66 protein-coding genes, 5 tRNA genes, 2 pseudogenes and 1 riboswitch (2 of these 74 running past the window's edge) are annotated in these 55,623 nt (G+C 41.8%); of the genes and pseudogenes, 59 read left to right on the plus strand and 14 right to left on the minus strand.

The annotated features are described in order from the left end of the window. The 3 genes from B9Y89_RS11370 to B9Y89_RS11380 all read left to right on the plus strand — a co-directional run. Positions 1-167, plus strand: the final stretch of a protein-coding gene (locus B9Y89_RS11370; RefSeq protein WP_139822791.1) for a two-component system sensor histidine kinase NtrB. It extends 760 nt beyond the left edge of the window; only the last 167 of its 927 coding nucleotides appear in the window; its start codon lies beyond the left edge, outside the window; the stop codon is at positions 165-167. Positions 168-248: 81 nt separating this feature from the next. After that, the gene (locus tag B9Y89_RS11375; RefSeq protein ID WP_085523349.1) at positions 249-641 is read left to right on the plus strand and encodes a hypothetical protein; all 393 of its coding nucleotides are present in this window, start codon (positions 249-251) and stop codon (positions 639-641) included. 82 nt (positions 642-723) lie between these two features. Beyond that, positions 724-1,308 (plus strand): nitroreductase family protein, encoded by a 585-nt coding sequence (locus B9Y89_RS11380; RefSeq protein WP_085523350.1) that lies wholly within the window; start codon positions 724-726, stop codon positions 1,306-1,308. A gap of 42 nt (positions 1,309-1,350) precedes the next feature. Here the strand turns inward: B9Y89_RS11380 and ispG are convergent, their stop codons facing one another. Both ispG and B9Y89_RS11390 read right to left on the minus strand, forming a co-directional pair. Beyond that, positions 1,351-2,463, minus strand: coding sequence for a flavodoxin-dependent (E)-4-hydroxy-3-methylbut-2-enyl-diphosphate synthase (ispG, locus tag B9Y89_RS11385; protein WP_085523351.1), 1,113 nt, complete (start codon positions 2,461-2,463; stop codon positions 1,351-1,353). Positions 2,464-2,571: 108 nt separating this feature from the next. Further along, positions 2,572-2,883, minus strand: coding sequence for a hypothetical protein (locus B9Y89_RS11390; protein ID WP_085523352.1), 312 nt, complete (start codon positions 2,881-2,883; stop codon positions 2,572-2,574). A gap of 132 nt (positions 2,884-3,015) precedes the next feature. On the opposite strand from B9Y89_RS11390, the gene B9Y89_RS11395 reads away from it, so the two are divergent. From B9Y89_RS11395 to B9Y89_RS11435, 9 genes are all read left to right on the plus strand, one after another. Next, complete coding sequence (locus B9Y89_RS11395) at positions 3,016-3,663, plus strand: NfeD family protein (protein ID WP_139822792.1); 648 nt, start codon at positions 3,016-3,018, stop codon at positions 3,661-3,663. Positions 3,664-4,030: 367 nt separating this feature from the next. Further along, positions 4,031-4,105, plus strand: a tRNA-Asn gene (locus B9Y89_RS11400). Positions 4,106-4,112: 7 nt separating this feature from the next. Further along, positions 4,113-4,189, plus strand: a tRNA-Met gene (locus B9Y89_RS11405). Positions 4,190-4,200: 11 nt separating this feature from the next. Beyond that, positions 4,201-4,276 (plus strand) — tRNA-His (locus B9Y89_RS11410). Between the two features lie 26 nt (positions 4,277-4,302). Continuing rightward, a tRNA-Ile gene (locus B9Y89_RS11415) sits at positions 4,303-4,379 on the plus strand. A 198-nt stretch (positions 4,380-4,577) separates the two neighbouring features. Further along, positions 4,578-4,651 (plus strand) — tRNA-Met (locus tag B9Y89_RS11420). Between the two features lie 150 nt (positions 4,652-4,801). Then, positions 4,802-5,410, plus strand: a complete 609-nt coding sequence (locus B9Y89_RS11425; RefSeq protein WP_085523353.1) for a superoxide dismutase — start codon at positions 4,802-4,804, stop codon at positions 5,408-5,410. A gap of 127 nt (positions 5,411-5,537) precedes the next feature. Beyond that, positions 5,538-6,839 (plus strand): MFS transporter, encoded by a 1,302-nt coding sequence (locus B9Y89_RS11430; protein WP_139822844.1) that lies wholly within the window; start codon positions 5,538-5,540, stop codon positions 6,837-6,839. A gap of 92 nt (positions 6,840-6,931) precedes the next feature. After that, a complete protein-coding gene (locus B9Y89_RS11435; RefSeq protein WP_085523355.1) occupies positions 6,932-8,986 on the plus strand; it encodes a peptidoglycan D,D-transpeptidase FtsI family protein in 2,055 nt (684 codons plus the stop codon). Positions 8,987-9,059: 73 nt separating this feature from the next. On the opposite strand, the gene B9Y89_RS11440 is transcribed toward B9Y89_RS11435, so the two are convergent. Next, positions 9,060-9,560: an endolytic transglycosylase MltG gene (locus tag B9Y89_RS11440; protein WP_085523356.1), complete on the minus strand. Its 501-nt coding sequence runs from the start codon at positions 9,558-9,560 to the stop codon at positions 9,060-9,062. Beyond that, the gene (locus B9Y89_RS11445) at positions 9,561-9,779 is read right to left on the minus strand and encodes a hypothetical protein (RefSeq protein WP_085523357.1); all 219 of its coding nucleotides are present in this window, start codon (positions 9,777-9,779) and stop codon (positions 9,561-9,563) included. It lies immediately after the preceding gene. A 223-nt stretch (positions 9,780-10,002) separates the two neighbouring features. Here B9Y89_RS11445 and rpmG point away from each other — a divergent pair, with 223 nt between their 5' ends. From rpmG to B9Y89_RS11470, 5 genes are all read left to right on the plus strand, one after another. Continuing rightward, positions 10,003-10,158, plus strand: a complete 156-nt coding sequence (gene rpmG, locus B9Y89_RS11450; protein ID WP_085523358.1) for a 50S ribosomal protein L33 — start codon at positions 10,003-10,005, stop codon at positions 10,156-10,158. A 212-nt stretch (positions 10,159-10,370) separates the two neighbouring features. Beyond that, entirely contained in the window at positions 10,371-10,922 is a 552-nt protein-coding gene (locus B9Y89_RS11455; protein WP_085523359.1) for a 5-formyltetrahydrofolate cyclo-ligase, read from the plus strand. After that, on the plus strand, positions 10,916-11,710 hold the full coding sequence (locus B9Y89_RS11460) for a DUF92 domain-containing protein (protein ID WP_085523360.1): 795 nt from the start codon (positions 10,916-10,918) through the stop codon (positions 11,708-11,710). The genes B9Y89_RS11455 and B9Y89_RS11460 overlap by 7 nt, the downstream gene beginning before the upstream one ends. Then, positions 11,674-12,282, plus strand: a complete 609-nt coding sequence (gene mobA, locus B9Y89_RS11465; RefSeq protein WP_085523361.1) for a molybdenum cofactor guanylyltransferase — start codon at positions 11,674-11,676, stop codon at positions 12,280-12,282. Before B9Y89_RS11460 ends, mobA begins: the two co-directional genes overlap by 37 nt. A gap of 47 nt (positions 12,283-12,329) precedes the next feature. Continuing rightward, the gene (locus B9Y89_RS11470) at positions 12,330-12,545 is read left to right on the plus strand and encodes a hypothetical protein (protein ID WP_085523362.1); all 216 of its coding nucleotides are present in this window, start codon (positions 12,330-12,332) and stop codon (positions 12,543-12,545) included. Here B9Y89_RS11470 and B9Y89_RS11475 read toward each other — a convergent pair. Then, the gene (locus tag B9Y89_RS11475; RefSeq protein WP_085523363.1) at positions 12,542-13,411 is read right to left on the minus strand and encodes a hypothetical protein; all 870 of its coding nucleotides are present in this window, start codon (positions 13,409-13,411) and stop codon (positions 12,542-12,544) included. The two genes, B9Y89_RS11470 and B9Y89_RS11475, sit on opposite strands and share 4 nt — an antisense overlap. Positions 13,412-13,706: 295 nt before the next feature. On the opposite strand from B9Y89_RS11475, the gene B9Y89_RS11480 reads away from it, so the two are divergent. The 4 genes from B9Y89_RS11480 (at position 13,707) to B9Y89_RS11495 (ending at position 18,057) form a co-directional block, all read left to right on the plus strand. Beyond that, positions 13,707-15,218, plus strand: a complete 1,512-nt coding sequence (locus tag B9Y89_RS11480) for a spore germination protein (RefSeq protein ID WP_085523364.1) — start codon at positions 13,707-13,709, stop codon at positions 15,216-15,218. Between the two features lie 100 nt (positions 15,219-15,318). After that, positions 15,319-16,281: an ROK family glucokinase gene (locus tag B9Y89_RS11485; protein ID WP_085523365.1), complete on the plus strand. Its 963-nt coding sequence runs from the start codon at positions 15,319-15,321 to the stop codon at positions 16,279-16,281. A gap of 75 nt (positions 16,282-16,356) precedes the next feature. Further along, positions 16,357-17,547: a M14 family metallopeptidase gene (locus B9Y89_RS11490; RefSeq protein WP_085523366.1), complete on the plus strand. Its 1,191-nt coding sequence runs from the start codon at positions 16,357-16,359 to the stop codon at positions 17,545-17,547. A 141-nt stretch (positions 17,548-17,688) separates the two neighbouring features. Continuing rightward, entirely contained in the window at positions 17,689-18,057 is a 369-nt protein-coding gene (locus B9Y89_RS11495) for a hypothetical protein (RefSeq protein ID WP_085523367.1), read from the plus strand. 43 nt (positions 18,058-18,100) lie between these two features. Here the strand turns inward: B9Y89_RS11495 and B9Y89_RS11500 are convergent, their stop codons facing one another. After that, a complete protein-coding gene (locus B9Y89_RS11500) occupies positions 18,101-18,286 on the minus strand; it encodes a DUF2759 domain-containing protein (protein ID WP_085523368.1) in 186 nt (61 codons plus the stop codon). Between the two features lie 179 nt (positions 18,287-18,465). Here B9Y89_RS11500 and B9Y89_RS11505 point away from each other — a divergent pair, with 179 nt between their 5' ends. Further along, positions 18,466-19,092, plus strand: coding sequence for an MBL fold metallo-hydrolase (locus B9Y89_RS11505; RefSeq protein ID WP_085523369.1), 627 nt, complete (start codon positions 18,466-18,468; stop codon positions 19,090-19,092). A gap of 69 nt (positions 19,093-19,161) precedes the next feature. Then, on the plus strand, positions 19,162-19,890 hold the full coding sequence (locus tag B9Y89_RS11510) for a class I SAM-dependent methyltransferase (RefSeq protein WP_176222197.1): 729 nt from the start codon (positions 19,162-19,164) through the stop codon (positions 19,888-19,890). 30 nt (positions 19,891-19,920) lie between these two features. Here the strand turns inward: B9Y89_RS11510 and B9Y89_RS11515 are convergent, their stop codons facing one another. Next, the gene (locus B9Y89_RS11515; RefSeq protein WP_085523371.1) at positions 19,921-20,157 is read right to left on the minus strand and encodes a DUF2626 domain-containing protein; all 237 of its coding nucleotides are present in this window, start codon (positions 20,155-20,157) and stop codon (positions 19,921-19,923) included. Between the two features lie 325 nt (positions 20,158-20,482). On the opposite strand from B9Y89_RS11515, the gene comGA reads away from it, so the two are divergent. The 10 genes from comGA (at position 20,483) to moaA (ending at position 26,338) form a co-directional block, all read left to right on the plus strand. Further along, positions 20,483-21,553 (plus strand): competence type IV pilus ATPase ComGA, encoded by a 1,071-nt coding sequence (comGA, locus tag B9Y89_RS11520; protein WP_085523372.1) that lies wholly within the window; start codon positions 20,483-20,485, stop codon positions 21,551-21,553. Then, on the plus strand, positions 21,540-22,574 hold the full coding sequence (comGB, locus tag B9Y89_RS11525) for a competence type IV pilus assembly protein ComGB (RefSeq protein ID WP_085523373.1): 1,035 nt from the start codon (positions 21,540-21,542) through the stop codon (positions 22,572-22,574). Before comGA ends, comGB begins: the two co-directional genes overlap by 14 nt. Positions 22,575-22,591: 17 nt before the next feature. Beyond that, positions 22,592-22,927 carry a competence type IV pilus major pilin ComGC gene (comGC, locus tag B9Y89_RS11530; RefSeq protein ID WP_085523374.1) on the plus strand — a complete coding sequence of 112 codons (336 nt, stop codon included), beginning with the start codon at positions 22,592-22,594 and terminating at the stop codon, positions 22,925-22,927. Next, positions 22,924-23,367 (plus strand): competence type IV pilus minor pilin ComGD, encoded by a 444-nt coding sequence (gene comGD, locus B9Y89_RS11535; protein ID WP_085523375.1) that lies wholly within the window; start codon positions 22,924-22,926, stop codon positions 23,365-23,367. The genes comGC and comGD overlap by 4 nt, the downstream gene beginning before the upstream one ends. Further along, entirely contained in the window at positions 23,351-23,680 is a 330-nt protein-coding gene (locus tag B9Y89_RS11540; RefSeq protein WP_085523376.1) for a hypothetical protein, read from the plus strand. The genes comGD and B9Y89_RS11540 overlap by 17 nt, the downstream gene beginning before the upstream one ends. After that, entirely contained in the window at positions 23,677-24,099 is a 423-nt protein-coding gene (locus B9Y89_RS11545; protein ID WP_085523377.1) for a competence type IV pilus minor pilin ComGF, read from the plus strand. The genes B9Y89_RS11540 and B9Y89_RS11545 overlap by 4 nt, the downstream gene beginning before the upstream one ends. Then, positions 24,069-24,479 (plus strand): competence type IV pilus minor pilin ComGG, encoded by a 411-nt coding sequence (gene comGG, locus B9Y89_RS11550; RefSeq protein ID WP_085523378.1) that lies wholly within the window; start codon positions 24,069-24,071, stop codon positions 24,477-24,479. The genes B9Y89_RS11545 and comGG overlap by 31 nt, the downstream gene beginning before the upstream one ends. After that, entirely contained in the window at positions 24,479-24,994 is a 516-nt protein-coding gene (locus B9Y89_RS11555; RefSeq protein WP_085523379.1) for a shikimate kinase, read from the plus strand. The genes comGG and B9Y89_RS11555 overlap by 1 nt, the downstream gene beginning before the upstream one ends. A gap of 18 nt (positions 24,995-25,012) precedes the next feature. Beyond that, positions 25,013-25,246 (plus strand): YqzE family protein, encoded by a 234-nt coding sequence (locus tag B9Y89_RS11560; protein ID WP_085523380.1) that lies wholly within the window; start codon positions 25,013-25,015, stop codon positions 25,244-25,246. A gap of 78 nt (positions 25,247-25,324) precedes the next feature. Next, positions 25,325-26,338 (plus strand): GTP 3',8-cyclase MoaA, encoded by a 1,014-nt coding sequence (gene moaA / locus B9Y89_RS11565; protein WP_085523381.1) that lies wholly within the window; start codon positions 25,325-25,327, stop codon positions 26,336-26,338. On the opposite strand, the gene B9Y89_RS11570 is transcribed toward moaA, so the two are convergent. Both B9Y89_RS11570 and B9Y89_RS11575 read right to left on the minus strand, forming a co-directional pair. Further along, positions 26,335-27,120, minus strand: coding sequence for a YqhG family protein (locus B9Y89_RS11570; protein WP_085523382.1), 786 nt, complete (start codon positions 27,118-27,120; stop codon positions 26,335-26,337). The genes moaA and B9Y89_RS11570 overlap by 4 nt on opposite strands. Further along, a complete protein-coding gene (locus tag B9Y89_RS11575; protein ID WP_085523383.1) occupies positions 27,117-28,778 on the minus strand; it encodes a DEAD/DEAH box helicase in 1,662 nt (553 codons plus the stop codon). The genes B9Y89_RS11570 and B9Y89_RS11575 overlap by 4 nt, the downstream gene beginning before the upstream one ends. A gap of 123 nt (positions 28,779-28,901) precedes the next feature. Beyond that, positions 28,902-29,023: riboswitch (glycine riboswitch) on the plus strand. A 141-nt stretch (positions 29,024-29,164) separates the two neighbouring features. Between B9Y89_RS11575 and gcvT the strand changes: the two genes are divergently transcribed. The 3 genes from gcvT to gcvPB are packed head-to-tail and all read left to right on the plus strand — an operon-like array spanning position 29,165 to position 33,094. After that, positions 29,165-30,262 (plus strand): glycine cleavage system aminomethyltransferase GcvT, encoded by a 1,098-nt coding sequence (gene gcvT, locus B9Y89_RS11580; protein ID WP_085523384.1) that lies wholly within the window; start codon positions 29,165-29,167, stop codon positions 30,260-30,262. A 17-nt stretch (positions 30,263-30,279) separates the two neighbouring features. Then, on the plus strand, positions 30,280-31,635 hold the full coding sequence (gene gcvPA / locus B9Y89_RS11585; protein WP_085523385.1) for an aminomethyl-transferring glycine dehydrogenase subunit GcvPA: 1,356 nt from the start codon (positions 30,280-30,282) through the stop codon (positions 31,633-31,635). Then, entirely contained in the window at positions 31,628-33,094 is a 1,467-nt protein-coding gene (gcvPB, locus tag B9Y89_RS11590; RefSeq protein WP_441351480.1) for an aminomethyl-transferring glycine dehydrogenase subunit GcvPB, read from the plus strand. Before gcvPA ends, gcvPB begins: the two co-directional genes overlap by 8 nt. 210 nt (positions 33,095-33,304) lie before the next feature. Here gcvPB and B9Y89_RS11595 read toward each other — a convergent pair whose 3' ends face one another. Beyond that, a complete protein-coding gene (locus B9Y89_RS11595; protein ID WP_085523386.1) occupies positions 33,305-33,685 on the minus strand; it encodes a rhodanese-like domain-containing protein in 381 nt (126 codons plus the stop codon). Positions 33,686-34,081: 396 nt separating this feature from the next. Here B9Y89_RS11595 and B9Y89_RS11600 point away from each other — a divergent pair. The 3 genes and pseudogenes from B9Y89_RS11600 to mntR form a co-directional block, all read left to right on the plus strand. Next, positions 34,082-35,521: pseudogene (locus B9Y89_RS11600) on the plus strand (vitamin B12-dependent ribonucleotide reductase); the annotation flags it as partial. A 252-nt stretch (positions 35,522-35,773) separates the two neighbouring features. Next, positions 35,774-36,901: pseudogene (locus B9Y89_RS11605) on the plus strand (vitamin B12-dependent ribonucleotide reductase); the annotation flags it as partial. 336 nt (positions 36,902-37,237) lie between these two features. Further along, positions 37,238-37,666 (plus strand): transcriptional regulator MntR, encoded by a 429-nt coding sequence (gene mntR, locus B9Y89_RS11610; protein WP_085523389.1) that lies wholly within the window; start codon positions 37,238-37,240, stop codon positions 37,664-37,666. Positions 37,667-37,760: 94 nt separating this feature from the next. Here mntR and aceA read toward each other — a convergent pair whose 3' ends face one another. The 3 genes from aceA to B9Y89_RS19055 are packed head-to-tail and all read right to left on the minus strand — an operon-like array spanning position 37,761 to position 40,816. After that, positions 37,761-39,035 carry an isocitrate lyase gene (gene aceA / locus B9Y89_RS11615; protein ID WP_085523390.1) on the minus strand — a complete coding sequence of 425 codons (1,275 nt, stop codon included), beginning with the start codon at positions 39,033-39,035 and terminating at the stop codon, positions 37,761-37,763. Between the two features lie 4 nt (positions 39,036-39,039). Continuing rightward, on the minus strand, positions 39,040-40,647 hold the full coding sequence (gene aceB / locus B9Y89_RS11620) for a malate synthase A (RefSeq protein ID WP_085524712.1): 1,608 nt from the start codon (positions 40,645-40,647) through the stop codon (positions 39,040-39,042). 19 nt (positions 40,648-40,666) lie between these two features. Continuing rightward, positions 40,667-40,816 (minus strand): hypothetical protein, encoded by a 150-nt coding sequence (locus B9Y89_RS19055; protein ID WP_176222158.1) that lies wholly within the window; start codon positions 40,814-40,816, stop codon positions 40,667-40,669. Positions 40,817-41,035: 219 nt separating this feature from the next. Between B9Y89_RS19055 and B9Y89_RS11625 the strand changes: the two genes are divergently transcribed. Further along, entirely contained in the window at positions 41,036-41,929 is an 894-nt protein-coding gene (locus B9Y89_RS11625; protein WP_369596729.1) for a patatin-like phospholipase family protein, read from the plus strand. A gap of 43 nt (positions 41,930-41,972) precedes the next feature. Here B9Y89_RS11625 and B9Y89_RS11630 read toward each other — a convergent pair whose 3' ends face one another. Continuing rightward, entirely contained in the window at positions 41,973-42,365 is a 393-nt protein-coding gene (locus B9Y89_RS11630) for an SA1362 family protein (RefSeq protein ID WP_085523392.1), read from the minus strand. Between the two features lie 336 nt (positions 42,366-42,701). On the opposite strand from B9Y89_RS11630, the gene B9Y89_RS11635 reads away from it, so the two are divergent. The 19 genes from B9Y89_RS11635 to B9Y89_RS11725 form a co-directional block, all read left to right on the plus strand. Continuing rightward, positions 42,702-43,232 (plus strand): YqhR family membrane protein, encoded by a 531-nt coding sequence (locus tag B9Y89_RS11635; RefSeq protein WP_254901239.1) that lies wholly within the window; start codon positions 42,702-42,704, stop codon positions 43,230-43,232. Between the two features lie 70 nt (positions 43,233-43,302). Further along, positions 43,303-43,734: a type II 3-dehydroquinate dehydratase gene (gene aroQ / locus B9Y89_RS11640; RefSeq protein ID WP_085523393.1), complete on the plus strand. Its 432-nt coding sequence runs from the start codon at positions 43,303-43,305 to the stop codon at positions 43,732-43,734. A gap of 26 nt (positions 43,735-43,760) precedes the next feature. Beyond that, entirely contained in the window at positions 43,761-44,318 is a 558-nt protein-coding gene (efp, locus tag B9Y89_RS11645) for an elongation factor P (RefSeq protein WP_085523394.1), read from the plus strand. A 156-nt stretch (positions 44,319-44,474) separates the two neighbouring features. After that, positions 44,475-45,398: a stage III sporulation protein AA gene (gene spoIIIAA, locus B9Y89_RS11650; protein ID WP_085523395.1), complete on the plus strand. Its 924-nt coding sequence runs from the start codon at positions 44,475-44,477 to the stop codon at positions 45,396-45,398. Further along, positions 45,398-45,913, plus strand: a complete 516-nt coding sequence (gene spoIIIAB, locus B9Y89_RS11655) for a stage III sporulation protein SpoIIIAB (protein WP_085524714.1) — start codon at positions 45,398-45,400, stop codon at positions 45,911-45,913. Before spoIIIAA ends, spoIIIAB begins: the two co-directional genes overlap by 1 nt. A 13-nt stretch (positions 45,914-45,926) precedes the next feature. Next, the gene (gene spoIIIAC, locus B9Y89_RS11660; RefSeq protein ID WP_085523396.1) at positions 45,927-46,130 is read left to right on the plus strand and encodes a stage III sporulation protein AC; all 204 of its coding nucleotides are present in this window, start codon (positions 45,927-45,929) and stop codon (positions 46,128-46,130) included. Positions 46,131-46,145: 15 nt separating this feature from the next. Further along, positions 46,146-46,535 carry a stage III sporulation protein AD gene (gene spoIIIAD, locus B9Y89_RS11665; RefSeq protein ID WP_085523397.1) on the plus strand — a complete coding sequence of 130 codons (390 nt, stop codon included), beginning with the start codon at positions 46,146-46,148 and terminating at the stop codon, positions 46,533-46,535. Between the two features lie 16 nt (positions 46,536-46,551). Further along, positions 46,552-47,733, plus strand: a complete 1,182-nt coding sequence (spoIIIAE, locus tag B9Y89_RS11670; RefSeq protein ID WP_085523398.1) for a stage III sporulation protein AE — start codon at positions 46,552-46,554, stop codon at positions 47,731-47,733. Positions 47,734-47,744: 11 nt separating this feature from the next. Beyond that, positions 47,745-48,407 carry a stage III sporulation protein AF gene (spoIIIAF, locus tag B9Y89_RS11675; protein WP_176222198.1) on the plus strand — a complete coding sequence of 221 codons (663 nt, stop codon included), beginning with the start codon at positions 47,745-47,747 and terminating at the stop codon, positions 48,405-48,407. Then, positions 48,394-49,068: a stage III sporulation protein AG gene (gene spoIIIAG, locus B9Y89_RS11680; protein WP_085523400.1), complete on the plus strand. Its 675-nt coding sequence runs from the start codon at positions 48,394-48,396 to the stop codon at positions 49,066-49,068. Before spoIIIAF ends, spoIIIAG begins: the two co-directional genes overlap by 14 nt. Before the next feature lie 2 nt (positions 49,069-49,070). Beyond that, positions 49,071-49,598 carry a SpoIIIAH-like family protein gene (locus B9Y89_RS11685; RefSeq protein WP_085523401.1) on the plus strand — a complete coding sequence of 176 codons (528 nt, stop codon included), beginning with the start codon at positions 49,071-49,073 and terminating at the stop codon, positions 49,596-49,598. Positions 49,599-49,721: 123 nt separating this feature from the next. Next, positions 49,722-50,225 (plus strand): acetyl-CoA carboxylase biotin carboxyl carrier protein, encoded by a 504-nt coding sequence (gene accB, locus B9Y89_RS11690; protein WP_085523402.1) that lies wholly within the window; start codon positions 49,722-49,724, stop codon positions 50,223-50,225. 14 nt (positions 50,226-50,239) lie between these two features. Continuing rightward, entirely contained in the window at positions 50,240-51,595 is a 1,356-nt protein-coding gene (gene accC, locus B9Y89_RS11695) for an acetyl-CoA carboxylase biotin carboxylase subunit (RefSeq protein ID WP_085523403.1), read from the plus strand. A gap of 18 nt (positions 51,596-51,613) precedes the next feature. Next, on the plus strand, positions 51,614-52,048 hold the full coding sequence (locus B9Y89_RS11700; RefSeq protein WP_441351482.1) for an Asp23/Gls24 family envelope stress response protein: 435 nt from the start codon (positions 51,614-51,616) through the stop codon (positions 52,046-52,048). 143 nt (positions 52,049-52,191) lie between these two features. Beyond that, positions 52,192-52,584, plus strand: a complete 393-nt coding sequence (gene nusB, locus B9Y89_RS11705) for a transcription antitermination factor NusB (RefSeq protein WP_085523404.1) — start codon at positions 52,192-52,194, stop codon at positions 52,582-52,584. A 24-nt stretch (positions 52,585-52,608) separates the two neighbouring features. Beyond that, positions 52,609-53,463 carry a bifunctional methylenetetrahydrofolate dehydrogenase/methenyltetrahydrofolate cyclohydrolase FolD gene (gene folD, locus B9Y89_RS11710; protein ID WP_085523405.1) on the plus strand — a complete coding sequence of 285 codons (855 nt, stop codon included), beginning with the start codon at positions 52,609-52,611 and terminating at the stop codon, positions 53,461-53,463. Positions 53,464-53,468: 5 nt separating this feature from the next. Further along, a complete protein-coding gene (xseA, locus tag B9Y89_RS11715; RefSeq protein WP_085523406.1) occupies positions 53,469-54,821 on the plus strand; it encodes an exodeoxyribonuclease VII large subunit in 1,353 nt (450 codons plus the stop codon). Then, positions 54,818-55,063 (plus strand): exodeoxyribonuclease VII small subunit, encoded by a 246-nt coding sequence (locus tag B9Y89_RS11720; RefSeq protein WP_085523407.1) that lies wholly within the window; start codon positions 54,818-54,820, stop codon positions 55,061-55,063. The genes xseA and B9Y89_RS11720 overlap by 4 nt, the downstream gene beginning before the upstream one ends. After that, positions 55,060-55,623, plus strand: partial view of a polyprenyl synthetase family protein gene (locus tag B9Y89_RS11725; protein ID WP_303393580.1) — the 5' portion only. It continues 324 nt past the right edge of the window; 564 of the gene's 888 nt are visible here — the first part of the coding sequence; its start codon is at positions 55,060-55,062; its stop codon lies beyond the right edge, outside the window. The genes B9Y89_RS11720 and B9Y89_RS11725 overlap by 4 nt, the downstream gene beginning before the upstream one ends.

A 55,623-nucleotide genomic window follows, 5' to 3' on the forward strand; every position in this document is an offset into this window, starting at 1 on the left:
TTGATCAATTAGGCAAGCCTTTTTTTACGACGAAAGAGAGCGGGACAGGGATTGGCATTCCTTTATGCAAAAAGATTGTTTTGGATCATGGTGGACAATTTCATATTGACAGCACATTGGGACAAGGGACAACAGTGACTTTATTTTTTCCATTTTCTAAAGGTTGATTCTGATTTTTTAGCTAGGATAATCATCTGGTCATGTACACATACTATTGGTGATCCTATATTGGAAAGTGAGGGATCACGATGGCAGATGAGCATGAGGAACGACGTAAAGACGAGAAAAAGGATCCGTCGTTACACGAAGAAGACAAAGTGATGGACGGCACTCGGACAACGGATGGTGAGGAAAAGTACCTGGAAGAGACAGCGGCTGAACCAGCCGGTGATGAGCGATTGATGAATCATAAGGCAGTTGGTCCAACAAACATGGATCAAGCTGAAGGGACAGGTATGGGTTGGCTAGCTTTAGCCCTATCCATTGTTGCGCTGTTTTTCCTCCCCGTTATAATGGGTGCAGCCGGGATCATTATTGGCTTTATCGCTAGAAGACAAGGTGCAGGTGCTCTTGGCGGTTGGGCGATTGGTATTGGAGCGGCCGCCATTTTAATTACTCTTTTTGCTGCACCACTTTTATAGAAAAATCTAAGGGGTATTCCATGAAAATGGGGATACCCCTGTTTTTTGTTTCATATACTTATTCGGGAGGGGATGCTGATATATGGATGTAAATGAAGCTATAAAAACAAGGCGTTCTGTACGAAAGGTGTCTGACAAGGTGCCTGATCGGGAAACGATTAATAGCATTTTAGAGAGCGGTCGATGGGCCCCGAATCACTTTAAAACGGAACCTTATCATTTTGAAGTGTTAATCGGTGAAGGGCGTCAAAAATTAGGAAATGTTTACGGGAATATTAATATTGAACAGTTACAGAATCCAACGGATCAAACGAAAGAACAGGTATATGGACGGGGAATGGAAAAGGCTTATCGTGCACCTGTTGTTATTGTTGTTAAAGTGGAACCAAGTGATCGGGAACAAGTTGTGTTCCTAGAAGAGATCGCTTCAACTTCGTGTGCTGTTCAGAATATGCTCCTAACCATTCATAATCTTGGTCTTGGAGCGATTTGGCGAACGGGTCAACCTTCTTATCATGAAAAGATGAAAGAGGCCTTTAATGTTTCGGAGAATGGATTGGTTCTGGGGTATATTTACCTTGGTTATCCTGTGGATGAAAGCGATCCGCCGAAGAAACGGTCACTTAATGACGTCGTTACATGGACAGAGAACGCAACACGGCAATAAAAAAGATGGGATCATCGTAAGATGAATCCCATCTTTTTTAAATCAGGCCTCAGTTGTTTCTTTTTTCTTTGCTTCATTGTCGTAGTGTTCTTGTGCCAAGATGTCGACTTCTTTTTTCAACTCTTCAACCATGGTATCTTCAGGCACTTTCCGAACGACCTCACCGTGTTTGAATAAGAGGCCTTCACCTTTACCACCAGCAATGCCAATGTCCGCTTCACGCGCTTCACCGGGACCGTTAACAGCACAACCAAGAACGGCAACTTTAATAGGGGCTTTGATTTGTTGAATATACTCTTCAACTTCATCAACGACTTTGAAAAGATCCATTTGAATCCGTCCGCAGGTTGGGCAGGAAATCAATGTGGCTGCATTGGAGGCTAAACCAAAAGTTTTTAAGAGCTCACGAGCAACTTTGACTTCTTGGACAGGATCAGTGGATAGTGAAATTCTCATTGTATTGCCAATCCCTTGATGTAAAAGAACGCCTAGACCAGCTGAACTCTTAATAGATCCAGAAAATTTTGTACCCGATTCTGTAATGCCGAGATGAAGCGGGTAATCAAAGGCCTTGGAGGCTTTTTCATAGGCTTCAACGGCAAGGTGGACATCTGACGCCTTCATGGAAACAACAATATCATGGAAGTCGAGGTCTTCAAGAATTTTAATATGCGCTAAAGCACTTTCCACCATACCATCAGCTGTTGGATAACCGTATTTTTCTACAATGTGGCGTTCAAGTGAGCCCGCGTTAACGCCGATACGAATCGGGATCCCTTTGTCTTTGGCAGCTGTAACAACTGCTTCAACTTTATCCCGACTACCGATATTGCCCGGGTTGATTCTAATTTTATCAGCGCCGCCTTCGATCGCTTTTAAGGCTAGTTTGTAGTTAAAATGAATGTCAACGACTAAAGGAATATTAATGCGTTGCTTAATCTCTGGTATAGCGTCAGCCGCTGCATCATCGGGGCAAGCAACACGAACAATTTGACATCCGGCTTCTTCCAATCGTTCGATTTCGGCGACAGTCGCTTCGACGTCATGAGTTTTCGTTGTTGTCATACTTTGGATGATAAGTTCATTAGAACCGCCAATGGTGAGGTCACCAACGTTTACTTGGCGTGTTTGTGTTCGATGGGTGATTTCTGACATAAACCCGATCGCTCCTTTATATATAGGGAAATATTTATCCCTGATAATCATTTCATATGAACATTACTATTGTAGCAAGTCTTGTATGGATTCGGCAACAGATAGAATTTAGTATAAAGGAAAAGCGTATACTTTGTCGATCTGAATTTGATTGGGGTCAACGCCATTATTTAAGTGTTTAAAATCGGCCATGATTTGTTTAATGGATGTTTTTTGCTGAGGATTTAATTGTTCTACAATGGATAGGACAGTGTCCCCAGGTCCAACTTTAACGTTCTTATGAGGTTGAGAAGACTTACTGGGTTCTTTTATATCAACTGATTGTTTGGAAACAGCTTTAGGCAATGTACCGGTCGTTAAATCATGATAACTTGTCCATATAAATAAAATGAGAACACATAAAAAGAAAAGTTTTTTCATACAGAACACCTCCTCGAGCGGTCGGGCGGTTTTTCCTTATGTCTATGCTTGTCCCACCCGATATATAACCTATGATTTGAAACTTTTTTATCAACAGTTCGTAAAAACAAAGATAGGGAAGGAGGAGACTTTGTGGCATTATTATCATATCCATTTATGGGATTTGTGGTTATTTTGTTAGCATCGGTATTATTATTTGGTGAAGTGCTCGTTAAGGTCCGAGGGGTATTTGGCACTATTGGCTCTGGATTATTTGTTATGTTTTTATCTTATCATTTAACGGATTCATCACCGCTTGGAATGATTTTATTATTGGCTGTCGGAATTGTATTAATTATCATTGATGGGCAAATCTTTAATAATGGGACGGTCGCGGTTATCGGGATCATCATGATGTTACTCGCCTGTGTACTGCCGGTTCCGTCTATTCTTTATGGCACTTTAGTTGGTCTTGCTTTCATCATTGGTTTAACTGCTTCGTTTTTGTTTTTAAAAAGTTTTCAACCAAGGGATTATTGGTCACGTCTGACGTTAAAAGACCAGCTAACCAGCGAGCAAGGTTATAATTCCATGAATGAAGGGTATCGAGATTTGGTTGGAAAAACGGGGAGAGCTAAAACGCCGTTCCGGCCCGTTGGAACCATCATAATCGATGGGGTCACCTATAGCGCCGTTACAAGTGGTGAATGGATTGAACCGGGTGAACAAGTGATAGTGAAAGATGTTGATGGAACCAAAATCTTAATTCAATCCCAAAAAGGAGATGCTCCATCCAATTGAGCGGAGATCTCCTACTTTTTTGAACACTTCGAATCCTAATTAAGGGTATTGCATCTTCGGACAATCCATGCTATATTTAATTCCGTTGCCGCATTGAACGGTCAACAAAAATTATATCAATAACTTTTGAAAAAAAGTTATTGACACTTAAAACTAACGCATGATATAATATTTATTGTCGCGTTAACGACAAAGCGTAGTTATTACATACACTTATTCAGCAATATTAAATTATTCCGCAGTAGCTCAGTGGTAAAGCACCTAGCGTTACTTCGCCGAATAGGCTACGCTGAGGGATACGAACTTTGTATTCCGAACCCTAGACAATATTTTGTCTCGTTTCTAACTTTAACAAAGTCTATATTATTCCGCAGTAGCTCAGTGGTAGAGCAATCGGCTGTTAACCGATCGGTCGTAGGTTCGAATCCTACCTGCGGAGCCAATACAATGGCGGTGTAGCTCAGCTGGCTAGAGCGTACGGTTCATACCCGTGAGGTCGGGGGTTCGATCCCCTCCACCGCTACCATATTTATTTTGGCGGATGTGGCGAAGTGGTCAACGCATCGGATTGTGGTTCCGACATTCGTGGGTTCGAGCCCCATCATCCGCCCCATTTTTACATCGGGCCTTGTATATCCTGGACCCTTAGCTCAGTTGGTCAGAGCTGACGGCTCATAACCGTCCGGTCGTAGGTTCGAGTCCTACAGGGTCCACCAGAAATTATCACATTTTATTGTTTTCCTGCATAAGATTATGATCATTGGATATACTAAGTTATAGGTTCGAATCGACGCAGGATGGAGCACTCAAGCAATACATCATCGAGTGGACTACGCTGAGTATCGCCAAAGAATACTCAAGCGTTACGAATCATTCTTCTTCGAGAATGCTTCGTCCGTAAACTTTATTATCGACGCGGGATGGAGCAGTTCGGTAGCTCGTCGGGCTCATAACCCGAAGGTCGCAGGTTCGAATCCTGCTCCCGCAATACCGAGAAAAGCTCAGTCTTTAAAGACTGAGCTTTTCTACGTTTATCAGTGTTTATTAATTGAATTTAAGGGGTAAATCTGATAATGTAAAAAGTGGAAGGGATCAGTGATACAAGCCCTTTCAAATTCTACATAGGAGGAGATTAATTATGGCTTACGAATTGCCTGATTTGCCTTATGATTACAACGCCTTAGAACCACATATTGATGAAGAAACGATGCGGATCCACCATGATAAACACCATGGTACTTATGTAAACAAAGTGAATGCTGCTCTTGAGGGTCACGATGATTTAGCCAGCAAATCCATTGAAGACCTTATTAGGAATTTGGACTCTGTCCCAGAAGACATTCACACAGCTGTTCGAAACAACGGCGGCGGTCATGTGAACCATTCTCTATTTTGGAAAGTGATGTCCCCGAATGGTGGCGGTGAACCAACCGGTGCTGTCGGCGATGCAATTAAACAAAAATGGGGCAGCTATGACAGCTTTAAAGATGCTTTTGCTAAAGCAGCTGCTGGTCGTTTCGGTTCCGGTTGGGCTTGGTTAGTCGTTAATAATGGCGGCTTGGAAATCATGAGCACACCTAACCAAGACTCACCTTTATCAGAGGGTCTGACACCGGTTCTAGGTCTTGATGTTTGGGAGCATGCTTACTATCTTAAATATCAAAACAAACGTCCTGATTATATTCAAGCGTTCTTCAACGTTATTAATTGGGATGAAGTGAACAAGCGCTACGAAGCTGCAAAATAGGCAAAATTTGTTACAACCTCCGGCAACCTCAAGCCGGAGGTTTTTTTATGGCTGCTTTGAGTATATATTGTTTCGCATGACACAAAATACAGTTAGTATAGAAAGTAAGGGAGTCATTTCAATGAACATTAAAGTCATGCGAAAAGTTTTTGGTGAAGAGGATGTCCCTAAAGATCTCTTACTTTTATTGCTTATCAGCGGGTTATTTTTTTTAAGCATTGCGTTGTCCAATACATTCGTCAACATTTTTTTATGGAAACATACAAAAAGTTTTGTTGATCTCGGTTTATATAACTTAATGATTGTCATATTTCAACCTTTAACCTTTTTATTAGCTGGACGTTTAGCTAAAAAAGTTGATCGTGTCATTGTTCTACGGCTAGGGGTCATTTTTCTTGCGCTCTTTTTTATCTCTGTTTTAATCTTAGGTTCAAAAACAAATGATTATCTTTTGTTATTTGGAACCTTATTGGGTGTAGGATACGGTTTTTATTGGTTGGCATTTAATGTATTAACCTTTGAAATCACTGAGCCGGAGACTCGTGACTTTTTTAATGGCTTTCAAGGAATTTTATCATCGATTGCTGGCATGGTGGGTCCGATCTCAGCAGGTTGGATGATTTCGTCACTGGAGGAGTATACGGGTTACAAATTAATTTTTGGTATATCCCTAGCATTATTTACGATTGCAATTATCACAAGTTGGTTTTTAAAGCGGCGTCCTGCAAGCGGTCATTTTACCTTTAGGCGTATTATAAAGGAACGAAAAAATAATATTGACTGGAGGGGCATTCTTTACGCTCACTTCTTTCAAGGCTTACGTGAAGGGACTTTCATGTTTGTCATTGTTCTCTGGGTATTTATTGCTACAGGAAGTGAACTGTCCTTGGGTAAGTTTGGACTCATTGAGTCGGGAGCGATGTTTCTAGGTTATTATTTGGCATCACGTTTGATAAAACCAAAATTCCGTAAAAAATCCATCTTCGTTGCTGGAATAGTATTGTACATGTCCATTTATTTAATCTTATTTAATCTTACTTATCCGCTGCTCATTACCTATGGCATTATCAGTGCCTTGGCATTTCCGTTTTTGGTTGTTCCTTATGGATCGTTAACGTTTGATGTGATTGGTAAAGGATGGAAGGCAGCAGAGAAACGGATCGAATACATCGTTGTCCGTGAGTTGTTTTATAACTCAGGTAGGGTTATTTCAATTTTACTTTTTTTAGGAATGGTATCGATTTTCGGTGATTACAGTATCAAGTATTTACTTATGGTCATCGGCATAGGGCATGTCGCCGTATTTTTCTTTATCCGGCATATCACACTTAAGAAAAGTCCTGATCCTGAGCCTGATCCTAAATCGGAAGAAACGTCTGCAAAACGCCGTAACAACCAGCTTGACGAAGAGAGCGGGTCAACGATATAAGGGACTGCTAAAAACACAATTTTATAGTACAATTAAGACACCACATATTATGGGTGTCTTTTTTTAGTTGATGATGGATTGGAGTGATTCGTTTGGATCAAGAAAAAGAAAAAAAGCGAAAGAAAAATCGGTTGCCGTTTCGTTTAAATATACTATTTTTAGTTGTGTTCGTCGCCTTTTCTTTATTGATTATGCGGCTGGGTGTTGTCCAAATTGTCCAAGGTGAAGACTATGTTCGGGAACTAGAAGCTACGCAAACCGTAACAGCAAAGATGGATGCCACTCGCGGAACTATGTATGATACGAATGGAGATTTATTGGTCGGAAATGACGGCAAACCCGCCATTTATTTTATCCGTCATCCGGGGACCACACAGGACAAAACATTGAAGTTAGCTCAAAAATTACATGAGTATATTGATCCAAATCAGGAGATGATGGATAAAATCACCGAGCGTGATTTGAAGGACTATTATATTTTAAAACATCCGGAAGTAAAGAAAGAAAAGCTTACAACAAAAGAGTTTAACGGCGATAACGCTTATGATTTAATATTAAAGCGGGTTAAGATGAAGGCGGTGAAGCAGGCGATATCGCCGGAGGAAAAGCAACTCATTGCCATCAAGCGACAATTCGATGCGTCATCGAACTTAACACCTCACATTATTAAGAAAGGGTTAACAGATCAAGAACAGGCCTTAGTTGGCGCTCATTTAGATGAATTTAACGGCACCATTAAATTAAGTTTGGCGTCAAAAAGAAAATATCCGAATGGCAAAAAGTTCTTCTTTGGGAATGTCAATAAGATTCCAGAAGCGGAAATCGATGAGTATCTGGCAAAAGGCTATAACCGGAATGACTATATTGGTACGAGCTTTTTAGAAAGACAGTATGAAGATATTTTGCGAGGGGTGCCAACGAAGCTCGTCTACACAACCAAAGACAATGATCCCGTTGGCACACCGAAAAGAATTGAAGGCCGACGCGGTTATGATTTGCAACTGACGGTGAATTCCAAACTTCAAAAGAAAGTTGAGAAGATCGTAAAGCAGCAGTTACAAACAGCGAGGGCCCGTAGCGGTAATGACGAATTAAAAAGCGCGTATGCTGTTGCCATGAATCCAAATACTGGGGCCATATTATCAATGGCTGGCTGGCGTTATAATAAGGATGAACACAAGCTTGTCCCTCATTCCATCGGAACGACGACGAATGGCTTTGAACCCGGTTCAGCTATTAAAGGTGCGACTGTATCAGCTGGCTTCCAAGCCAATGCTTTACCGGGTGGAAGTTCCCATGCTTTTGTTGAGGACCAACCGATCAAAGTACCGGGGACCAATGATTTTTCATCGTATACATCGGGTATTGCTAGTATTAATACGATCGGTGCATTGGAACAATCCTCCAATATCTATATGGGATTGATCGCTGCGAATTTGGCTGGTTTTGATTATCACGATGCTGGCGGAGTTTATGATATGACTTTCCATACAGGGGAAAAATTTAAAGAAGCTTATAACATCATGAAGGATGTGTATGCACAATTTGGTTTAGGTGTTCAAACAGGGGTTGATGTACCCTCAGAAGGAACAGGTTATGACGGTGGTTTACCTACGGAAGCAGGTAGCTTGCTCTATTATGCCATTGGTCAGTACGATCAATATACACCCCTGCAACTAGCACAATACGTTTCGACCATTGCCAATGATGGTTATCGCATGGCACCGCATTTCTTAAAATCGGTGCATATGTCGAATGGTCAAGATGGTCAACTTGGAAAAACGTTATATTCCTATGAACCGCAATTAATGAATAAAATCAAGAATTCAGAAAGTGATATTAAGACGGTTCAAAAAGGCCTTTGGCAAGTCACGCATGGGAGTCATGGTACAGGGAACGACCTCGGCGCCTCAAAATATGCGAAATATAGAATTGCAGCTAAGACTGGAACAGCACAGGTCGGTCAGCCCGGTGATGGTTTATACAATTTAACACTAGCGGGTTATGCGCCATATAACGATCCGCAAATTGCTGTATCAGTTGTTATTCCGGAAATTCAAAATGACAGACATGATAATTTGAAAATCGGCGGTAAAATTATTAAAGCATTTTTTGATATGAAAAATAATCAAGGATCTAAAGAATAATAAAAATGGCACATGAAACGTCATGTGCCATTTTTAGATAAAAAATAAGGGTAACCCCATTTTGAGGTTACCCTTATTTTGTGATTTTATCGGCGACTTCAGACATCGACATATCACTGGAAAGCTTGTATTTTCCAATTTGAACACCTGTTGCCAGATTGTGATTCTCTAAGTAATCTTGGAATTTGTCGCCGCTTTTTATGATCTTCTGCTTAACAAGTTCATCGATAACATCTTGAGTTGACATGCCTTGTTTGACAGCAATAGTCGCTTTCGTTATATCTTTTGACGGATTATCTTGAGCTTGTTCATCCGAAGTCTTTTTCTGTTTGTCATCGCTGTTTTCTTTCTTATTATCTTGTCCTTTATTTTTCTGCCATTTGGTATAGGCATCGGCATCCACGGCCTCTAGTCCATGTTCTTCTAAGTATTGTTGCACGGTTGATTCCGTCAGTGCTTGTTTCGATTCATCTGGTTGATCGAACGGCGCAAAGACTTGAAAGTAGAAGAACCCAACAACCGCACTGGTCACTAGAATCCCAGAAGCAAAGGCACGCATGGTTTCCTTAGTCATTTAATGATCACCCTTCTGGTCGTCATCATGGTTGTCGTCGATCATGAGCTCTTCTTCAATGAGCCTCACTTTTTTCTTTAATTTATACAGTTCTTGCATCGTGGTAATGGATGTGCCCTCAATTTGATTTTCTAGTTGTTTCATGCTGCTTTCTTTAAAGAATGACAACACTAATAAAACAATGCCAATTAGCATTAACCCAACGAGTAAATAACCCAATGTGTAATCCTCCTATATGCTGTCTCCAATTACTTATATCATAAATTGATAGTGTCATAAAAGAGAACAAAGCAAAAAGAAAGAAAAATGTAATGTTTTGTCGTATTTTGTTATGAGTGTACATTATTTAGAGTGATCATTATTGAATTGGGGCTGGGAGTTTGATAAACTAGATAAGTGTTTGCACTTGAATAAATGAAACTGAAAGCTGGGAGGGATAGGCATGCGTGTCCAAGTAACACTTGAATGCACAGAATCAGGTGACCGTAATTATATCACGAGTAAAAATAAAAAGAACGATGAAGGACGCATTGAAATGATGAAATACAGTCCGCGTCTTAAAAAGCACACATTACACCGTGAAACGAAGTCAAAATAAACAGTGGGCAACCCCCTACTGTTTATTTTTTTACACTAAAAGAATATATAAACTTCCTTCAGAACGATGTTCGACTAAAACGCCACGTCCTGTGGCAACGCCGAACTGACTCTCATCCTGAGAGATCAAGTGTAACTAAGGCTTTCACCATTTAGGCTTGGTGATAAGCCAAGTTTTCTTTATATATCGTGGGAATAGGAAGGAGGTCAAAGATGAAAACGGCCTATCGCAATCAAGGGAAAACGGTATTAAAAAATTTGACATTGTCAGAACGTCAAGCAGCCTGTCAGCAAATTTATGAGCGTTTATATCGGCAACCGGAATGGCTACAAGCACAAACTGTGGGTATCACGATTTCCCGGGAAATGGAAATTGATACAACGCCAATCATCCGTCAACTCTGGCAAGATGGGAGGACAGTTGCTGTGCCTAAATGTTTGCCTGAAACAAAACAGTTAGTGTTTCGGGCATTAACAGATTTCGATCAACTGGAAGTGGTCTATTATGATTTGGAAGAGCCCAAGCCGTCTATCACCCCCATTATTCACTCGGACGAAATGGATCTTGTTTTAGTTCCAGGTTTGCTTTTTTCTAAGAATGGCTATCGGATCGGATATGGCGGTGGCTACTATGATCGGTTCTTGCCCGCCTATGAGGGTGCCTCCATAAGTCTTGCCTTTGATTCTCAGGTGGTTGAATCTCTACCAACAGACCACTATGACCAGCCGGTTGATAAAATTGTGACGCCGGGACATATATGGTAAACAGTCTAGCTGTCGTCGCATTATTATTGGCTGCCTGGTTTAGCTTGAAAAAGCAAGTACTTACGCGTTCTGCAGGTGTAGCAATGGTGATCATGGGCAGCGTGATCACTTTTTCCTTGGGTATTGGCGCTCTCATATTAATGTTTTTGTTCTTTTCAACATCCAGCATGCTAACCGGTCGCAGTAACCGCGAATCCTCGCAGACACGATCTCTAATCCAAGTGTTGGCGAATGGCGGTATCCCGATGCTGGCAGCAATGGGCAACTGGATCGTTCCGCACTCAGTGTGGTTTATCATTTACATAGCCTGTATTGGAGCTGCTAATTCAGATACTTGGGCATCGGAATGGGGCAAACGTTCGTCAAAACTTCCCTATCATTGGCAATTAGGACGCCGGGTAACAGTGGGTTTGTCTGGTGCTATCAGTTTGTCAGGGACAATCGCTTCTCTGTTGGGCGCGCTATTCATCGTGTGTTGTGGCGTTTTGATACTGCCGATATTTCCTAAACCAACTTTTATTTGGATTATTTTACTCACGTTGACTGCTTGGTTGGGACAATGGGTGGATACATGGCTAGGCGGCTTTTGCCAAGGAAGGTTTCGGTGTTCTGAGTGTGGTTGTTTGACCGATCATGATACGCATTGTCATCAACCCGCTGTGCTTGTTCACGGGTATGGTTGGATGACGAACAGTATGGTAAATAGCTTAGCTTCTTTTTCATCAGGTATAGCAGGAGGAGGGATATATCTATGGTTTCTGTCGATGAACTGGGTGCCGCCATTTTAGCAGGCGGGGCATCACGGCGTTTTGGTTCCCATAAATCACTTGCCCTTTTGCATGGAAAGACGATGGTAGAATCAGCTGTCGCCTCTGTCAAGCCATTGACCAACAACATGGTTATTGTCTCACATCCCGATATTCACAATAATTTAGAACAGATGACAGGTCTTCCGACAATGGTCGATGAAGAACGATTTCAAGGACACGGGCCATTAGCAGGCATCTATTCAGCTTTTCAACGTTTAAATAAGGAATGGTTAATGGTCGTTCCTTGTGATGTCCCGAATCTTAGTGAATCATTTTTACGATGGCTCTTGTCATGTGGAGAACATGAGAAGAGCATCGATGGGATCATACCGCGGAGTGAAGGACGTCTGCAGCCCTTAATAGCGGTCTATCATCGGAATTCTGTACCGGTGATTGAAAAGTTATTAAATAAAGGTCAGCGCCGGATGCAAGACCTAATTGAACAGATGAGGTTCAGGATTGTTTCCGCGGATGGTCATTTTCCACCCGAGACGTTTGTCAATGTGAATGATCGGCAAACTTTGAATGAATTCGTCAATTCGGATGGATAACCTGCCAACTTTTGATAAATATTAATAGATAGAAGGAGGTTGGCAAGGTGAAACATCGTTTAATGAAGTTTGCTGTTATGTCATTGATTATTTATGTCGTTTATCAAAATCGTCATGGTATTATTCGGTCGATGATCGGATTTCTCGGTCTTCGCCACTTACTGGAGTCCGGCAATATCCAAAAGATGTTATCAAATATCTTTACGGCATCTAATGGTGGTCATGCAAGTGAACAACATTCAAGCCAGCAGTCAGAAGGCTAAATGCTTTGCTTCAACAAATGGATCTTTCCTGACTTACTTCTAAATACGGTTAGAATGACGGATTGGTCTTTTGAATAGAAAATCAGCGGCATAGAACTGCCAATGGCTGATACAGGTGTTTGTCCTTCATTCTGAATACCCAAAACATAATTTTTGTATATCCCTTCCCACAGTTGGCTAATCACTCTGTGGGTTGTTTTTTGGTCCAGACCTGGTAGTGAATGGGATTGGTAAACGTGCAAATAGGTCAAGGGGAAAATATGATAATTAGATAAACGTAAGCCATATTTTTTTTGAGCTTGTTCGATGATATATTGTCTTTCCTGATGCACAGCGCGTGAGAGAACATGATACCATTCTTGTTGTTCGGGAGTGACAGGAATTTGAAAAGCCGAAAGTTGACTGTAAGGGGATGCCATGACATAAAGATGGTCATACGTCATCACATCCTTACTTGTAATTTTTGCATCACTCGAAGGATGAATTTCTGCATAATGCAATGTTAAGGCTTCAAAGTGACCGCTATCATTGAATGATAAAGTCTTTTCCTGAACAAGTGTTTGAGTAGTTTGCTCCCATTTATTCGATATATCTGTCAGTTTTCCGTCTTCAAATAGCAAAGAGACATCTTGACGGAGATAGGCAGGAACACGACTTTCTGATTGGACATTCCATATGATATTGTAATCTTCCCGTTGTTTTAGATTCTGGACATTCAGTGAACTTAATGTTTTTTTAAATGAAAAGTGAGGGTCCTCTGGAAAATAGGTAATACTATGTCGGATCTCGTTCGATTTATTATAAGCAAACCAAGCTAGGGCAGTAACCAAAGCGGCCAAAATAATGAGATAACGTTTCCGAAACATATGTAACCAGCCCCCCACGAGTTCATGTTTGTCACATTGTATGCTGAGTGGGACAACTTATATGTCAAAATAAGTTGATTGATTTGTCCTCAAAGTATAATCCTACTTTAGTTGGTCAAACATGGAGAATACAAGAGCACTTCCCAACTCCGCTAGGCAAGACCCTATCATTTTGGACAGGGGAAGACAGGGACGTTGACTAAAAACCGCAACGTCTTGTTGCAGCGGCGGTGCTAGCCTATCCTGTACGTCATAACATAGTCAAAATGATTGTAGAGGGAGGAAGGGGGTAAGTATGGCTAATAAGCAATCGAATGAAAATAAAGAGAAGAAGACGAATACGGAACATGCGAATAAAGAAGAGAACACCTCTGTCAAACCCAATTATAAAGACAATGTGGACTGGTTGAGAAGTGAATTAGGTGTTAGCAAAAGTTTTGATATGTTACACCTTGATTTATTTTATGCCGGGCGAGATATGTCCTTATTTACGATTGACGGTATGACAAAAGATAAGATTACACATTTTCTGATGGAGTTATTAGCTGGTCTGGAAGAAGAGGACTTGGCGAATCATCCGTTGGAGCGATTAGTTAGAACTTATTTACCCTACATTGAGGTAAGTACTGAAACTTCCCTTGACAAGGTTGCCTTTTGGGTGTTGTCAGGCGCTTCGGCACTTGTTGTTGATGGTCTAGATAAAGTGATTATTATTGACGCGCGTACATATCCGGTCAGAGGTCCAAAAGAGCCTGATGTTGAACGTGTTGTCAGGGGACCAAGAGATGGCTTTGTTGAAACTATCGTCTTTAATACGGCGCTGATTAGGAGACGTGTCCGTGATCCATCACTAAGAATGGAATATATGTCAGTTGCGCGTCGTTCTAAAACGGATATTTGTGTTTGCTATATTGAGGATATTGTTAACCCGAATATCGTTGAAACGATTAAGAAAAATGTATCTCAAATTGATACAGACGGATTGCCCATGGGTGAGAAAACGATTGAGGAATTTATAGGTGGTCGCCACTTTAATCCTTATCCAACAGTTCGGTATACGGAGCGTCCTGACACGGCAGCCGTTCATTTGTACGAAGGGCGTGTCATTGTCATTGTCGATGGGACTCCTGTTGCCTTAATAGCACCATCAACCTATTGGAATCAATTACAACACGCCGAAGAATTTCGGCATAAGCCTATAACAGGTTGTTATCTCAGGATGATCCGTTATTTATGTGTTTGGGCATCTATTTTCATGCTGCCCATTTGGTATTTATTAGCTTCACACCCTGGTTTTGCTGGGGGTGCGGCGTTTATTGAAATTGATAAACAATTGGATATGCCGTTAGTAGGGCAGATTTTATTAATTGAGTTCGGTATTGACGCCTTAAGAATGGCAACCGTTCATACTCCATCAGCAATGGGCAGTGCCCTTGGCTTGGTGTCGGCGATCGTAATTGGACAAATTGCCATTCAAGCAGGACTCTTTGCTAAAGAGGTCATTCTATACATGTCGGTGGCTGCTATAGGAACTTTTGCCACACCTATGTATGAAGTTAGTCTAGCCAATCGCTTGGCTCGTGTTGGGCTAATCCTATTGGCTGTATTGTTTGGCCTGCCTGGATTCATTGCTGGTGTGCTCGTATTTACAATTTACTTAACGAGCTTGAAATCTTTCTATATGCCGTATTTATGGCCGTTCATCCCGTTTGATCCTTCCGCAATGAAAGATGTTCTATTCCGTATACCTAAGCCTCTCAATAATCGGCGTCCGAAAGCCCTATATCCGAAAGATCCTGATAAGTAATGATGATAAGATGTCTACTGTTTTATAAAACAGTGGACATCTTATTTTTTATTTGGGAAAATAAAGGGTATGTAAATAACGTGTAAGGGGATGAGGATAAATGAGGGAGCGCTGCAATATTGGTGTTGACCTTGGCGGGACAACAGTCAAATTGGCCATTGTTGATGAAGAGGGACATATTCAAAAGAAGTGGGAAATCCCTACGGATACAGCTGACCAAGGCAAAAGAATCGTTAAGGATATTGCACACAGCATTGAACAAACATTAGATACTATTGGAAAAAGTAGTGAAAACATTAATGGTATCGGGATTGGTGCACCTGGCTTCATTGAAATGGCGACAGGATATATCTATGAAGCAGTTAATATTGGCTGGAAGGAGTACCCGCTTAAGACAGCTCTGGAAGAGGCGACAGAAATGCCCGTTGTTGTTGACAATGATGCCAATATAGCGGCAATTGGTGAAATGTGGAAAGGCGCCGGTAACCATCATGATAATGTGATATGTATGACTCTGGGGACGGGTGTTGGCGGGGGGATGATTATCGATGGTGATATCGTTCACGGCATCAAAGGTATGGCGGGTGAATTTGGTCACGCCACAGTGGTCCCCGAGGGAGGTTATCAGTGCAATTGTGGTAAAGCGGGTTGTTTAGAAACAGTCGTATCAGCGACTGGTATTCGTCGAACAGCGCTTGATGAATTACGTCACCACCCCGAGAGCCAGTTACAACAGATTTATACAAATAACAACGACATCACGGCAAAAGATGTTTTCGATGCAGCCCGAGATCAGGATACATTCGCTATTGTGGTCGTCGAACGGGTCGCTTATTATATAGGACTCGTATTGGCCAACTTGGCAACAACGGTCAATCCTTCAAGAATAGTTCTTGGTGGCGGTGTATCGAAAGCAGGAGATGTGTTATTAACTCCGGTTAACCATTACTTTAGACAATATTCTATTGATCTGATTTATCGTCATACAGACATTGCTATTGCCGAATTGGGCAATGATGCGGGCATCATTGGTGCGGCGTGGCTTGCGCAGACAAAGATTTGACATCGGCGGCATAATCCTTTCTTCTCCGAACATAAAATGGAGAGTATAACAGGAGAAAGGGGAGGCGAAGGTGGTTTGAAAATAGATGTTCGTGAGGGCGACAGTTTTTGGTATTATAGTCAATTGTTTAATATTCCTCTTCAGCTCATTATAGACAGTAACCCTGATGTAAGCACTCAACAACTAATGGTAGGAACAGCCATCAATATTCCAGGATTTATCAAACGGCCACACACGGTTGACCCCGGGGATACCCTTTGGAGTATTGCCACTCATCGACGGATCGCATTGGATGCTTTGCTTTTATTAAATCCTGATATTAACCCCCGGAAGTTGAAAGAGGGTATGACGATTGATCTACCTTATAAAGTAACAAAACCCGTTGTTAATGGTAAGCAATCATACGATTTTTCTACTATGGTACGTGATATCAAACGGTTGATGGCTTTATATCCATTTATCCGCCAACAGTCTGTGGGGCGTTCAGTAGAAGGAAAATCTTTATATGAATTAAGAGTGGGCCAAGGCTCACAAGTGGTTCATGTCAATGGTTCGTTTCATGCACGGGAATGGATATCAACCCCTATAATTATGGCGTTTTTAAATGATTATTTATTGGCTTTAACGAATCGGGAGACAATACGAGGGTTAAGTATGGCTCCATTTTATGACAACAAAACTTTGTCAGCCCTTCCGATGGTGAATCCTGATGGTGTTGACTTAGTTATTCATGGTCTGCCTCAAAATAGTGAGTACCGGGAGCACATTTTGGAAATGAACAATGGTAGTACGGATTTTTCTCAATGGAAAGCCAATATTAGAGGTGTCGATCTTAATAATCAATATCCGGCTAATTGGGATATTGAAGCCGACCGAAAGCCTAATCATCCTGCTTCGGCCAATTACCCAGGTCCGCAACCTTTAAGCGAACCTGAATCCCAATCCCTTGCCCAGTTAACAGATGATAGCTCTTTCGAACGAGTGATCGCTTTCCATACGCAAGGTGAAGTGATTTACTGGGGTTATTTAGAGTATGAACCCCCTGAAACGGAATCGATTGCTCAAGAATTCGCCCGTGTTAGCAATTATGAGCCCGATCAGAACGTAGACAGTCATGCCGGTTACAAAGATTGGTTCGAGATGAAATGGCAGCGTCCCGGATTTACGATTGAACTGGGAAGCGGAACAAGCCCTTTATCTCTGAATCAGTACGAAGAAATTTATCAAGAAAGTTTAGGTGTATTTTTAGCTAATTTATACTTATAAAGCTAGCCGGTCACCCAAGGGTGACCGGCTATTTTGTTACGGAAAATTGACAAATAAGTTCATATTGATGTAATCGCTTTCAAAACGGAAGAAATTTTGGTAGAATGAAGTAAATGAACTCGGCAAAGGGGTACGATGACAATGGATTATTGCTTTATGAGAACCGATACAGGCTACGATGTCATCATGTTAGCCGTTCAGAGTGAGCAAGGTCATTATGATGTTTACCGTTTAAATGATCAATTACACAGTGATACATGCCTTTTTAAAGAAGACAATCCGGAAAAATTAAGGGAAAGAGTTCGTTCTTGGTGTCAAGAACATTTGCCTGACGACATGACAATGACGTCACTTTCAATTAAAGATAATGAAACATCAATTTTTAAGAAAATCAAAGCTTTTTTATTAGAAAAGGAAATTCCGTATGAAATGAAGCGTAGTTCTGTTTATATTAGTCAAAAATATTATGATCGATATCGAGATGATTTGCTCAAACTGACCGTTCCATAATCATAAAAAAACGGGAGCCTTAGAGGCTCCCGTTTTTTTTACTTTATTCACCTAATGGAATGCCGCCACCCTGGAGAACATCCCAAACGGTCATGACACCAAACCAACCGCACACAAGCAGTGTGACAAAGGCATATCCGCCACCAAAGAGATTTCGTTCTTTAATGGCACGAAGCATTCCCCAAAGGCATATCAAAGCAATAATGATAAAAAGAAAGCCTGTGAACATTGTTTTTGTCCTCCTTACGATACAAAGCTACAGTTAACGTATATATATGTACATGTCATATTTTAACCTTTTAATGTGGCTTTGTCGATACCTATTATATACCATACCCACATTATGATTTTCATATGTGTGAAAGTTTCGTTAAAATAATGATAACACACGAATCCGGAGGGATATATATGGAATGGTTGCAATTACCATTGGGCGCTATTCAAACGAATGCCTATATTATTTACAATCAACAAAAAGATGCTGTCATCATTGATCCAGGTGACGAGTTTGACAAAATCAAGGATGCTGTAGAGACACGTGGGCTTAATCCAAATGCGATTCTTTTGACACATGCTCATTTTGATCATATTGGGGCTTTAGACAAGACACGGGATCATTGGAATATTCCTGTATATTTACATATCAAGGAAAGCGACTGGCTGGATCATCCAGATAAGAACGGCTCTGCTTACTTTCCAATGGTTTCAAACATTACTTTAAAGCCAGCTGATATTTTGATTGAAAGTGAAAAATTATTAACCATCGGTTCCTTTACATTCGAAATTTTAGAGACACCCGGACATTCTCCAGGTAGCGTTTCTTTTTACGTCCGGCAAGAAAACGTTATTTTCTCAGGAGATGCCCTTTTCTACGGAAGTATTGGACGGACGGACTTATATGGAGGTGACCAGAAACAGTTGCTAGAAAGTATTGACTCTAAATTGTTAGTATTGCCGGATGAAACGATTGTTGCTCCAGGACATGGTTTTGAAACGACTATCAAAAATGAAAGGATGAGCAATCCGTTCTTTTAACCCATGTCGTGAACCCTTGTTCTTATCTGTCATAAGATATGATGAAGAAGGATAAAGGGGAGATTCTTGTTGAAGCGTGAGCAAAAATACCTCGATTTTTTAGCGAAGTTTGGCATCAGCAGTGCTCATCCAGGCGGATTGCCTTTAACTAAGGCGCTCTTAGCTAATGAATCCCTGTCTCAGGAAGATCATGTTCTAGATGTTGGCTGTGGGACAGGACAGACCTCCATGTACGTTGCGAAAACGTATGGTTCGCGGGTTACGGGTGTCGATAATCATCCGCTCATGGTTAAGCAAGCTGCAGAGCAAGCTTCCAAGGAGACACTTCCTATTCAGATTAAACAGGCGGATGCACAGCATCTTCCATTTAACCGTGCAACTTTTTCTTTTATCATATCTGAATCCGTTACCGTTTTTACCGATGTGCTGCAATCATTAAAGGAATACCATAGGGTGTTGCGATCAGACGGCATGTTATTAGGGGTGGAAATGACTTTAATGGATGAAGATGCCATCAGTGAGCAACAAGTTGATGAAATTAAACATTTATATGGTGTGAGGCGGCTCTTGGCTGAACAGGATTGGATCAACATGATGACTCAGGCAGGTTTTACGTCCATCGAATCATTGTCCGGTTACGATTTTCTAAGGGACCATATTAGTCTTGAGGAAGGTTCGGAGTTTAAGTTTTCATCTGAAATTGACGAGGCAGATTTTGAAGTTTGGTTTAACCATATGAACGTGATGGCGAAGTACAGAGACTTGTTGTCATACCGGATCTATCGCGCATATAAATAATCGGGAGGTTCCTTGGAACCTCCCGATTATTTATTCTCCCGGTATCATCATGAATGCAGACCAGTATGTAAATCCAACAAAAAACAAGGTTAAGTATGAGCCGAAAACATAGATATACACTCTTTCAGATAGGTTTAGATAACTTAGAGCATAGAAAAAGACAGTTTGAGCAAAGAACAATAATGAGGCCGGAATAAGACCTGCTATTAAGAACAAAACAGCAAAAATAAGCGTCCAAAACCCAAGGACACGGAACATTTTAGGCATTTTTCTCCCTCCTTTTGATGGAACCATACACTGTCATTATTATAATGAATCGGTAACCAGTTGTAAATATTTTTTATGTTGCCTCAAGTGTCATTCCCTATTATAACCGACTCATGTGAAGTTTAGCCAGAATTCCTCTTTCTAAGTGTACCGCCTGAGATGGCGATGATAGTTATAATCTTTGGGCACGGCTAGTTCATCACTCTGATTTATATGAAGGAGTTACTTGCTTTATTTTTTATGTAAAAATTTTTTAGAAAAAAAGGATGTTTTAAAAAAACGTCGAATTATGTATCTTATATCAAAATAGAAAGAAGGTGCCGATTTGTATGACATTGAAGACAAAAGTCGTGAGATTTTAGCTGCGGCCGTTGAGTTGAAGGCGACTGATATTCATTTTGTTCCTAGGAAAAAGGACACGCTGATTGAACTTCGGGTTGATGACCATTTGTATGAAATGGAAAACATACCTAGTCATGAGGCCAGGCGCGTCATTTCGCATTTCAAATTTGTTTCCGGAATGGATATCGGTGACCGCCGGAAGCCGCAAGATGGGGCCTATGATACCGTCATTAAAAAACAACCTGTCCATCTTCGCCTTTCCACCCTTCCCGCCACTTATAACGAATCCCTCGTGATCCGGATTTTACCTCAAGTGATGGATGAACGCATTAACGATCTCTCCGTATTTTCTGAGTGCACAGCCCATTTAGAGTCGCTGTTAAATTATGATTATGGTTTAATCCTTTTTGCCGGACCGACGGGGTCAGGCAAAACAACAACACTGTATACCATGCTTACTGCTGCAAAAAGACGTTATAATGCTCGCATTGTCACACTTGAAGAACCGGTTGAAAAGAAAAATGAGTCGTTTGTGCAAATGGAAGTCAATGAAAAAGCCGATTTGACGTATGCTAATGGATTCAAAGCGATTCTAAGGCATGACCCAGATGTGATTATGATTGGTGAAATTCGCGATTTGGATACGGCGAAAATTGCGGTCCGCGCCGCACTAACAGGACACTTGGTATTTTCAACAATCCATGCTAGTGATAGCTTTTCAACCGTGCATCGACTGTTAGAGATGGGGATTCCTCGGTACGACTTGAAGGATACGCTTGTAGGCGTTGTGTCGCAGCGATTGATTGCTGTTCATTGCCCTGTTTGTGGTAGGAAGTGTACTAAACATTGTAAGAATCGAACGATGAACCGACGTACAGGAATTTATGAAATCTTGGCAGGCATGGCACTACATGAAGTCCTGGAAAAAGGGAACCGCCACACGAAAGTTGAGTATCGCACTTTAGAAGATTATATTCGCATCGGGATGGCAATGGGTTATATTCCTAGGAAAGATCATTCCAAACTCTCGAGGCATCCTAATGCAATCCAGTAACTGGTCTACAAAGAAGCTGGCTGAATTTTTGAAACATACTGGTGAGCTTTTGAGAAAAGGCTATTCGCTGACATTGGCTTTGGAACTCGAAAAACAACGTACTCATCGCGGCCATTACAATGCGTGTATTAATGAAATGATCCAGGCATTGCGAGATGGTGAATCATTTCATTCAGCCTTACAAGTTACTGGATTACCATCATATATCCGTACATGGATTGGGTTGGCGGAAGAGAGTAGTCAGCTTGAAGCGGGACTGTTGAATATTGGGGAAATGTTACTGCTGTTGGAACAAAATAAGACTAAGATGGGACGATTGCTTTGCTATCCTTTAGTTTTATTCCTAACGCTTATCATAATTGTTTACATTTTCACCGTATTCCTGTTGCCGAATTTTCAACATTTATTGACCAGCATGGCTGTTGACCCCCCATTTCTAACCGTGTTCCTGATTGAATCAGGTGTTTTCCTCAACGATCATTTCATTCTCATTATGCTTTCGGCCGTAAGTACATTAATTTTACTTCTTGGAATTCAACGATCAATTCCCTCTTATAAAAAAATTAATATTTTATTAAAAATCCCCTTTATGAGTCGATTGACCCAACAATATTTAACCTATTTATTCAGTCTTCATTTAGGAGAAATGTTGAGAGGAGGTGTGTCTTTTATTGAAGCGGTCGAGTTATTGGATGATGATGACCGCGGATCTTTTCTGATGAACGAGATTAAAGTAATGAGAGAACAGATGATGGCTGGGCAACCATTGTCAGAAATCATTAAGGGACGCCCGGCCTATCTGGATGATTTGACAATCATCATTTTGAAGGGCGAACAATATCAACAGTTGGGACAAGCACTTCAGGATTATAGCCGCATCGTGTTCCGTCGATTCGAAGTGACGATTGAAACTTTAATTAAGTCGATCCAGCCCGCCTTTTTTGTTTTCTTTGGTGCCTGTATCCTGTTGATTTTTTATTCACTTATGTCACCGATGTTTCAAGTAATTGGAAGTTTATAGTAAAGGGGCGTTATTTAATGAAGAGATTGTTGAAAAATAAAGACGGATTCACGCTGATTGAAATGGTTATCGTATTAATGATTATTTCAATATTGTTAGCGATTGCAGTTCCGCAAATGACGAAAACTAATGATGTCGTTAATTCCAAGAGTTGTAAAGCAACTAAACGTCTCATTAAGGGACAAATTGGGTCTTATAAGGTTGAACATGGTGGTGATACCCCGGCAACATTAGATGTTTTAATAGAAGAGGGATATGTTGATACAATGGCTTGTCCTGATGGAACTGAATTATCAATGGAAGACATTATTCAAAGTGATGGAACTTCAGATACCTCGGGAACGAACGGATGATGCGTCTCAAGTCGTCACAACAAGGCTTCACAATGATTGAGGCTTTGCTTGTCGTTATTATTGTCACTGCATCATTCCCTCCTTTTTATCTTCTGCTAGAAGAATGGCATCATCGTCTAGCCACTCGGCAATTCGTTAATGTGTTATCTCATTCTATCCAAGAAGCGCAAATGACGGCAATGAGTGAATCTAAGTTCGTTCATGTCGTGCTCAATAAGTCAGCAAAAACCATTCAGTTTAGTAAGGATACCAATAACTATAAAAATGACCCGTATAGTGAAGACGTTCGAGTTACGAGAGGGACCCATTCACTGCAATTTAAGCTATTACCTAACGGACACATTAGTCGTTCAGGGACAATTTATATTACGTCGGGAGATATCAAATATAAGATTGTCTTTTTACTAGGACAAGGGAGGTTCTATGCTAAAGAAATCTGATGGATTTTCCACACTAGAAGCGACGGGTGCCTTGTTATTATTTGTGTCTGTGCTTGCTGCTGTACTGCCAATGACTTTGCAAGTGTATGAAGAGAAACAATATCAACAATATCGTCATACGGCTATATCCATTCTCCAGCAAGAACTTAACCACTGGATCGCAACAGGAAGGACGAAAGAAGCTACCCTTACTAAAGGCAATCATGATTATAGACTTGAATGGCTCAAGTATACTTCAGATCACCGCAGATTATGTATTCACTGGAGTTTAGCTCGTGGTAAGCAGACGATTTGTAGTGATGCTAAGCGATGAAAATGTCTAACGCCGGTTTTTCCCTCTTATCCTCGATTATAGCCTTTATGATTGTGATGACCATTTTATATTTATCGGCTCAAATGTTTTTAGTTATGGCCCATCTTAATATTTCCTCGGATACACAGTCGAACCACATCCGCCTATTCTTTGAACAAGTCAAACACGAAGTACATGCCAGTTCGTCGATGAGCTGCGAAGGTTCACAAATGATTTTACAAAAAAATCATCATGTCGTTGATTACCAGTTGAACGGCCGTGTGCTGAGACGTGCGGTTGATGGATCCGGTTATGACGTTGTATTGCAATCCATGTCCACGATTCAGTTCACTTGTGGGCCATCTACAGTGAATATTCGTGTACAAGATCAGAAAGGCAGGCCATATGAATGGAGCGTACTGCGTTTCGTAAAAGAATGAAACAACAAGAAGCGGGATTCATTTTTCCTGTAACAGCGATCATTGTTCTTCTCTTTATCGGGTTGATGCTTAATGTCTTGGTTACATTACAATCTGATATAGCTTTCACACAAAAACGCTGGCAAGCTTTCGAAGTGACACGCGTGAAGCAAATGGCGACACATGATATCATTTCATTAATACAATCGAAAGAACAAGCCCCTAACGACATAGAAGGAAAGACGTCCTACCGCATGGGAGATGTGACGTATACATGTCAGCGGAAATCAGATGATGTATACAACATTTATCTGAAACTTCATGTTGGTCAAGGGCGACATCATTTAAAAGTTATCTATGACAAGACAGACAATGCAATTATAAGATGGGAGGAGCAGTAATGAACACCATTTATTTAACTGGTTTTATGGGTGCGGGTAAAACGACGGTAGGTCGTGAACTTGGGCATCGAATGTCAATGCCCGTATGGGATACTGACGACATGATTGAACAAGTTTCTCGAAAAGAAGTTCAAGAAATATTCCAAGAAGAAGGGGAAGCGCGTTTCCGTGAATATGAGCGTGATATTATTCGGAACACTTCCTTTAACAATGCGATTATTACTACGGGCGGAGGTGCTGTTGTGAATGAAAACAATCGTCGTTTTATGCTTCAAAACGGGATTGTTATCTTTCTCTATTGCGATCCTAAAGCGATTGTCAAACGTCTGGCCAATGATACGACTCGACCTTTATTGGATAAGGATAAAGAAGAGAGGATCAATCAATTATTTATCGAGCGCTTTGATGATTATATCGAAGCTGATTATACCGTCAATACCACAATGAAATCCTCGCAAAATGTGGTGAGTGAAATCATGGGTTTTCTGGATAGACATGAACAAATTTGGGCATAGTAATCCTAGGTGATTCTGATGAAATCAAATGACTATGTGAAGTATTTAACTGAGCAATTTGTTCAATATGTTGAACAGCCAAAAGAACAAAGAAAATCATCACGTCGTGAACGTAAGCAAAATAATACGCCGATGATTGGCAATCGTTGGTTCGGTATGTTACCTGTAGCTTTTAATCATTATATTAGGCACGCGAAACAAAAGAGCCCTGATCTAAAAGAGAAATTTAAGAGAAAAGGCAACCGTTCTTAAACGGTTGCCTTTTTTAGTGTACTTTTCCAGGTCTTTTAATGTTATGATTGGTTAAAGACTTAACGGAGGAGGGGCAAAATGGCTAAGCATATCCAAGATCTCTTGGGACGTCCGTTGCGTGATTTGCGAATTTCGTTAACTGATCGTTGTAATTTCCGTTGTACCTACTGTATGCCTAAAGAGGTATTTGGACCAGGTTATGAGTTCTTGAGCCGATCCGCTATATTAAGCAATGATGAGGTGGTGCGCTTAGCTGGGTTGTTTGCAGAATTTGGGGTAAAAAAAATTCGTTTGACCGGCGGTGAGCCATTGCTACGTCCTAAAGTGGATGATCTCATTCATCGGTTGGCAGAAATTAATGGGATTGAAGATTTGGCGATGACCACCAATGGTTCATTGGTACCCAAAAAAGCACATTTGCTAAAGTCGTCCGGCCTCAGACGTGTGACAATTAGCCTGGACTCGCTTTCTGATGATCGTTTTGCCGCTATTAATGATCAAGGTTTTAAAGCATCAGATGTTTTGGAAGGTATATGGGCGGCGAAAGCGGCTGGTTTACAAGTTAAAATCAATATGATGGTGCAAAAAGGTGTTAATGAGGATGAAGTCCTGGAAATGCTTGACTATTTTCGCGGTTCAGGGATTGTCGTTCGCTTCATTGAATACATGGATGTCGGTAATTCTAATGGGTGGCGCCGGGACGACGTGTTCGGCAAAAAGGCGATTCTAGAATCGATCAAGCAGAAATATGACATTGAGCCGATTGATGCTGACTACTTTGGTGAAGTGGCCAGCCGTTATCGATTGCATGGCTCTGACGATGAGTTTGGTGTGATTTCATCAGTTACAGATGCCTTCTGTTCGTCATGCACCCGGGCACGGCTGTCAGCCGATGGATCGATTTTCACTTGTTTATTTGCTTCCAAAGGTGTCAGCTTCCGTAACCCTATGAGAAACGGTGCCAGTGATCAAGAACTTTCAGACATGATTCAAGAAATTTGGGGCAAAAGACATGACCGTTACTCCGAAGAACGTAAGCACCGGGAGTCATCCGCGAAAAACAAGATCGAGATGTCATACATCGGGGGCTAAAGAAAAACCCCCGACGTCAGATAGAACAGGCCGCCGTTGATAACACTTACGTGGATTCTTGGTTCATACATTTCTTTGAGCGCTTGTTTTTCTTTAGTATAAATATCGGGTTTATCCTGTAAATCTTCGTAAAACTGATCGAGTAATTGTTCATCGTATTCCCAACGGCGTCTAGCTTGTTCCGCCCATTCATGATCGTCCTGACTGATGAGACGCTCGATGTAAGATTCAATGCGCCGTAACCCACTTGAGGGCTTAATCATCGGTTGTAATGTGAAACAATAGTTTGGAATTTTGGGGGTTAAGGCCATGGTTTGAATCTGATCATGAAAGGGATTGACGATGGTGCCATTGATGAGATTCAAACCAATGGATAATATGGCGTCCTTTTTTAAATCTGATTGATAACTAATTTTACTATTGACTGCGAGCCACGGTTCTAAGGGAACATTTGTCTTTCCGTTAACTGAGACATTTTCGTAAAGGCGGATATGAGGTGAAAGTTCCTGAGTTGATTTAAAAATTTGATGAAGCCGCGGCGAACCAAAGTGAACCATTTCTCCCTCATCATCAGAGGGTTCTGTTTTTAAGGAAAGGATTGCAGTCTCCGGATGCCCTCCCATTTTTTCTAGATAATGCCAGTAAAAAGGCCGGTTCATCAACTGCTTATCAAGATCTACAGTGAGTTTGACGCGGAGATAACCTGGCCGGTCGTCTAAAATATCACACGCGTTAGCTGTGAAATAGTCAACCAGATAGTCATGGATAGCTTCTTGATTCATATCGCCTCATCCTCCTTTTGATCATCTTCACGTTCGGCATTAATCACGTTTGCGAGATTGTCCATCTTAATTTTGACTTCACCTTCTGTATCCGACTCTTCGAAAATGGTTTTAATGTGTTGGTCAATGTTCCCTAGATCGAGTTTTGTTAAAATTTCATCCAGTTCGCCGATAATATTTTCAAATAAATTGATTTTATCGTAAAGTAATTGAAGAATGTGCTCTTCGACAGTGTTCTTAGTTGCAAAATTATAGATATGAACATCCTCTTCTTGTCCAAGCCGGTGGATTCGACCGATACGCTGTTCGATCCGCATCGGGTTCCATGGTAGATCATAATTAATAATATGCTGACAAAATTGTAAGTTAATACCTTCACCACCCGCTTCTGTTGCAATAAGAACCTGGGCTTGGTTCTGGAAGAGCTGTTTCATCCAATCTTTTTTGCTGCGCTTGAATCCACCCCGGAACGGCACTGATGAGATCCCATGCTGTTGAAGATACCACATGAGATAGAGTTGTGTGGCGCGGTATTCCGTGAAGATAATCACCTTACTATCCACTTGCTGAATGAGCTCGACGGCTTTCTCAGCTTTAGAGTTTGTTTCAACAGCCTGAATGGCCTCCATAACTGGTTTGATTGCTTCCTGTAGTTGCGGATCATTGTCTGCTTCAACCATCTTTTTCAATGTCATATAGAGAGCTTCCCGGCTTGAGCAGGCCTCTCTCTGTAATGTAATCAGTGAGAACCCTTTAGCGAACTCGGTGTTTCTTAAATGATTTAAGGCATTATACATTTGTTTTTCTTCGTTTGTAAAAGGAATTTCCACTGATTCCACATGACGTTTAGGCCAGTCCATTTCGGTATCTTGGCGTCGGTTTCGCACCATAACCTGGTTGATTAATGCCCGTAATTTGTCCTGGTTTTTCACCTCATCTTTTCCGGAACGATAGGCGTTAGAAAAGGCTTCGGCGTTGCCTAGATAGCCGGGTTTCAGCAAAGAGACGAGATAAAAGAGCTCGTCCAATCGATTTTGCACCGGTGTTGCTGTCAGCAATAATGCAAATTTCTTTTTAATTTGTTGTACAAATTGATAGTTTTTCGTCTTAGGATTCTTCAACTTATGGGCTTCATCAACAATTAATAAATCATAATCTTGTTCTAAAATAATATCCTTATGCGGCTGCTTTTTAGCGGTATCGATGGATGAGATGACAACATCACATTGCTCCCATACGTAAGATTTTCGTTGAGGGACCGCTGGAATATAAAATTTGGTTTGTAATTCTGTTGCCCACTGCATGACTAGTGAAGCGGGAACAAGAATTAAGATCTTTTTCGCCAAACCACGAATCATGTATTCTTTCATAATAAGACCGGCTTCAATCGTTTTACCGAGACCAACTTCATCGGCTAAAATCGCCTTTCCATGCATTTGCTCAATGACGGTTTCTGCTGTTTCTTTTTGATGGGGTAAAAGATCTAGATTAGGAAGGTGTTTTGGTGCCGTCAGCCCCTTAAATGCCGGAATCTGTAATTCTTGTTCGGCTTGATAGGCGAGTTGGTACAGATCCCACTGCGCCCATGGTCCGTCCGCTTCAATTTTTTCTGTTAGGTTATCATGCCAAGTGCGGTCAAAATTGATTGTCGGCTGCATAAACACCGTTCCTTTCAGAATTCTCCGTTGCCAAATGAATCAACATAATGGTAGGATAATAATAGTTAGTATGTTCAAATAGGTAGAGACTTATAAGTTGAACCTTAATTTCATATCTTGCGAATGATAACAAGGGGAGAGACCTAGCACTCGGATTGATATTTGATTCAAGTCAGTGCCGGGCGCCGAAGGAGCAAACGAAATCAATTCGTGAATCTCTCAGGCAAAAGAACTCTTGTTAGACGCACCTCTGGAGAGTGCTTACTTGAGCCACCTACGAGGCCCAATATGACATTTGGCTGAAACTTTCTGGTATCCGGACAGGGGGACACAAAAGACTTGTGTTTCCCTGTCTTTTTTTATGCTTTTTTATAAGGGGGAAGGTTATGAGTGATTTAAAACGCACACCACTCTATGAAAAATTTCAAGAAAATGGCGCCAAAACGGTTGACTTTGGCGGTTGGGAACTTCCGGTTAAATTTTCAGGCATTAAGGATGAACATCATGCCGTGCGCGAACGGGCTGGTTTGTTTGATGTCTCACATATGGGAGAAGTATCCGTGACGGGCGATGATGCTGAGGCGTTTCTGCAGTATCTCGTTACGAATGATATAAAACAACTGGCTGCGGGAGTGGCCCAATATACAGCGATGTGCTATGAAGATGGCGGAACTGTAGATGACTTAATTATTTATAAACTTGACGTTAACAACTATTTATTAGTTATTAATGCTGCAAATGAAGCGCAAGACTTTGAGTGGATTCAGTCTCATGCTGGAGGCAACGTTAATATCAAGAATATTTCGAATGAAGTGGCACAATTGGCTGTTCAAGGTCCGGAAGCGGAAGCGATTGTTCAATCGCTAACAGGCGTCTCTTTAGATGATATTGGCTTCTTTAACTTTAAAAACCATGTGGATCTTGCTGGTATTCAAAGTTTAGTTTCCCGAACGGGTTACACAGGAGAAAATGGATTTGAAATCTACTGTGCCTGGGATGACGCTCCAAGACTTTGGGATGCGATTCAGGCTGCGGGTGAGAGCAAAGGATTGGCTCTTTGTGGATTGGGCGCTCGTGACACGTTACGTTTCGAGGCGAAATTACCTTTATACGGTCAAGAATTAAGCAAAGACATTTCACCGGTTGAAGCGGGGATTGGCTTTGCTGTCAAAGTTAAGAACGAGGATGACTTTATTGGTAAAGCTGCTTTGAAGGCACAAAAAGAGAACGGGGCACCACGCAAATTAGTCGGAGTAGAAATGATCGATAAAGGCATTCCTAGAACCCACTATGCGGTCTTTTCTGATGATCAAAAAATAGGGGAGATAACCACAGGAACCCAGTCTCCTACCCTCAATAAAAATCTTGGCTTAGCTCTCATTACCCGTGACTATGCGGAAAAGGGGCATGAAGTCGAGGTTGATATCCGTGGAAAGCGTAAAAAAGCAATCATTATAGGTACACCATTTTATAAACGAAGTTAATGAAGGAGGGCAATGGAATGTCTCATTATCGTTATTTACCTGTAACCGAGTCGGATCGAAATGACATGCTACAAACGATTGGTGCCGCATCTATTGATGAGTTGTTTGCTGATGTACCGGAAAACATTAGGTTTAAAGGGCAGCTTAATGTTGAACCTGCATTATCAGAAACGGAAATCTATCGATTAATGAATGACCTTGCGGAAAAAAACACTCATTTAAAGGAAGTGCCTTCGTTTCTTGGGGCAGGTGTGTATGATCATTACATGCCTTCTGTCGTTAATCATGTGATTTCCCGGTCGGAATTTTATAGTGCATACACACCTTATCAGCCGGAAATTTCTCAGGGGGAACTTCAAGCTATTTTTGAGTTTCAAACGATGATTAGTGAATTGACAGGTACGGAAGTCGCCAACTCATCGATGTATGATGGCCCAACGGCTTTAGCAGAAGCGGCGTTGCTCAGTGTTGGGGCGACACGCAAAGATAAAGTCATCGTGTCTGAAACAGTGCATCCAGAAGCTCGTGAAGTTTTACAAACTTATGCCAAAGGTCACGATTTGGAGATTGTCACCATCCCCGCCAAAGACGGTGTTACGGATAGCGAGAAGTTAACGGCAGCGGTTGATGATGATACCGCATCTGTTATTGTGCAATATCCGAACTTTTATGGGCAAATTGAGCCGTTGAAAGATTTAGAACCGATCGCTCATCAAGGGAAAAAATCGATGATGATTGTCTCCAGTAATCCACTTTCGCTTGGATTGTTGACACCGCCTGGATCGTTGGGAGCGGATGTCGTTGTGGGCGACTGTCAACCTTTGGGCATTCCGTCATCTTATGGAGGTCCCCATTGCGGCTATTTCGCCACGTCGAAGAAATATATGCGCAAAGTTCCCGGTCGTCTTGTTGGACAAACAGTTGATGAGGATGGCCACCGCGGTTTTGTATTAACCTTGCAGACGCGTGAGCAACATATCCGTCGGGATAAAGCGACGTCAAATATTTGCTCGAATCAAGCCCTCAACGCTTTGGCCTCATCTGTCGCCATAGCTGCTCTTGGCAAACAAGGTATTGAAGAAATGGCACGGCAAAACGTTCATAAGTCTCGATATGCAGCGAAGCAACTGCAAACAGCTGGCGTAACAATAATTACCAGCGGTGCTTATTTTAATGAATTTGTGGTTGATTGCAAAGGGTCTGTTAAAGATGTCAACCGCCGTTTGCATGAAAAAGGGATCATCGGTGGATTTGATCTTGGACGCGTGAATACTAGATTTGAAAACCATATGCTTATTGCTGTTACGGAGCAAAGGGCAAAAGAGGAAATTGACCAATTTGCGGAAGCGTTGGGAGGGGTTGTCCGTGATTAAACAACCAGAGCAACCATTGATTTTTGAATTGAGTCGTACTGGACGCGTCGCTTATAGTCTTCCGGAACTCGATGTGCCAGAAGTGGATCTCACAGACGAATTTGATGAAACGTATATCAGGGAAGATCCACCTGACTTACCGGAAGTAAGTGAATTGCAACTGATGCGGCACTACACGGCATTGTCACAAAGAAATCATGGGGTTGATTCCGGATTTTATCCATTAGGATCGTGTACAATGAAGTACAATCCAAAGATTAATGAGGATGTTGCCCGGATCGCGGGATTGGCTCATATCCATCCTTATCAGGAAGCCGAGACAGTTCAAGGGGCTATGGAGCTTATGTACCGCTTGCAAGGAAATTTGGCTGAAATAACCGGCATGGATGAGGTGACTTTGCAACCGGCAGCAGGTGCACAGGGTGAGTGGACCGGACTTATGATCATTCGTGCTTATCATGAGGCGAGGGGCGATCATCATCGAACGAAAGTTATTGTCCCTGATTCGGCTCACGGAACCAATCCAGCCTCAGCAACAGTAGCTGGGTTTGAAGCTGTTACGGTTAAGTCAAATGATCAAGGTATTGTTGACCTTGACGACTTAAAACGCGTTGTTGGTAATGATACAGCGGCATTAATGTTGACAAATCCTAATACAGTCGGCCTGTTTGAGCAGGACATTTCTGAAATGGCTGCGATTGTCCATGAGGCAGGTGGCAAGCTCTATTATGACGGCGCGAATATGAATGCCATTATGGGGGTTACACGTCCTGGTGACATGGGCTTTGATGTCGTTCATCTTAATCTTCATAAAACGTTCACGGGTCCACATGGTGGCGGTGGTCCAGGTTCTGGACCGGTCGGAGTTAAATCGGAGTTGAGCCGGTTTTTACCGAAGCCAGTGCTCGTTAAGCATAATGAGGGCTATGCATTTGATCATAACCGTCCCGATTCGATTGGCCGTGTCAAACCATTCTATGGTAATTTTGGTATCAATCTACGAGCCTACACTTATATACGGACGATGGGAAGTGATGGGTTAAATCAAGTATCAAAAGATGCCGTATTAAATGCGAATTATTTAATGAGACGGCTAGAGCCATATTACATTTTGCCGTATGATCAACATTGTAAGCATGAATTTGTCGTTTCAGGAAAAAGACAGAAGAAACAAGGTGTGCGAACATTAGATATGGCCAAACGCATGCTTGATTTTGGTTACCATCCACCGACAATCTATTTTCCGTTGGTCGTTGATGAATGTATGATGATTGAACCGACGGAAACTGAGGCTAAAGAAACGTTGGATGAATTTGCTGATACGTTGATTCAAATTGCCCATGAGGCAGAGCAGACGCCAGAAGTTGTACAGGAAGCCCCACACGACACAATTGTGAGTCGTTTGGACGAAACTCAGGCAGCGCGCCAACCGCGTCTCCGTTATCACGCTGAAAAATAATAAAAGGCTGTTTTCTAAAAGATTGTTGCTTTTGCATGGTATAAAAAACGACTCTAAACGCTCTGAGCAGCCCGAATACACGTAGACTCCCGCGGAAAGCGAAGTGTATTTGGGCTGCGGTCAAAAGCAACCATTCATACGAAAACAGCCAAATAAAAAGAACAAGGCTATCCAGAGAATGAACTGGGTAGCCTTGTTCTTTTGAAAGATCTATTTCTTTTTCTTAACTTTTCCGGTCCACTTTTTAAAACCGCCTTTAAGCTGGTAGATGTCTTTATGGCCCATTTTTTTCAACATATTGGCAGCGCGTGCGCTTCGCATCCCACTTTGGCAATAAAGATAAACGGGCTTATCTTTTCTAATTTCAGATTTCCGCATTTTCATTTGTGTCATGGGGATATTTCTTGCTCCTAGAATGTGTCCGCCATCAAACTCATTAGGCTCACGAACATCAATCAATTGTGCTTTCCGGTAATCCTGTTTAAACTCTTCTTCGGTTAAGGTTGTTAGAAATGTTTTCTGATAGAGCTGACGTCCTAATACATAAAGTATAAGTGCCACAATGACGACAATTGGAAAAATCCACTGCATGTTGCTATACCCCTTTATATTAATAAACTGAAATAACATCCATGATTTATTATAACTTGATATTCATTAATTTTAAAGCCAACAATCACCAAAATAGATGGATTGAAATTGTGATTAATAGAATGCTATAGTTAAAAATGCTGATTGGCGAAGGCAATTGACAATCGAAAGAAACGCAACGGACAAAATTCTTGAAAATAATCATCTTTTGTTACGAAATCTCTTAATCTCTCTTTTTATCTTCTTTTTTTAGATGATTTGTGAATTGACATTTGCCGGCAAGTTTGGTCGAATAACAATATATAGTACTTTGGTTGTTTTTTAAATCACAATATATTGTATTCTATCGTTTTAAAAGTTAATATATATACATAAGAGTTATAAGGAGGGCATGTCATGAGTGTGACCGTTCAGGAACCGCTATCGGTCAATCAAGAACAATTAAATCGGGACATTGAACTGTTTCCGCAAGTGTATCCTATCACAGATGATATGAAACAAACGCAAGAGGGCGTCTCTCGCTTAGTTATGCTAGATCGGTATGCTTTCAAGGATACGGGGAAGAAAACATTCAAAATCGGAGACTTTGTTGTTTTAACTGTTAAAAATGATCCGAAGTTTCCAGCCCGGGGATTGGGTGTCATTCAATCCATTGATTGGGAACATAATCGAGCAAGTGTTTTGATAAATGAGGAGCACCGTGTTGCCTTGGATGAACAAGAAGAACAGGCATCCGGTGTTGCGACGCGTCCTTTAGATGTGATCGATAAACCGCTCGAGATATATTATGAGCAAATTGCGAAACGTAATGCCCGCGGGCTCTCCGAAGTGGAAACATCCCCGGAAAAGCAGCAGGCCTCATTCGAGCGTTTTTATGAACAACTGGTCAATCAAAACTTTGTCCCAGCTGGACGAGTATTATACGGTGCCGGTGCTGATACAGATGTGACATATTTTAATTGTTACGTCATGCCATATATCCAAGATTCACGCGAAGGCATCGCGGAACACCGCAAGAAAGTGATGGAAATCATGAGTCGCGGCGGCGGTGTGGGTACGAATGGTTCAACCCTCCGGCCAAGAAATACGCTAGCCCGCGGTGTTAATGGCAAGTCTTCCGGTTCTGTCTCATGGCTTGATGACATTGCCAAGCTCACGCATCTTGTCGAGCAAGGCGGCAGTCGCCGTGGGGCGCAGATGATTATGTTGGCGGACTGGCATCCAGATATTATTGATTTTATTATCTCGAAAATGCAGAATCCGCGGATTTTACGCTATCTATTGGAAAATACCAATGACGAACAAATCCGTCAGGCAGCAAAGGAGAAGTTGAATTTTAAACCGTTAACGCAAACGGAAGAAGCGATGTATCAAGGCATCCTGAATTATAAAAACTTTCCTGGACAAGGCGGTTTTGATGATCAGGCGATCAAAGAAGCCGAAAATAAATTAAATACTGGTGGCACTTACACCGTTAATAATCCGGAATTTCTCACGGGTGCTAACATTTCCGTTTGTTTGACGGACGAGTTCATGAAAGCTGTTGAGAATGATGGTGATCATTACCTGCGCTTCCCTGACGTTGAAAATTATAACGCAGAAGACATGCAAGCTTATAATGACAATTGGCAAGAATGCGGCGATGTTCGCGACTGGGAACACCAAGGCTATCAGGTCCGGACGTACCGTACTATAAAGGCTCGGGAACTATGGAATTTGATCAACATCTGTGCAACTTATTCCGCTGAACCTGGCATTTTCTTTATTGATAATGCCAATGACAAAACAAATGCAACAGCGTACGGCCAAAAAGTCGTTGCGACGAATCCGTGTGGTAAGGTAGCCTAGTTTGCCTCACGTAAAAAACCGTGGAATGAAGCGGGAACCCTGAGATTGGGAATCCGAACCGAAGGCTAGTCTTAACAGATTAGTCAGGGGCAGAGCATAGGTAGTGAAACTGTTTTAGTCAGAATATAATCTACCCAAGAGGCCGCGGCAGTAGTTAAGCCTACTGAAAAGATATGCCGAACTTGCACGAAGATTAAAGTGCAAGAAGTACGGATAAAAAGCCGTACGATAACATAATTGGAACAACCGTTAGCACCTTATTCTGTCTGTAATTTGGCCGCTGTTAATTTGGCACAAATGGCCGATCACAATGCGAAAACCGTCGACTTTGCTAAACTTAAGGAAACGGTCCGTGTTGGCGTGCGTATGCAAGACAATGTCATTGATGCGACACCATACTTCCTAGAAGAAAACCGCGTTCAGGCACTTGGTGAACGCCGGGTCGGTTTAGGCGTTATGGGACTTCATGATTTGCTGATTTATTGTGAAACCGAATATGGTTCTGAAGATGGTAACCAATTGGTTGATCAAATCTTTGAAACGATGGCGGTTACCGCTTATGAAACATCGATTGAGTTAGCGAAAGAAAAAGGCAGCTTTCCGTTTCTTGAAGGTGCAACCGAGCAGGCGACAAGTGAACTACGGGAACGTTTTGTTAATACCGGTTATGTCAGCCAGCTACCGGACCACGTTAAGGAAGGGATTGCAACCTACGGTATTCGCAATTCGCATCTGTTGACGGTAGCACCAACAGGATCCACGGGGACCATGGTCGGCGTATCCACAGGTTTGGAACCGTATTTCTCATTTTCATACTTCCGCAGTGGTCGGCTTGGCAAATTCATTGAGGTTAAAGCGGACATTGTTCAAGAATATCTTGATGAACATCCGGATGCGGATCCTAATCAGTTGCCGCATTGGTTTGTCACAGCGATGACGATGACGCCAGAAGCTCATGCGGATACACAGTGTGTCATTCAACGTTGGGTGGACAGCTCCATTAGTAAGACGGTGAATGCGCCAAAAGGTTATACGGTTGATCAGGTCAAATCCGTTTATGAGCGTTTATATAACGGCGGAGCCAAGGGCGGCACCGTCTATGTTGACGGTAGCCGTGATTCGCAAGTATTGACGCTCAAAGCCGAAGAAAATATGACCGATGAACAAGCATCGACGGAACCATCGGAAGATGAGGACGACCATAAAGTCGTGATTTTAGATACCATTAATGAACTTGAGAAAACCGATGTCACCTATGGCAATGAGGTTGGCGATACTTGCCCTGTTTGCCGTCAAGGGACGGTTGAAGAAATTGGTGGATGTAATACATGCACGAACTGCAATGCTCAGTTGAGATGCGGATTATAAGGTTGATGAAGCGGTCCTAGTGGGGCCGCTTCTTCTTGTTATTATGGTTGATCATGCTTGTCTCAAGCTATCAAGTATTGTATGATTTTATTATGTTGTTATTGTAGGCTGTTTTAGACTGTTGTTATTTAGACCGTATCCCGAATACACTTCGCTTTCCGCGGGCGAGTGGCAAGTCTCCTCGGGCATGGCCCTGTGGGGCCTTGCGTATCTCGCACTTCCCGCAGGAGTCTACGTGTATTCGGGCTGCTCAGAGCGTGTATAGTAGTTTTTGCTCCATGCAAAAGCAACATCTTTTAGAGGACAGCCTTATTGTAAGACGTTAGGGGGGACATCATGTCGCCAACACCCAGTATGGAAGACTATATTGAACGCATTTATTTATTGATTGAAGAAAAAGGATATGCTCGTGTCTCTGACATTGCAGAGGCTTTGGAAGTCCACCCCTCATCCGTAACCAAAATGGTTCAGAAGCTTGACAAAGACACTTATCTTGTTTACGAAAAATACCGTGGTTTTATGTTGACACCCAAGGGCCGGAAATTGGGAAAACGACTCGTTTATAGACACGAACTGCTTGAAGATTTTCTCAAAATTATCGGTGTCCATCGAGACAAGATTTATGCAGACGTCGAGGGGATTGAACATCACTTAAGTTGGGATGCCATAGACAGAATCGGTGATCTTGTTCAGTACTTTGAGGAGGACGAACAGCGGATTAGCGATTTACGCGACATTCAAGAAAAAAATGAAGAAGAGCTATAATCAAACCGCCAGTTTGGCGGTTTTAGTTAATGATTCAATGATGTTTTAAAAAGACTAAAATAGCCGGGGCATTGCCCGGCTATTTTCTGTTATTTTAGAACTGCTCAATTTCCGTTGAACCGACCAAAGCCTTGGTTGAACTTTCTCCTTGTGATATAATTTCAGATATCTCGTCAAAGTAACCGGCACCGACTTCGCGCTGATGCTTTGTGGCTGTGTACCCATGCGCTTCACTCGCAAACTCAGCCTGTTGCAGTTCAGCGTAAGCAGTCATGCCGGTCTTTTTATATTTTCTCGCCAAATCAAACATACTGTGATTTAAGGCATGGAAACCGGCAAGTGTGATAAATTGGAATTTATAGCCCATCTCACCTAATGCCTTTTGGAACTCAGCTATGGTTTGATCATTTAATTTCTGCTTCCAGTTAAATGAAGGTGAACAATTATAGGCTAGCAGCTTTCCAGGATACTTTTGATGGATGGCATCCGCAAATTTCTGAGCTTCTTCGAGATTAGGCTCAGATGTCTCACACCAAATTAGATCAGCGAATGGGGCATAGGCCAAACCGCGGGCAATCGCCTGCTCGATGCCTGCTTTACTGTAATAGAAACCTTCGTTGGAACGTTCACCGGTCATAAATTCATGGTCGTAAGGATCGATGTCGCTTGTGATCATACGTGCCGCGTTCGCGTCCGTCCGCGCCACTAAAATGGTCGGAACATTCAAAACATCACTGGCGAGTCGGGCTGCAATCAGATTTTCTACCGCTTGCTTCGTTGGGACTAACACTTTTCCGCCCATATGGCCGCACTTTTTCTCAGAAGCCAATTGATCCTCAAAGTGAACCCCGCTTGCGCCTGCTTCAATCATCGCTTTCATTAGCTCATAGACGTTCAGTTTGCCGCCAAAACCTGCTTCGGCGTCAGCAACAATTGGAGCAAACCAGTCTCGGGTCATCTGGTCTTCCGCAGCCTCAACTTCGTCCGCCCGTTGTAAGGCTTGATTGATGCGTTTGACGACGGACGGTACACTGTTAGCTGGATAAAGACTCTGATCAGGGTACATTTGGCCGGAGAGATTGGCATCCGCCGCCACTTGCCAACCACTGAGATAGATGGCCTGCAAGCCGGCTTTAACCTGTTGCACCGCTTGATTACCTGTCAAAGCACCTAATGCATTAATATAGTCTTCTTGATTGAGTTGTTGCCATAGACGTTCAGATCCTCTTTTTGCCAACGTGTGATCAATCATAACTGAGCCTCTTAGACGAACAACATCTTCGGCAGTATAAGGACGCTCTACGCCTTTCCAACGTTCCGCTGTCTCCCATTCCTCTATTAATTGTTGGACTTGATCTTGACGGTTCATCGAATCACTCCTCATTTTTTAAATAATGATAACCAGGTAAAGTTAGAAAATTGATAAACGTCTCGGTTTCAATTAGCTGTTCAAAAAGTTGTCGGGCTTCAGTCAACCGGCCATTCTGATAGCGTTCGTCACCGATGTTTTGCTCAATTTTCTTCATTTCTTCGTCAGTTAGCTGTCTGATTAAATCCTGGGTGATTTCAGTTCCATCTGGTAGACAAGCATCGGGATGATGCACCCATTGCCAAATCTGTCCTCTAGAGATTTCAGCGGTGGCCGCATCCTCCATAAGATGGTTGATGGGAACGGCGCCCTGACCGTGTAGCCAATGCTCAATATACTGAATACCGACACTGATGTTTGTTCTAAGGCCTGCTTCTGTAATGATGCCCTCAGGGATTTCAATCATATCATCGGCCGTCACATGGATATCCTCGCGCTGGCGCTCAATTTGATTGGGTTCCGGCATGTTTTGATCAAAAACATCTTTCACCGGCTGAACTAATCCCGGATGAGCGACCCATGAGCCGTCATGGCCATCTTGGACTTCGCGTGTTTTATCTTGGATAACTTTTTGGATAGCCGCTTGATGGGTTTCAGGGTCGTTTTTAACGGGTATTTGTGCTGCCATTCCGCCAATCGCTGATGCATGTCTTCTATGGCAGACCTTGATGACGTATAGAGAATAAGCACGCATAAAAGGGACGGTCATGGTGATTTGCGAACGATCTGGAAGTAAAAAATCCTTTTGCTGATGAAAAGCTTTAAGATAACTGAAAATATAATCCCAACGTCCGCAATTTAAACCGACAATATGGTCCTTTAAAGCATAAAGGATTTCGTCCGCCTGGAAGGCAGCAAAAAGCGTTTCAATGAGGACCGTAGCCTTAAACGTACCTCTCTGTAAATTGAAGTAATCTTCAGCCAATGTGAACACATCATCCCATAGCTCGGCTTCCATATAACTTTCTAGCTTAGGCAAATAAAAGTAGGGTGCGGTATTCTGGTTTAATAGCTGGCGGACATTGTGAAACACATACAATCCGAAATCAAATAGTGAGCCTGAGACAACTTCACCACCTACGAGACAATGGTGTTCTTCAAGATGCCAGCCGCGCGGGCGAACGAGTAAAACGGCGGTATTATCATTTAATGTGTATGCTTTTCCATTGGCCCCTGTTAGGTTAAGCGTTTTTTGATTGGCTTGTTTGAGATTGATCTGTCCTTGTACGGCATTGTCAAAATGAGGTGACATCGCATCTTCGAAATCAGCCATGAACACCTTGGCACCTGAATTTAATGCATTGATGACCATTTTCGGATCGGAAGCCGGTCCGGTAATTTCCACACGTCGGTCCTTAAGGTCATGGGGAATGTCTCCGATTGTCCAGTCTCCATCTCGAATTGCTTTTGTTTCTGGTAAAAAATCCGGTAAGTGTCCGTTATCGATTGGCTGCTGCCGTGTTTCTCGAGCTTTCAACAGCTCTTTACGACGTCCTTCAAAACGCTCATGTAGGGTCTGAATAAAGGTCAAGGCCTCAGGTGTCAAAATCTCATCGCCATATTCTACCCGTGTTGTTACCGATACATGATTTGGTTTTGTTTCTTCCAACATCAGGACCTCCTTATTTTCTTTAATCAATGATTCCTGCTCCGCTGCAGTAAGAACACTCGATCGTGGCATAACCGTCACATGTTGGACATTCCTCCTGTAGATATGCGGTCTTCCCTTGGCAATATGGACAAGTCATATCACCATGTCCATCACAATGTCTGCAATTCATATAAACACCTCCTACCATTCATCTGTTATAAAACAGATGAATTAATTAATAATTATGATATAACAGTCGAAGTGGAATGTTCAACAAAAAATCTAAAAAAATAAAAAATAGGTCTTTTGACCGATCAAAAGACCAGCATGATATATCATTAGCGCCCAATTTTACAATAGACAGCGACTTTTTTTGCTTCTCTTTCATTAACTAAGAGTAGAGGAGGAGATGGTCGTGTGGATTGATGGGGTATTTTCCGGCGGCGGGGTTAAAGCCTTTGCATTTGTCGGTGCATTGGAAGTCACTGAAAAGGCTGGTTTTCGTTTTGCGCGATTGGCCGGTACGAGTGCAGGTTCTATCATTGCAGCTTTACTTGCTGCAGGCTATGACAGCGATGATATTAAGCAACATATGGAAGATTTGCAGCCAAAATTATTTATGGACAACAAAACATCATTTTTTCGTTTCCCATTTTTTAAATGGTTAACATTGTACTGGCGCATGGGATTATATAAAGGCGATGTTTTTGAAAGCTGGGTCCGCGATTTATTGAAACAGAAAGGGATTGAATCGTTTTCCGATTTACCTCCTGATACATTAAAAATCGTTGTTTCTGATCTTACAAGAGGAAAAATGGTCGTTATTCCAGATGATTTAGTTGACTATGGTATTGATCCATTGAAATTTTCAGTAGCTAGAGCGATTCGAATTAGTTGTAGTTTACCATTCTTCTTTGAACCAGTTACTCTCTATAATCAGCAAGCGGAGAAATGTGTGCTTGTGGATGGCGGGGTGTTAAGCAACTTTCCAGTTTGGATCTTTGATGAACAAAAGGATTTGCCGCTTCGGCCATTTTTAGGCCTCCAACTGAGTTCAAAACAACAATACTTCAAGTCGAGAAAAATTAAGAATGCCGTTGATTTGTTTCACGGTTTATTTGAAACAATGAAGGAGGCCCATGACACCAAATATATTTCTAAGTATGCTGCATCGAACATTATTTTTCTGCCAGTTGATCAATATGAGACCGCTGATTTTAAATTAACGAAAGAGGATCAAGAACAGTTGATGGATATTGGTCGGGAACGCGCTAAACAATTTTTTAAAAGATGGACGTATTAAAAAAGCGAACCATTCGGGTTCGCTTTTTTATATCGTGTAGAGGCTAGAAAAACATCCGTTTGCGACGTTTTTTCTTTTTGCCATCAATCACTGTCAAATGATGAGACTCGCGACTGTTAAACTGATTCATCGGTTGACGGTGTCTCGTGGCATTACTTTGAATCACTTTTAAATGGGAAGGGGTTGGTCGAGCTGATTTTTCTCGCTTTTGTCTTTGTTTTGTTTGTTTCACTGCCCGACGGTAGCCGCTTGTATGCTGATCACGTCGTTTCGACGACATGAATCGATAGATGAGGTAGCCAGCTCCAATAAAGATGGCAGCTATCATTAGTTGTCTTGCAATTGTCCCTGGTTGGGTTATAAGTGTCGAAACCAATCCTAAAAGTCCAAGAACCATAAGCGTATAAACGATCGTTTTCGTCCAAGGTCGTCTCAAGCCGTTCACCTCCCTGGGTCAATCAAACTGTCTATTCATCTGTGTTGTTCCCAAGTTTCTCTCTCCTGCGTCGTTGTTACAATAGCAACATCCTATTTTCATAAACCTCAGATGAAAATTTAAATGTTTCATACCGAAAAGGGCCACCTCAATTAGGGTGGGTCATGCTAAATTATATTTTAAAGCATCCAACTTCAGAAATCTAACATATCTTAACCTGAGGTTGCTGATAAGTGAATTGTTATTTATTATTTTTCCCAATAAATGAAACATATACACGTTTTTATGAAAGTTTTATGGTCTGTTTGGGCATGCTTAAAAAAGGAGGTGTTTGTATTGGCGGAACAAAAACGATTAGAACAAAATAAAGATGAGCATCAATTAACGACAAACGGTAGGGTTGTTTTAATAGGCTTATTTGGCGGCATCATATGGGGACTAATTGGTTATCTGGTTTATCTGTTTCGATTTACAAAATTTGGTCCGGCCTTAACTCTCGAACCCTTTGCCCTTGGAAATATAAAAGAAGGTACCTCCGGTCAATGGTGGGGATTATTGGCACTCTGTGTGATCTCAGTGATCTTGGCCTTTATTTATAAATTTACGCTTGGCAGGGTTAAGAACATGTGGGTGAGTATATTTTTCGGACTGGCGTTATGGGTGGCCGTTTTTTACATATTACAACCTTGGATTCCGGATTTACCTTACGTTACTGATCTCGGTATTAATACGATTTCAACTACTTTGTGTTTATATGTTTTATGGGGGCTGTTTGTGGGTTATTCCATTTCGTTTGATTTAGTTTCGACCTCTAATGCCGAAAAAGCTGCTAAAGAGGAGAAGTCTGGGGCGCAGTCGTCGAAATAACTATTCAAACGTGTGTCCCCTGTGGTAGAATGTTCATGGAAAACATTCTATCTTTTTTGGCGTGATTTTGATGAAGCATTTCCTTATTATTAATGGTCCAAATTTGAATAGGCTAGGCAGTCGCGAGCCAGATATTTACGGCCATCACACGTTAGAGGACTTGGATCAACAGCTCAAACAATATGGTCAAAATCAACAATTTAGGGTCACAAGTCGGCAATCCAATCATGAAGGGGATATGATTGACTGGGTGCAACAAGCTGAATCAGACTATGATGGGATTGTTATGAATGCGGGCGCTTTTACCCATTATAGCTATGCGATTCGTGATGCTATCGCTGGTACCGATATACCAGTGATTGAAGTCCATATATCTAACATACATAAACGCGAATCGTTCCGACATCATTCTGTAATAGCTCCCGTTGTAACTGGACAGATTGTTGGTTTCGGCTTTCAAGGGTATATCCTCGCACTGGATTATTTACGTCGTATGAGCTAACTTGTTATTAAGAAGGAGGAATAGAGATGATTTCAGTTAATGATTTTAAAACAGGTTTAACGGTTGAAGTTGAGGGAGGCATTTGGTCTGTCGTTGATTTTCAGCATGTTAAGCCTGGAAAAGGCGCCGCTTTTGTCCGCTCAAAACTTAGGAATCTAAGAACAGGCGCCATCCAAGAACGCACATTTCGTGCTGGTGAAAAAATTAACCGTGCTCATATAGAAACCCGGAAAATGCAGTATTTATATGGTAGCGGTAATGTTCACACATTTATGGATCTGGATAATTATGAACAAATAGAATTTGAAGCGTCGCAAATTCAGAATGAGTTAAACTATCTAAAAGAAAATATGGAAGTTCAAATTCAAACTTATGAAAATGAAACCATTGGCATTGATTTGCCGAATACGGTTAAATTAAAAGTGACGGAAACTGAGCCAGGACTTAAAGGGGATACTCAGTCTGGCGGTTCCAAGCCCGCAACTTTAGAGACCGGCTATGTTGTCAGCGTTCCGTTATTTGTTAACGAAGGTGACGAACTTGTCATTGATACTCGAACGGGAAGTTACACTTCCCGGGCCTAAAAAATGGCTAAAAAAATACCCTTCAAGGTTATAACCTTGAAGGGTATTTTTTTGTCTAAAATGTGTCTACAACTAAAGGGTTCATAGGCATAACCTGTCCGAGTCTGAATATACATTTGATATAAGCATTGATTCTCATTTAGAAGGAGTTAAGCTATGGAACGCATTATGGCCGTTCTGCCTTCCGACATTAGCCAAGCATTAGGACCTTATATCATGGATGACAAAAGTGACATAGAAGAAATTCGGCTGAGAATCTCCCAACCTGTGGAAATCATTATGAATCATCGATCGTTCTATCCACGAGAAGATCTCATTTTTAATAAGAAACAGGCGGAGCAATTACTCAGCCGGTTGAGTGAATATTCATTGTATACACTAGAAGAGGAATTAAAACGAGGCTACGTCACCATCAAAGGTGGACATCGCGTCGGCCTTGCCGGACGGGTAATAATGGAACATGGAAAAGTGAAAAGGATTCGCGATATAAGTTCCTTCAATATCCGGGTTGCTCGTCAGACCATTGGTGCCGCTGATCATTTAGTTCCAAAATTATGTTCTGGTGGTAAGTGGCATAGTGCTCTCTTTATTGGTTCACCACAAGCGGGAAAAACTACGCTTCTTAGGGATTTGGCCCGAATCATTAGTCAAGGACAAGCAGGTATCCCAGCAAAAAAAGTTGGCGTTGTGGATGAAAGGTCCGAAATTGCGGGGTGCTTAAAGGGCATTCCACAAAATCAATTAGGGCCGCGGGTAGATGTTCTCGATGCTTGTCCAAAGGCTGAAGGGATGATGATGCTTATCCGGTCAATGAGTCCAGACGTGCTAATTGTTGATGAAATTGGCCGCCAAGAGGATACGAATGCCTTGTTGGAAGCACTCAATGCTGGTGTGAGTGTTATGGCGACTGTCCATGGTCAAGATTTTGAAGACATCGCGAAACGACCGTTGATACAACCATTGCTTCATCACCAGATTTTCACGAGATTCATAGAGTTAAACCGGAGGCAGCGTCCGGGACAAATCAAACAGCTATTAAATGCAGAGGGCAAACCGATTCAAGCTGTGATGCATCCATGATGCTAAAATTTTTGGGTGCGCTCATCATCATTGGCACAACAAGCGGAATTGGTTGGATATTAGCTAAGCAATACAGCGATCGGCCCAGACAGCTTAGACAAATTCGTACAGCCTTACAGTCTCTTGAATCAGAAATTGTTTATAGTTTAACACCGATTAGTGAAGCAGCTGGGACCATTGCCAAACAGCTTCCCTCTCCTGTCAAACGTATGTTTGCAAATTTTGCTGAACGGTTGGACGAAGAGCGGTCCACCGCAGAAGATGCCTGGGCCCAAACCCTTGAAGCCTTTTGGCCACATACAGCTTTAAAAAACACAGAAAAAGAAATTTTACTGCAATTTGGGTCAACTTTGGGAAAACACGATTCTGATAATCAAACGAAACAAATCCGCTTAACACTATCACATCTTGAGAGAGAAGAGCAAGAAGCCAAAGATATTCAACTTAAATATGAAAAAATGACCAAAAGTTTGGGGTTTTTATCGGGCGTTTTATTGGTGCTACTGCTGTTCTAAGGAGGGTTCACCCATGTCATTTGATGTTGATACCATCTTCCAGATTGCTGGGATTGGGATTATCATTGCCATGATTCAGACCGTTTTAAAGCAAATGGGGAAAGAAGACTGGTCTCAGTGGGTTACGCTTATTGGTTTTATTATCATTTTAGCGATGATCTCAACTTATATTGCTGATTTGTTTGAGAAGATTCGCAGAGTATTTCTGTTTCAATGATAGGGGTGACGACCGATTGAAATTCTGCAGATTATAGGACTCGGAATTAGTGCAACGTTTTTGGTTATGATCCTCAAAGAGCAAAAGCCATTATTTGCTTTTCTGTTATTGGTCATTTTTGGTGTGACCATCTTATCTTTTTTAGTGGGTAAAATAAGTATGGTTATCCGTATGATTGAGCGAATCGCCATCAACGCGGACCTTAACATGGTTTACTTAGAGACAATACTGAAGATTATCGGTATTGCTTATATTGCAGAATTTGGGGCCCAAATTACAAAAGACGCTGGTCAAAATGCGATTGCTTCTAAGATTGAGTTAGCTGGTAAGGTGTTGATTTTGGTTATGGCAATTCCAATTTTAACGTCACTCATTAAAACTGTCATTGGATTAATTCCTGAATAAATGGGGCGTGACCTTCATGCGGCTTTGGACAAAAAGGCTGATGGCCATCGGAGCTATCTCGTTAATTATCATTTTATTAATACCTGAGGAGGTCAGTGCTGAAAATTTGACCGATCAATGGGTGGACGAGCAGTTGAAGAACTTGGATACATCGGAGATCAAAGCTTACTGGAATAAAGTCGTGACCCAATACGAGGGTTTCTTGCCTGAAAGTAAAAATATGGACTTAATAGATTTCTTTAAAGCGGACAAGCAAGGTCTCATTAAAGACTGGATGTTAGGGTTGGTTCGTTATCTTTTCCATGAGCTGCTTGTTAATGGGAAACTCTTAGGAACATTAATCATTCTCGCAGTGGTCGCTGTTCTCTTACAAACATTGCAAAATGCTTTTGAGCAACAGGCGGTATCGAAAGTGGCTTATGCTGTTGTCTACATGGTGTTAATTATCTTGACGTTGAACAGTTTTAGAGTGGCAATTGATTACACAATGGAAGCTGTTAATAGTATGAGTCACTTTTTACTCGCCTTATTGCCAATGGTATTAGCCTTGATAGCCAGCAGCGGTGGAGTCACATCTGTCGCTTTTTTTCATCCGCTTATTATATTTTTAATTAATGCCAGTGGCTGGTTGATTGGTCAATTTGTTTTACCTTTATTGTTTATGTCCGTCCTGCTTCAAATCATAAGTACAATGACCGAGCATTATAAAGTGACGCATTTGGGGAATCTGCTTCGCAATATTGCCCTCGGTACGCTCGCGGTCTTTTTTGCCATTTTCCTAGGTGTGTTATCTGTTCAAGGGGCTGCGACGGCGATATCCGATGGGATTGTGGTCAAGACAGCTAAATTTGTGACCGGAAATTTTGTCCCCGTCGTAGGACAAATGTTTACAGATGCTGCAGATACCGTCATCAGTGCATCAATGATTGTCAAAAATACGGTGGGTATTTTTGGGTTAGTCATTTTATTATTTATCGTCGCGTTCCCGGCTATTAAGGTATTTTCGTTAGCCCTGATCTATAATCTCGCTGCTGCCATTTTACAACCTCTTGGTGGTGGCCCAGTTATTGAGAGTCTGTCAATTATCGGCAAAAGTATGCTATTTATTTTTGCAGCTCTAGCGATTGTATCTATCATGTTCTTTCTCGCCATCACAATCATTATCGCATCCGGCAATCTATCAATTATGGTTCGTTAGGAGGTCTTGATTTGGATGTACTATATCAATGGATAACCGAAATCGTCCTTTTAATTCTTTTGGCGATAGTATTAGAGTTGTTACTGCCGAATAATGCATTTCAGAAATACGTCAAGATGGTTGTGTCATTAATTATCGTTTTGGCACTGCTCAGTCCGATTATGAAACTATTTGAGATTCAGCCAAGCGAAATTATTGACGAAATGGCGAAGACTAAAGAGACATCAGAGATACAGGAATCAATAAAAATGAAAAAAAGAGTAATAGAATCAGAACAAGCTGAATATACTCAGAATCAAACGGCTGTCCAAATGAAGCAATACGTTCAGGAGGAGTTGATACAAGATTATGGTTTAGCAATTACAAATATTGATCTGCAAATCTCTGAAAAAAAGCAACAAAATGGGCAACAACCGGTTGAACATGCCACTGTATATGTCAAGGAAGCAGACACGAGAGAGCAATCGGACCAAATGAATGCTGTTGATCCTGTTGATCATATCCAAGTGTCAACAAAGAAAGAGACATCGTCAAAAGACGGTCAAGCTTCTGATAAACAAGATCGGCAAAGCAAGGAAGAGGCTTCAAGGTTTATCGCTAAAAAATGGGAAATGGATGCTGATCAAGTGACTGTTTATATGGAAGGAGGCGAATCTGCGGATGACACCGGGTGATCTCCTTAATAAATTGAAACAAACGTTTTTTGAAGGTCAGAGCGACCAACCCGTCAAAAAGCGATCAAAATTCCAGATGTTAATTCTGTTACTAGCCGTTGGGGTCGGGATGATGATCCTTTCAGAATTCTTCACATCTGGAGGGGGCCAAGAGAATTCCGCTGATGTTGTTCCTGTTAGCCAAACGCCTTCTGACGATCAGGCATCATCGGCGATGAACCATAGCAGTCAATCGAAGGAGAAAGAGTCGATGGAAGCCTACGCCTCGGATTTAGAAGATCAACTAGAAGATTTCTTGAAAAAAATTCAAGGTGTTTCCGACGTTGATGTCATGGTGTGGTTAGGTAGTTCAAAGAAAAGTATCTACGAAAAAGACGAGGATTCATCACAACAAAAAACAGTGGAGACAGACAATGATGGCGGTGAGCGAACGATAAAGGAACAGCAAAATAATGGCCAAGTTGTCTTTAAGGATGGCAAGAATGGCAAACAGCCGATTCTTGTAACGAAGGAAAGTCCGGAAATAAGCGGTGTAGCGGTTGTTGCTGACGGTGCGGATAACAAATTAGTGCGGACGTGGATCATCAATACTGTGACATCGGTACTTCGAGTACCTTCATATAATGTAGAAGTAACCCCAGGAAAGTCTAAGGAGGAATAAAAATGGTTTTGAAAAAACAAACAGTATGGTTATTAACGATGTTGAGTCTAATCGTTGTGCTTTCGGTGTATTATGTAACGACACCTGGAACAGGAGAACAATTGGCAGCTGATGATGGGGAAAAACAAACGGAAACAGCTTCAAAAGATGGACAAAGTAATAGCAAAGATGTCACTTCAAGCATCGAAGCTGATTCAGCGTTAGCTGAACTTGAGAATCAAAAAGTGGATCGTCGGAACGAACAGGCTCAACAATATCAGAACACCATCACCGGTTCTGATTCAGCCACAAAAGTCAGCGAAGCTAAAGCCAATTTGGAAACTCTTAAAACAACTGAACGTCAGGAAACATTATTAGAAGATTGGGTCGTTAATCAAGGGTTTTCCGATGCCGTTGTTGACACTCAAGGCCAAAACATAAAAGTCTATGTTAATAGTAAACAATTATCCAAGAAACAAGCCAACTCCATTATGCGTAAGTCAAATGAATATTTGGGATCGGAAAAACTTGTTAAAGTCGTTCGAAAATAAGAGCTGTTTCTTAACAGCTCTTTTTTATCATTAACGGATAAAAGGAATTATCACATAGAGATAAAAGTTATGATATAATGGACACGATATCAGAGCTTAATTGTCAAAAAGGAGTGCTTTGGCTTGCTAAAGATCCAGGAAATTCGTGAACTCATCAACCTAATTGATGATTCCTCTATTAATGAATTTGAATATGAACACGATGGATCTACCATAAAAATGAAAAAGACTTTGGAAGGGAATGTTGTTCAAGTTCCTTCGCAGCAAATGCCGGTTCAACAACCCATACAACAACAAGCTCAAACGGCTGATTTGGGAGCGTCGGTTCAGAGTCAACCCCAAACGCAAAATGAAACCATTGACCAGCAATCAGATGATACGACTCATTTACATAAGATTGAATCGCCAATGGTCGGAACATTTTATGCCGCCTCATCACCAGAAGCGGATCCATTTGTTAAAGAAGGCGACAAAGTTTCTGAAGACAAGGTTGTCTGTATAATCGAAGCGATGAAGCTTTTTAACGAAATTGAAGCCGAAGTGAAGGGTGAAATCGTTGAAATGCTTGTTGATGATGGCCAATTAGTTGAATACGGTCAACCGCTATTTTTAGTAAAACCGGAATAAGGGGTACGTTAGCTATGATAAAACGAGTATTGATTGCTAACCGCGGCGAAATTGCGGTTCGCATTATCCGGGCCTGCCGAGAATTAGATATTGAGACTGTCGCCATCTATTCTGAGGCTGATCGCGACGCCTTACATGTTCAACTGGCAGATGAAGCTTACTGTATTGGTCCTAAGCTATCAAAAGACAGTTATTTGAACTACACTAATATTATGAGTGTCGCAACTCTAACAGGCGTTGATGCTATTCACCCTGGCTATGGCTTTTTATCGGAAAACGCCGACTTCGCGGAATTGTGCCAGGAATGCAAGATTACATTCATTGGACCTAGCTCTGAAGCGATTAGTAAGATGGGGGTTAAAGATGTGGCCCGCAGTACTATGAAGGAGGCTGGGGTTCCCGTTGTCCCTGGATCTGAGGGTGTTGTGTCCTCTGAAGATGAAGCAGTGCGTGTTGCCTACGAAATTGGATTCCCGGTTATTATTAAGGCAACAGCTGGTGGTGGTGGTAAAGGTATACGCGTGGCGCGCGATGAGGAATCGCTGCGAAAAGGTGTCAATGTTACACAAAAAGAAGCCGAAACAGCTTTTGGTGACCCAGGCGTTTACATCGAAAAGTTCGTTGAAAACTTTCGTCATGTTGAGATTCAAATTTTAGCTGATAACTTCGGAAATGTGATCCATTTAGGTGAACGAGATTGCACCATTCAACGGCGCTTGCAAAAGCTAGTTGAAGAAACACCATCACCGGCGCTTGATGACCATAAGCGTGAAGAAATGGGGATGGCAGCTGTTCGGGCCGCTAAAGCAGTTGACTATTCCGGTGCAGGAACGATTGAGTTTATTTATGACAATGAAGGTCATTTTTACTTTATGGAAATGAATACACGTATTCAGGTTGAACATCCTGTCACGGAATATGTCACGGGTATTGACTTGATCAAACAACAAATTCGTGTTGCTAATGGTGAACAGTTGGGCTTTAGTCAGGAAGACGTTACATTTACCGGTTGGGCAATAGAGTGCCGGGTCAATGCTGAAGACCCGTATAAGGACTTCATGCCGTCGCCGGGACATGTCAATCTTTACTTGCCGCCTGGTGGACCGGGTGTACGTGTTGATTCTGCTGTCTATCCTGGTTATATGATTCCACCCTATTATGATTCGATGGTGGCCAAAGTCATTACTCACGGAAAAACACGGGATGAAGCAGTAGCGAAAATGAAACGGGCTCTGGGAGAATGTGTTGTTGACGGTATCAAAACAACGATCCCTTTCCATTTACAATTATTTAACCATCCTGTGTTTGTTAGTGGTGATTTTAATACGACATTTCTTGAGAACCACGCAATTATGCAAGATGTGGATTAATATCGGGAGGTGACTATGATGGATGAAAAGAAACAACCGTTAGATTATGAAGTCGATACGCCCATGTTTGAAATGGATGATAATGAGAATGACTTAGGAAAAGTGGAGATATCTCCGGAAGTTATCGAAGTCATTGCTGGGATTGCTGCAACGGAAATTGAAGGTGTTGCGGCTATGCATGGCGGTTTCGCCACCGGTGTTGCTGAGCGCCTTGGTCGGAAGAATCACGGTAAAGGTGTTAAAGTGGATTTAACAGATTCGGGCATCCTTATTGACGTTCAACTCCACATGGAATATGGTGTTTCTGTACCGAGAGTCGCTCAGCAAGTTCAAGAAAACATTGAACAGACCCTCAGAACCATGACAGCTCTTGAAGTTCAAGGCATTAACATTCATGTGGTTGGAGTTGTTTTTGAACCAAAACCTGACCATGACTATACGGATAACCAGTAAAAAATCAAAGGGTTATTTCCCTTTGATTTTTTTATTTTTTAACATGGTTGGATAAGCTGATATTAACACAAACAATATCATTAACAGACCCTAACCATTGTGCTATTATCATCATGAGAAGGATAGTGAAAGGACGTTATTGATTGAAGAGAAGAGAGGCTCGTGAAAAAGCGGTTCAAGCGTTGTTCCATATTACATTGAATGATACGGGCATTCATGAGGCGTTAGACAATGTCAATGCCCAGCAGACGTCTGAACCGTTTATAAAAGAATTGCTAACAACGACGATCGAACACCGTGACACAATCGATGCATTGATCAAAAATTATCTCATTCATTGGCAGTTCGATCGATTAAGTCAGATGGATCGAACAATTATGCGCTTGGCTATTTGTGAGATTTGTTATTTCGGCGATATTCCAGCAGGTGTCAGCATTAATGAAGCCGTCGAATTAGCCAAAAAGTTTAGCGATCACGACGCGCATAAATTTATCAATGGCATTTTATCTAAAGTCGCAAACAATCATCATGAATAATTACGAAGATTTGGGGGAGTCCATATGAGTGGTGAACTAATTAATGGGAAACAACTGGCGCAAGAAAAACGTGACGAGATGAAGGCAGAAGTTGAAGCATTAAAAAATCAAGAAGGCGTTACACCTGGTCTGGCCGTTATTCTTGTCGGTGATCATCCAGCATCACATTCCTATGTCAAAGGGAAGGTCAAGGATTGTAAAGAGGTTGGGATTCATTCTGAACTGAAAACATTACCAGATACAGTTGACGAACAGACGTTATTAGATGAAATTGATAAGTATAACAATGATGATGCCATTGATGGGATTCTAGTTCAGCTGCCATTACCAGAGCATATTTCTGAGGATAAAGTCATTGATGCCATCAACCCTGAAAAAGATGTAGATGGTTTTCATCCTGTCAGTGTCGGTAAAATGCTACTTGGAAAAGAAACGTTTTATTCATGTACACCAGCAGGAATTATTGAAATGGTCAAATCCAAGCAGATTCCAATTGAAGGCAGCCATGTTGTGATTGTGGGTCGAAGTCACATTGTCGGCAAACCCGCCGGTATGTTGTTTCTGCAAAATAATGCTACCGTCACTTACTGTCACTCCCGTACCAAGGATATGTCTGCCATTACGAAACAAGCGGATATTCTTGTTGTTGCTGTCGGACAGGCCCAATTAATCGGTCCTGAGGATATCAAAGATGATGCGGTTGTTATTGATGTTGGTATGAATCGAAATGAGGAAGGCAAACTCGTTGGAGACGTTAACTTTGAAGCTGTTAAAGAAAAGGCTTCTTACATTACGCCTGTCCCTGGAGGCGTCGGACCCATGACAAGAACGATGCTTTTACATAATACTATTAAGTCTGCTCGTAACTGGAGAGAGTAACGGTTATGGTTGAACGTCGGTACATTAGCGTTTCGGCACTGACCCGGTATGTTAAACGCCGTTTGGAAAATGATCGCCATTTGAAAGACGTCTGGCTACGTGGGGAAATTTCAAATTTTAAACATCACAGCCGCGGTCACATGTATCTGACTTTGAAAGACCAAGGGTCACGGGTTTCAGCGGTTATGTTTGCAAGAAATAACCGGAGGCTCCCATTCAAGCCTGAGAACGGTATGAAGGTTCTTGTTCATGGTGATGTATCGGTGTATGAACCTTACGGGCAATATCAATTTTATATTAAAGACATGCAGCAGGACGGGATTGGCAATTTATATCTGGCCTTTGAACAGTTAAAAAAGAAATTGCAAACGGAAGGTTTGTTTGATCCAGCTTTGAAACAACCTTTACCATCGTATCCCAAAGAAATTGCTGTCGTAACATCTCCAACGGGTGCTGCCATACGCGATATGTTTTCGACTATTAAACGCCGGTTTCCCGCTGCCCGGATAACAGTTTTTCCCGTCCATGTCCAAGGGGAGTATGCCGCTCCATCAATTGTTCAAGCGATTGCGAAAATCAATCAATTAGGATGCGCCGACGTTATTATTATGGGAAGAGGCGGGGGATCCATTGAAGAATTATGGGCATTTAATGAAGAAAGTGTGGCAAGGGCGATTTATCAATCGTTACTCCCCATTATTTCCGCCGTCGGGCATGAGACAGATTATACGATTGCCGATTTCGTCAGCGATGTCCGGGCAGCGACACCGACAGGAGCCGGTGAACTCGTTGTCCCACATATACAGGATATTCAGGAACGGATCAATGACCGTGTTAACCGCTTATTCACAGCTATGAATCAAAAAATCAGCCGGGAAAAGGAACGACTGATCCGCTTAAGACAATCTTATGCTTTTAAATATCCGACTCAATTGGTCAGACAAAAAGAACAAGATCTGGATCATTCCATGGAACGGTTGCTTTTACACACAAGGAATCATGTTAGAAGCAACCGGGAGGCGCTGAACCGTTCTGAACAGTTAATTAACAAACATCACCCAGAAGAGCAAATCAAGCATTTACGGGGAACCCTACAACAATATATGAATCGGCTAAACCGTAATATGAAAGTGATTCAACAGACAAAAGCGACAGAACTGAATAATCATATCCGGCAATTACAAGCGTACAGTCCGCTTAATGTGATGGCACGTGGGTTCACACTAACTTATAATGAAAATGACGACCTAGTTAAGAGCGTGAAAAAGATTGCGCCTGGACAAGCTGTTCGTGTGAAATTTCAAGACGGTATGGCTGACTGCCAAGTATGGGGCATAGAAGAGGAGGATGATTCATGAGTGATGAAAACCAAAAAACATTAACATTTGAACAATCGATGGATAAGCTTGAAACTATCGTTCAAAAACTTGAAGAAAATGATGTCCCTTTGGAAGAAGCGATTCAATTGTTTCAAGAAGGGATGACGCTATCAAAACAATGCCATCTTCGCTTGGAAAAAGTTGAAAAGCAAATGGATCAAATCCTTAAGGATGATGGGCGTATGGAGCCATTCAATGTTCAGGGAGACGAAGCACAGTGACACAATCATTATCTGTTTTTTTAAGACAAGAGCGAGATACAGTGAATACGAACTTAATCGCCTTTGTACAAAGCATGAACGCTCCACAGTTTTTAAAGGATGCAATTATTTATTCAATTAAAGCCGGGGGCAAACGGTTACGCCCGATTCTTCTATTGGCTGTGATTGAGGCGTTTGGTAAAGACCGTGATTTAGGCTTCGCCCCGGCGTGCGCTTTAGAAATGATTCATACTTACTCTTTGATTCACGATGACTTGCCAGCCATGGATGACGATGACTTAAGACGGGGTCAACCGACCAACCATAAGATGTTTGGTGAAGCAACGGCAACCCTAGCTGGAGATGCTTTGTTAACCTATAGTTTTGAATGTCTGGCTAACGAAGACCAATTATCACCGATCCTCAGAACCCAACTCGTATCGGGATTGGCCCATGCCGCGGGACCTGCTGGTATGGTTGGTGGACAATCCGATGATTTATCCGCAGAAGGCAGGGTGCTAACTTTAGAAGAGCTTGAAAGCATTCACCAACGAAAAACCGGACGCTTGCTTGCTTTTGCT

This window comes from Tuberibacillus sp. Marseille-P3662, assembly GCF_900178005.1.
Taxonomy (GTDB): domain Bacteria; phylum Bacillota; class Bacilli; order Bacillales; family Sporolactobacillaceae; genus Marseille-P3662.

Bases quoted from the DNA above. Each gene is read 5' to 3' on its own strand.
- B9Y89_RS11390 (WP_085523352.1), bottom strand. From the start codon at position 2,883: ATGAAAAAACTTTTCTTTTTATGTGTTCTCATTTTATTTATATGGACA.
- B9Y89_RS11515 (WP_085523371.1), bottom strand. From the start codon at position 20,157: ATGCCTAAAATGTTCCGTGTCCTTGGGTTTTGGACGCTTATTTTTGCT.
- B9Y89_RS11595 (WP_085523386.1), bottom strand. From the start codon at position 33,685: ATGCAGTGGATTTTTCCAATTGTCGTCATTGTGGCACTTATACTTTAT.
- spoIIIAC (WP_085523396.1), top strand. From the start codon at position 45,927: ATGTCATTTGATGTTGATACCATCTTCCAGATTGCTGGGATTGGGATT.
- gcvT (WP_085523384.1), top strand. From the start codon at position 29,165: ATGAGTGATTTAAAACGCACACCACTCTATGAAAAATTTCAAGAAAAT.
- spoIIIAA (WP_085523395.1), top strand. From the start codon at position 44,475: ATGGAACGCATTATGGCCGTTCTGCCTTCCGACATTAGCCAAGCATTA.
- B9Y89_RS11575 (WP_085523383.1), bottom strand. From the start codon at position 28,778: ATGCAGCCGACAATCAATTTTGACCGCACTTGGCATGATAACCTAACA.
- B9Y89_RS11700 (WP_441351482.1), top strand. From the start codon at position 51,614: ATGGATGAAAAGAAACAACCGTTAGATTATGAAGTCGATACGCCCATG.
- B9Y89_RS11505 (WP_085523369.1), top strand. From the start codon at position 18,466: ATGGAATGGTTGCAATTACCATTGGGCGCTATTCAAACGAATGCCTAT.
- comGD (WP_085523375.1), top strand. From the start codon at position 22,924: ATGATGCGTCTCAAGTCGTCACAACAAGGCTTCACAATGATTGAGGCT.
- moaA (WP_085523381.1), top strand. From the start codon at position 25,325: ATGGCTAAGCATATCCAAGATCTCTTGGGACGTCCGTTGCGTGATTTG.
- comGC (WP_085523374.1), top strand. From the start codon at position 22,592: ATGAAGAGATTGTTGAAAAATAAAGACGGATTCACGCTGATTGAAATG.
- B9Y89_RS11570 (WP_085523382.1), bottom strand. From the start codon at position 27,120: ATGAATCAAGAAGCTATCCATGACTATCTGGTTGACTATTTCACAGCT.
- aceA (WP_085523390.1), bottom strand. From the start codon at position 39,035: ATGAACCGTCAAGATCAAGTCCAACAATTAATAGAGGAATGGGAGACA.
- B9Y89_RS19055 (WP_176222158.1), bottom strand. From the start codon at position 40,816: ATGAATTGCAGACATTGTGATGGACATGGTGATATGACTTGTCCATAT.
- gcvPA (WP_085523385.1), top strand. From the start codon at position 30,280: ATGTCTCATTATCGTTATTTACCTGTAACCGAGTCGGATCGAAATGAC.
- B9Y89_RS11545 (WP_085523377.1), top strand. From the start codon at position 23,677: ATGAAAATGTCTAACGCCGGTTTTTCCCTCTTATCCTCGATTATAGCC.
- B9Y89_RS11425 (WP_085523353.1), top strand. From the start codon at position 4,802: ATGGCTTACGAATTGCCTGATTTGCCTTATGATTACAACGCCTTAGAA.
- ispG (WP_085523351.1), bottom strand. From the start codon at position 2,463: ATGTCAGAAATCACCCATCGAACACAAACACGCCAAGTAAACGTTGGT.
- comGB (WP_085523373.1), top strand. From the start codon at position 21,540: ATGCAATCCAGTAACTGGTCTACAAAGAAGCTGGCTGAATTTTTGAAA.
- mntR (WP_085523389.1), top strand. From the start codon at position 37,238: ATGTCGCCAACACCCAGTATGGAAGACTATATTGAACGCATTTATTTA.
- B9Y89_RS11685 (WP_085523401.1), top strand. From the start codon at position 49,071: ATGGTTTTGAAAAAACAAACAGTATGGTTATTAACGATGTTGAGTCTA.
- B9Y89_RS11380 (WP_085523350.1), top strand. From the start codon at position 724: ATGGATGTAAATGAAGCTATAAAAACAAGGCGTTCTGTACGAAAGGTG.
- B9Y89_RS11555 (WP_085523379.1), top strand. From the start codon at position 24,479: ATGAACACCATTTATTTAACTGGTTTTATGGGTGCGGGTAAAACGACG.
- aceB (WP_085524712.1), bottom strand. From the start codon at position 40,647: ATGTTGGAAGAAACAAAACCAAATCATGTATCGGTAACAACACGGGTA.
- B9Y89_RS11375 (WP_085523349.1), top strand. From the start codon at position 249: ATGGCAGATGAGCATGAGGAACGACGTAAAGACGAGAAAAAGGATCCG.
- spoIIIAE (WP_085523398.1), top strand. From the start codon at position 46,552: ATGCGGCTTTGGACAAAAAGGCTGATGGCCATCGGAGCTATCTCGTTA.
- efp (WP_085523394.1), top strand. From the start codon at position 43,761: ATGATTTCAGTTAATGATTTTAAAACAGGTTTAACGGTTGAAGTTGAG.
- rpmG (WP_085523358.1), top strand. From the start codon at position 10,003: ATGCGTGTCCAAGTAACACTTGAATGCACAGAATCAGGTGACCGTAAT.
- B9Y89_RS11440 (WP_085523356.1), bottom strand. From the start codon at position 9,560: ATGACTAAGGAAACCATGCGTGCCTTTGCTTCTGGGATTCTAGTGACC.
- mobA (WP_085523361.1), top strand. From the start codon at position 11,674: ATGGTTTCTGTCGATGAACTGGGTGCCGCCATTTTAGCAGGCGGGGCA.
- comGG (WP_085523378.1), top strand. From the start codon at position 24,069: ATGGAGCGTACTGCGTTTCGTAAAAGAATGAAACAACAAGAAGCGGGA.
- B9Y89_RS11460 (WP_085523360.1), top strand. From the start codon at position 10,916: ATGGTAAACAGTCTAGCTGTCGTCGCATTATTATTGGCTGCCTGGTTT.
- B9Y89_RS11455 (WP_085523359.1), top strand. From the start codon at position 10,371: ATGAAAACGGCCTATCGCAATCAAGGGAAAACGGTATTAAAAAATTTG.
- spoIIIAG (WP_085523400.1), top strand. From the start codon at position 48,394: ATGACACCGGGTGATCTCCTTAATAAATTGAAACAAACGTTTTTTGAA.
- spoIIIAB (WP_085524714.1), top strand. From the start codon at position 45,398: ATGCTAAAATTTTTGGGTGCGCTCATCATCATTGGCACAACAAGCGGA.
- B9Y89_RS11560 (WP_085523380.1), top strand. From the start codon at position 25,013: ATGAAATCAAATGACTATGTGAAGTATTTAACTGAGCAATTTGTTCAA.
- B9Y89_RS11480 (WP_085523364.1), top strand. From the start codon at position 13,707: ATGGCTAATAAGCAATCGAATGAAAATAAAGAGAAGAAGACGAATACG.
- B9Y89_RS11720 (WP_085523407.1), top strand. From the start codon at position 54,818: ATGAGTGATGAAAACCAAAAAACATTAACATTTGAACAATCGATGGAT.
- B9Y89_RS11625 (WP_369596729.1), top strand. From the start codon at position 41,036: ATGGTCGTGTGGATTGATGGGGTATTTTCCGGCGGCGGGGTTAAAGCC.
- B9Y89_RS11540 (WP_085523376.1), top strand. From the start codon at position 23,351: ATGCTAAAGAAATCTGATGGATTTTCCACACTAGAAGCGACGGGTGCC.
- folD (WP_085523405.1), top strand. From the start codon at position 52,609: ATGAGTGGTGAACTAATTAATGGGAAACAACTGGCGCAAGAAAAACGT.
- B9Y89_RS11485 (WP_085523365.1), top strand. From the start codon at position 15,319: ATGAGGGAGCGCTGCAATATTGGTGTTGACCTTGGCGGGACAACAGTC.
- B9Y89_RS11500 (WP_085523368.1), bottom strand. From the start codon at position 18,286: ATGTTCACAGGCTTTCTTTTTATCATTATTGCTTTGATATGCCTTTGG.
- accC (WP_085523403.1), top strand. From the start codon at position 50,240: ATGATAAAACGAGTATTGATTGCTAACCGCGGCGAAATTGCGGTTCGC.
- aroQ (WP_085523393.1), top strand. From the start codon at position 43,303: ATGAAGCATTTCCTTATTATTAATGGTCCAAATTTGAATAGGCTAGGC.
- B9Y89_RS11475 (WP_085523363.1), bottom strand. From the start codon at position 13,411: ATGTTTCGGAAACGTTATCTCATTATTTTGGCCGCTTTGGTTACTGCC.
- xseA (WP_085523406.1), top strand. From the start codon at position 53,469: ATGGTTGAACGTCGGTACATTAGCGTTTCGGCACTGACCCGGTATGTT.
- B9Y89_RS11495 (WP_085523367.1), top strand. From the start codon at position 17,689: ATGGATTATTGCTTTATGAGAACCGATACAGGCTACGATGTCATCATG.